51 protein-coding genes, 1 tRNA gene and 8 pseudogenes are annotated in these 56,430 nt (G+C 32.7%); 51 read left to right on the top strand and 9 right to left on the bottom strand.

What is annotated here, in order from left to right:
- The 3 genes and pseudogenes from RBB48_RS25705 to RBB48_RS25695 all read right to left on the bottom strand — a co-directional run.
- Positions 1-248 (bottom strand): helix-turn-helix domain-containing protein (locus tag RBB48_RS25705; RefSeq protein WP_306008284.1); only part of this gene is annotated, 248 nt, incomplete at its 3' end.
- Positions 249-432: 184 nt separating this feature from the next.
- Positions 433-1,293 (bottom strand): annotated as a pseudogene (locus RBB48_RS25700) (right-handed parallel beta-helix repeat-containing protein); the annotation flags it as partial.
- A gap of 228 nt (positions 1,294-1,521) precedes the next feature.
- Entirely contained in the window at positions 1,522-2,166 is a 645-nt protein-coding gene (locus tag RBB48_RS25695) for a LexA family protein (RefSeq protein WP_098230530.1), read from the bottom strand.
- Between the two features lie 138 nt (positions 2,167-2,304).
- Between RBB48_RS25695 and RBB48_RS25690 the strand changes: the two genes are divergently transcribed.
- The 40 genes from RBB48_RS25690 to RBB48_RS25495 all read left to right on the top strand — a co-directional run bounded on the left by RBB48_RS25690 (position 2,305) and on the right by RBB48_RS25495 (position 39,234).
- Positions 2,305-2,511 carry a helix-turn-helix transcriptional regulator gene (locus RBB48_RS25690; protein WP_000549412.1) on the top strand — a complete coding sequence of 69 codons (207 nt, stop codon included), beginning with the start codon at positions 2,305-2,307 and terminating at the stop codon, positions 2,509-2,511.
- A gap of 184 nt (positions 2,512-2,695) precedes the next feature.
- Positions 2,696-2,860 (top strand): hypothetical protein, encoded by a 165-nt coding sequence (locus RBB48_RS31745; protein WP_371878395.1) that lies wholly within the window; start codon positions 2,696-2,698, stop codon positions 2,858-2,860.
- A 168-nt stretch (positions 2,861-3,028) separates the two neighbouring features.
- Positions 3,029-3,313: a hypothetical protein gene (locus RBB48_RS25680; protein ID WP_306008283.1), complete on the top strand. Its 285-nt coding sequence runs from the start codon at positions 3,029-3,031 to the stop codon at positions 3,311-3,313.
- 79 nt (positions 3,314-3,392) lie between these two features.
- Positions 3,393-4,157, top strand: coding sequence for a conserved phage C-terminal domain-containing protein (locus RBB48_RS25675; RefSeq protein ID WP_098961809.1), 765 nt, complete (start codon positions 3,393-3,395; stop codon positions 4,155-4,157).
- Positions 4,093-4,923, top strand: coding sequence for an ATP-binding protein (locus RBB48_RS25670; protein WP_098961808.1), 831 nt, complete (start codon positions 4,093-4,095; stop codon positions 4,921-4,923). Before RBB48_RS25675 ends, RBB48_RS25670 begins: the two co-directional genes overlap by 65 nt.
- 235 nt (positions 4,924-5,158) lie before the next feature.
- On the top strand, positions 5,159-5,773 hold the full coding sequence (locus RBB48_RS25665; RefSeq protein ID WP_098961807.1) for a hypothetical protein: 615 nt from the start codon (positions 5,159-5,161) through the stop codon (positions 5,771-5,773).
- A gap of 4 nt (positions 5,774-5,777) precedes the next feature.
- Positions 5,778-5,957 (top strand): Fur-regulated basic protein FbpA, encoded by a 180-nt coding sequence (locus RBB48_RS25660; protein ID WP_098230535.1) that lies wholly within the window; start codon positions 5,778-5,780, stop codon positions 5,955-5,957.
- Positions 5,958-6,031: 74 nt separating this feature from the next.
- Complete coding sequence (locus tag RBB48_RS25655) at positions 6,032-6,409, top strand: ArpU family phage packaging/lysis transcriptional regulator (protein ID WP_306008282.1); 378 nt, start codon at positions 6,032-6,034, stop codon at positions 6,407-6,409.
- A 272-nt stretch (positions 6,410-6,681) separates the two neighbouring features.
- Entirely contained in the window at positions 6,682-7,182 is a 501-nt protein-coding gene (locus RBB48_RS25650; protein WP_306008281.1) for a sigma-70 family RNA polymerase sigma factor, read from the top strand.
- Between the two features lie 501 nt (positions 7,183-7,683).
- Entirely contained in the window at positions 7,684-7,869 is a 186-nt protein-coding gene (locus tag RBB48_RS25645; protein ID WP_000892958.1) for a hypothetical protein, read from the top strand.
- Between the two features lie 17 nt (positions 7,870-7,886).
- On the top strand, positions 7,887-8,378 hold the full coding sequence (locus RBB48_RS25640; protein ID WP_000113634.1) for a hypothetical protein: 492 nt from the start codon (positions 7,887-7,889) through the stop codon (positions 8,376-8,378).
- Positions 8,379-8,567: 189 nt separating this feature from the next.
- The gene (gene terL / locus RBB48_RS25635; protein ID WP_306008280.1) at positions 8,568-9,815 is read left to right on the top strand and encodes a phage terminase large subunit; all 1,248 of its coding nucleotides are present in this window, start codon (positions 8,568-8,570) and stop codon (positions 9,813-9,815) included.
- 93 nt (positions 9,816-9,908) lie between these two features.
- Positions 9,909-11,249: a phage portal protein gene (locus RBB48_RS25630; RefSeq protein ID WP_306008279.1), complete on the top strand. Its 1,341-nt coding sequence runs from the start codon at positions 9,909-9,911 to the stop codon at positions 11,247-11,249.
- Positions 11,250-11,277: 28 nt separating this feature from the next.
- A complete protein-coding gene (locus RBB48_RS25625; RefSeq protein WP_306008278.1) occupies positions 11,278-12,468 on the top strand; it encodes an XkdF-like putative serine protease domain-containing protein in 1,191 nt (396 codons plus the stop codon).
- Between the two features lie 20 nt (positions 12,469-12,488).
- A complete protein-coding gene (locus RBB48_RS25620) occupies positions 12,489-13,469 on the top strand; it encodes a phage major capsid family protein (protein ID WP_306008277.1) in 981 nt (326 codons plus the stop codon).
- 16 nt (positions 13,470-13,485) lie between these two features.
- Positions 13,486-13,650, top strand: a complete 165-nt coding sequence (locus tag RBB48_RS25615) for a YqbF domain-containing protein (protein ID WP_306008276.1) — start codon at positions 13,486-13,488, stop codon at positions 13,648-13,650.
- 13 nt (positions 13,651-13,663) lie between these two features.
- A complete protein-coding gene (locus tag RBB48_RS25610) occupies positions 13,664-14,197 on the top strand; it encodes a hypothetical protein (RefSeq protein ID WP_000406978.1) in 534 nt (177 codons plus the stop codon).
- A gap of 28 nt (positions 14,198-14,225) precedes the next feature.
- Positions 14,226-14,552: a hypothetical protein gene (locus RBB48_RS25605; RefSeq protein WP_306008275.1), complete on the top strand. Its 327-nt coding sequence runs from the start codon at positions 14,226-14,228 to the stop codon at positions 14,550-14,552.
- Between the two features lies 1 nt (position 14,553).
- Complete coding sequence (locus RBB48_RS25600) at positions 14,554-14,970, top strand: HK97-gp10 family putative phage morphogenesis protein (RefSeq protein ID WP_098230561.1); 417 nt, start codon at positions 14,554-14,556, stop codon at positions 14,968-14,970.
- On the top strand, positions 14,967-15,383 hold the full coding sequence (locus RBB48_RS25595; RefSeq protein ID WP_000208342.1) for a hypothetical protein: 417 nt from the start codon (positions 14,967-14,969) through the stop codon (positions 15,381-15,383). Before RBB48_RS25600 ends, RBB48_RS25595 begins: the two co-directional genes overlap by 4 nt.
- A 12-nt stretch (positions 15,384-15,395) precedes the next feature.
- Positions 15,396-15,992, top strand: a complete 597-nt coding sequence (locus tag RBB48_RS25590; RefSeq protein ID WP_000118567.1) for a hypothetical protein — start codon at positions 15,396-15,398, stop codon at positions 15,990-15,992.
- Between the two features lie 42 nt (positions 15,993-16,034).
- On the top strand, positions 16,035-16,532 hold the full coding sequence (locus RBB48_RS25585; RefSeq protein ID WP_098230544.1) for a hypothetical protein: 498 nt from the start codon (positions 16,035-16,037) through the stop codon (positions 16,530-16,532).
- Entirely contained in the window at positions 16,511-16,915 is a 405-nt protein-coding gene (locus tag RBB48_RS25580; RefSeq protein WP_306008274.1) for a hypothetical protein, read from the top strand. The genes RBB48_RS25585 and RBB48_RS25580 overlap by 22 nt, the downstream gene beginning before the upstream one ends.
- 30 nt (positions 16,916-16,945) lie before the next feature.
- The gene (locus RBB48_RS25575) at positions 16,946-19,330 is read left to right on the top strand and encodes a phage tail protein (protein WP_306008273.1); all 2,385 of its coding nucleotides are present in this window, start codon (positions 16,946-16,948) and stop codon (positions 19,328-19,330) included.
- Positions 19,327-20,010 (top strand): hypothetical protein, encoded by a 684-nt coding sequence (locus RBB48_RS25570; protein ID WP_098961796.1) that lies wholly within the window; start codon positions 19,327-19,329, stop codon positions 20,008-20,010. Before RBB48_RS25575 ends, RBB48_RS25570 begins: the two co-directional genes overlap by 4 nt.
- A complete protein-coding gene (locus RBB48_RS25565) occupies positions 20,007-21,551 on the top strand; it encodes a hypothetical protein (RefSeq protein ID WP_306008272.1) in 1,545 nt (514 codons plus the stop codon). Before RBB48_RS25570 ends, RBB48_RS25565 begins: the two co-directional genes overlap by 4 nt.
- Before the next feature lie 10 nt (positions 21,552-21,561).
- Entirely contained in the window at positions 21,562-21,945 is a 384-nt protein-coding gene (locus RBB48_RS25560) for a hypothetical protein (protein WP_016513542.1), read from the top strand.
- Between the two features lie 44 nt (positions 21,946-21,989).
- Positions 21,990-22,364, top strand: a complete 375-nt coding sequence (locus tag RBB48_RS25555; protein WP_098285497.1) for a Low copy number virion structural protein — start codon at positions 21,990-21,992, stop codon at positions 22,362-22,364.
- Positions 22,365-22,376: 12 nt separating this feature from the next.
- Positions 22,377-22,754, top strand: coding sequence for a Low copy number virion structural protein (locus RBB48_RS25550; protein ID WP_306008271.1), 378 nt, complete (start codon positions 22,377-22,379; stop codon positions 22,752-22,754).
- A gap of 13 nt (positions 22,755-22,767) precedes the next feature.
- Positions 22,768-24,126 (top strand): hypothetical protein, encoded by a 1,359-nt coding sequence (locus tag RBB48_RS25545; protein ID WP_306008270.1) that lies wholly within the window; start codon positions 22,768-22,770, stop codon positions 24,124-24,126.
- Between the two features lie 16 nt (positions 24,127-24,142).
- Positions 24,143-25,879 carry a hypothetical protein gene (locus RBB48_RS25540; RefSeq protein WP_306008269.1) on the top strand — a complete coding sequence of 579 codons (1,737 nt, stop codon included), beginning with the start codon at positions 24,143-24,145 and terminating at the stop codon, positions 25,877-25,879.
- Positions 25,880-25,900: 21 nt separating this feature from the next.
- Complete coding sequence (locus RBB48_RS25535; protein WP_306008268.1) at positions 25,901-28,366, top strand: hypothetical protein; 2,466 nt, start codon at positions 25,901-25,903, stop codon at positions 28,364-28,366.
- Between the two features lie 15 nt (positions 28,367-28,381).
- A complete protein-coding gene (locus RBB48_RS25530) occupies positions 28,382-30,295 on the top strand; it encodes a hypothetical protein (RefSeq protein WP_306008267.1) in 1,914 nt (637 codons plus the stop codon).
- 378 nt (positions 30,296-30,673) lie between these two features.
- Positions 30,674-33,103, top strand: coding sequence for a hypothetical protein (locus RBB48_RS25525; protein WP_371878394.1), 2,430 nt, complete (start codon positions 30,674-30,676; stop codon positions 33,101-33,103).
- An 818-nt stretch (positions 33,104-33,921) separates the two neighbouring features.
- Positions 33,922-35,859, top strand: a complete 1,938-nt coding sequence (locus RBB48_RS25520; RefSeq protein ID WP_306008286.1) for a hypothetical protein — start codon at positions 33,922-33,924, stop codon at positions 35,857-35,859.
- Between the two features lie 12 nt (positions 35,860-35,871).
- The gene (locus RBB48_RS25515; RefSeq protein WP_306008266.1) at positions 35,872-36,252 is read left to right on the top strand and encodes a hypothetical protein; all 381 of its coding nucleotides are present in this window, start codon (positions 35,872-35,874) and stop codon (positions 36,250-36,252) included.
- Positions 36,253-36,267: 15 nt separating this feature from the next.
- Positions 36,268-37,203, top strand: coding sequence for a hypothetical protein (locus RBB48_RS25510; protein WP_306008265.1), 936 nt, complete (start codon positions 36,268-36,270; stop codon positions 37,201-37,203).
- 15 nt (positions 37,204-37,218) lie between these two features.
- On the top strand, positions 37,219-37,536 hold the full coding sequence (locus tag RBB48_RS25505; protein ID WP_306008264.1) for a hypothetical protein: 318 nt from the start codon (positions 37,219-37,221) through the stop codon (positions 37,534-37,536).
- 70 nt (positions 37,537-37,606) lie between these two features.
- Positions 37,607-38,095, top strand: coding sequence for a phage holin family protein (locus RBB48_RS25500; protein ID WP_000439595.1), 489 nt, complete (start codon positions 37,607-37,609; stop codon positions 38,093-38,095).
- Positions 38,096-38,187: 92 nt separating this feature from the next.
- Positions 38,188-39,234, top strand: a complete 1,047-nt coding sequence (locus RBB48_RS25495; protein WP_306008263.1) for an N-acetylmuramoyl-L-alanine amidase — start codon at positions 38,188-38,190, stop codon at positions 39,232-39,234.
- 58 nt (positions 39,235-39,292) lie between these two features.
- Here the strand turns inward: RBB48_RS25495 and RBB48_RS25490 are convergent.
- The 4 genes and pseudogenes from RBB48_RS25490 to RBB48_RS25475 all read right to left on the bottom strand — a co-directional run.
- A pseudogene (locus RBB48_RS25490) lies at positions 39,293-39,759 on the bottom strand (DUF2691 family protein).
- 235 nt (positions 39,760-39,994) lie between these two features.
- Positions 39,995-41,830, bottom strand: a pseudogene (locus RBB48_RS25485) (DNA/RNA helicase domain-containing protein).
- Between the two features lie 339 nt (positions 41,831-42,169).
- Complete coding sequence (locus RBB48_RS25480; RefSeq protein WP_306008262.1) at positions 42,170-42,298, bottom strand: hypothetical protein; 129 nt, start codon at positions 42,296-42,298, stop codon at positions 42,170-42,172.
- A 373-nt stretch (positions 42,299-42,671) separates the two neighbouring features.
- Positions 42,672-43,508 (bottom strand): annotated as a pseudogene (locus tag RBB48_RS25475) (right-handed parallel beta-helix repeat-containing protein); the annotation flags it as partial.
- A 239-nt stretch (positions 43,509-43,747) separates the two neighbouring features.
- Between RBB48_RS25475 and RBB48_RS25470 the strand changes: the two are divergent.
- The 3 genes and pseudogenes from RBB48_RS25470 to RBB48_RS25465 all read left to right on the top strand — a co-directional run bounded on the left by RBB48_RS25470 (position 43,748) and on the right by RBB48_RS25465 (position 45,380).
- Positions 43,748-44,557, top strand: a complete 810-nt coding sequence (locus RBB48_RS25470; RefSeq protein ID WP_306008285.1) for an HNH endonuclease — start codon at positions 43,748-43,750, stop codon at positions 44,555-44,557.
- Between the two features lie 247 nt (positions 44,558-44,804).
- Positions 44,805-44,879: pseudogene (locus RBB48_RS31740) on the top strand (HNH endonuclease); the annotation flags it as partial.
- Positions 44,880-44,984: 105 nt separating this feature from the next.
- On the top strand, positions 44,985-45,380 hold the full coding sequence (locus tag RBB48_RS25465) for a (deoxy)nucleoside triphosphate pyrophosphohydrolase (protein WP_306008261.1): 396 nt from the start codon (positions 44,985-44,987) through the stop codon (positions 45,378-45,380).
- A 549-nt stretch (positions 45,381-45,929) separates the two neighbouring features.
- On the opposite strand, the pseudogene RBB48_RS25460 reads toward RBB48_RS25465, so the two are convergent.
- Positions 45,930-46,127 (bottom strand): annotated as a pseudogene (locus tag RBB48_RS25460) (IS6 family transposase); the annotation flags it as partial.
- 93 nt (positions 46,128-46,220) lie between these two features.
- On the opposite strand from RBB48_RS25460, the pseudogene RBB48_RS31735 reads away from it, so the two are divergent.
- The 3 genes and pseudogenes from RBB48_RS31735 to RBB48_RS25450 all read left to right on the top strand — a co-directional run.
- Positions 46,221-46,352 (top strand): annotated as a pseudogene (locus RBB48_RS31735) (site-specific integrase); the annotation flags it as partial.
- A 338-nt stretch (positions 46,353-46,690) separates the two neighbouring features.
- Positions 46,691-48,811 (top strand): hypothetical protein, encoded by a 2,121-nt coding sequence (locus RBB48_RS25455; protein ID WP_306008260.1) that lies wholly within the window; start codon positions 46,691-46,693, stop codon positions 48,809-48,811.
- 1,399 nt (positions 48,812-50,210) lie between these two features.
- A complete protein-coding gene (locus RBB48_RS25450) occupies positions 50,211-50,801 on the top strand; it encodes a BglII/BstYI family type II restriction endonuclease (protein ID WP_306008259.1) in 591 nt (196 codons plus the stop codon).
- A gap of 382 nt (positions 50,802-51,183) precedes the next feature.
- On the opposite strand, the gene RBB48_RS25445 is transcribed toward RBB48_RS25450, so the two are convergent.
- A complete protein-coding gene (locus RBB48_RS25445; RefSeq protein ID WP_306008258.1) occupies positions 51,184-52,422 on the bottom strand; it encodes a DNA adenine methylase in 1,239 nt (412 codons plus the stop codon).
- A gap of 1,078 nt (positions 52,423-53,500) precedes the next feature.
- Between RBB48_RS25445 and RBB48_RS25440 the strand changes: the two genes are divergently transcribed.
- The 5 genes and pseudogenes from RBB48_RS25440 to RBB48_RS25420 all read left to right on the top strand — a co-directional run bounded on the left by RBB48_RS25440 (position 53,501) and on the right by RBB48_RS25420 (position 56,269).
- A complete protein-coding gene (locus RBB48_RS25440; RefSeq protein ID WP_306008257.1) occupies positions 53,501-54,286 on the top strand; it encodes a hypothetical protein in 786 nt (261 codons plus the stop codon).
- A 15-nt stretch (positions 54,287-54,301) separates the two neighbouring features.
- A tRNA-OTHER gene (locus tag RBB48_RS25435) sits at positions 54,302-54,403 on the top strand.
- Positions 54,404-54,829: 426 nt separating this feature from the next.
- Positions 54,830-55,282, top strand: coding sequence for a JAB domain-containing protein (locus tag RBB48_RS25430; protein WP_000516687.1), 453 nt, complete (start codon positions 54,830-54,832; stop codon positions 55,280-55,282).
- Positions 55,283-55,546: 264 nt separating this feature from the next.
- Positions 55,547-55,737: pseudogene (locus RBB48_RS25425) on the top strand (thioredoxin domain-containing protein); the annotation flags it as partial.
- A gap of 373 nt (positions 55,738-56,110) precedes the next feature.
- A complete protein-coding gene (locus tag RBB48_RS25420; RefSeq protein ID WP_157349587.1) occupies positions 56,111-56,269 on the top strand; it encodes a hypothetical protein in 159 nt (52 codons plus the stop codon).
- Positions 56,270-56,430 lie beyond the last annotated feature (161 nt).

Below are 56,430 nucleotides of genomic sequence, written 5' to 3'. Positions count from 1 at the left end.
TTGCGAACAGACGACTGAATCGCAATACTATCCACTTCTTTCAGCCAAACAAACTCTTTCTTCATGGCAGGAAGTTTGGCAGAGCATGTACCATAGGTCAAGCCTTTTCCTGTCTCTTTGTATGCGTGATCCCATAAGGATAGAAAATGATTGAATACAAAGCGGGAACAACCAATCGTCTTGTTTATTAGAATTGCTTGTGCTTGATTTGGATAGATACGAAACTTATAGGCTTTATTGATCATCATTTCATTCACCTCCATTTCGGTATATAACTATTATACACAGAACATATATTCGATAGATAGTAAAGTAACACCTTCTGTATGTCGAACAATTAAGATGGCTTCCTGCCATCCCTTGTTCGAAGCCAATTCATCTCCCACCTACTCACTTCGCGTTCCTTGAGGAAGGAGTCTTCTTGGCTAAAATGATAAAGATACGACTATTACTTGCATAGATTTGGTTATTGGTAATTACATTATTACGGGTATCATAATTTAATTCTATTTGGCCACTCTCTTGATCTTTTGTATCATTTTTATAAATTACATTGTTCGTAATCGTGTTATTTTCAGCATATCCTTGCTGACTGTCATATCCACCAATTGCAATACCACTCATGATATTATTGGATATTGTATTGTCTCTAACGGTAATTTGGCTTGCACTTTTTCCTGCATGTTCGCTTGCCACCTCAATACCAAGGTCGTTTTCATAGCTTTGATTTTGCTCAATAATAATTTCCTTCCCGCGATCCACGTAAATACCATCAGCTGAATATTCATTATAACTGGTATTATTGATAGATGAATTATGATGGACAATATTGTTACGTACAATTCCATTCCGTGCTTGATCTAAAGAAGCTACTGGTGATACACCTTCATGTCCAATCAGAACAATTCCGATGTTGTTGTTATCATGTAACTTGACCTTAGAACCATGGAGAATGACTTTTTCAACCTGGTAATTTTGAAAAGTAATGGGGAGTCCTGAGGCACCAGAATGAGTGACACGAACTTTTTGGTTATAAATCCCGCCTCTTATGTAGATTGTACTTTCTTCTTTAGCTACGTTAGCAGCTTTTTGAATAGTAGTAAAAGGTTGATCTAATGTACCAAGGATTAAGGTCGCTTCTTGTTGGAGATACATAGTAATTTGTAACAGAATTTGTATTGTTATTGGATTGTGCAAAGGCGGGTACTGGAAGTGTGAAAATTAACATACTGAAAGAAAGTAATAAGATAAAACAAGATTTTTTAATGAGGAGAATATTTCTTGATAGTTCATCATTTTCTTCTTTTTTTTAGTATTTCTTCTAAACTATACAGTTAAAATTCAGGGTTTATATCTTGCATCAATAATAATATTTAATATGTGAGATACCCAGTTTATTCTATTTAGTATGTAATAGTAATTTTCTGAAACTAGCCAAGATAAATTCCTACTATAGAAAGTAAGGGGAGCCCCCCTTACTTTAAAATTTATTAAAAAATAACTTAATTTATTGATGATATATTATTGAATTGGTGCACAACTCCAAATGTATTTTCCAACTACTTTTATTTCTGGGCAATTTTCTATATCTGTACAATCAAACATTAATGGATGTATACTAGGATTAAAAGAATCTGGTTCTAGGATAATTCGATTATTGGTTTTGTAAATTCTTTTTAAAGTGGCGTCATATCCGTTGATAAGTACAGCGGCTATGTCGCCATTATTTATATTTGTTGTCCTCTCAAGTACAGCTATATGTCCATCATGTACAATTCTATTCATGCTGTCTCCGTTTATACGAAGTGCTAGTAGTTTTTCAAATCCATATTTATCTAAAATGATATCAGGTACCTGTATATCACCAATTACATTTTCTATAGCTTCAATTGGTTTACCAGCTGCGATTGTACCATAAATGGGAATATCCCGTTTGGCAATTGCTTGATCTTCAGGACAATAGGATTCATTTTCATCGATAAAGTAGGTTGCAGGGACACTTAACATCTTAGCGATTTGTGATATTTTTGACATTTTAGGGCTTCTTTCACCATTTCTCCACCGTAAAACAGTAGTTCTACTAACAGATAATAATTCAGCTAATTGTTCGTCTGTCATATTATTTTTCTTCATCAATAGAGATAATTTTAAACCGAATGATTTCATGACTTTTTGTCACCTCCGTCTTTGATTGATTATATAATTGGTGTGACAAAAATGCAACTTTCTTCGTTGTTTTGTAAAAAATTTCTTGACTGTTTTGTCACGTAGTACTATATTTGAATTTGAAAAGGGGTGACAAAAATGCACAAAATGATATTTTTAGAAAGAAAATTAAAGAGAAAAACTATTGAAGAAGTTGCTGATTTTCTTAATGTTTCTCCACGTACATATTGGGCAAAGGAACATAATAAAAGTGAATTCACTCTGAAAGAGGCACATATGTTATCGTGCTATTTAGAGAAATCTATAGAAGAGTTATTCCCTGATCTTTTTTTAAATAATTTGTGACAAAAATGCACGTAATTATATATGGATTATAGGATGTTTTGGAGGTATTTTAAACTAAATATCTAATAATCCAACTATTAAAGGCGCTTTATATATTGGTTTTTACTTAGAAAAGAAGGAAAGAGATTCAAAAAATGAAACGCTAAAGTGTATTTGGTATATAAAAATTGAGGGTAAATATAGAATGTTAAATATTCAAGTAGATGAAAGAGAAATCAGAAGATTATATGTAGAAAAATTAGAAGAAAAGCTTAAAGAAGTGGATGTAGAATTTGTATTTTGGGATACAAATGATTTAAAAAAGAACGTGCATGTCGTGGGATGCTATTCAAAAAGAATTCTTTTTTGATCAGCGTTTTCAAAAATTAAAAGTGGGCGGGAAATGGTATTTTCCAGCTAAAGAAACGAAGGCATTTTTATTAAATTGGCTAACAGAGAATGAGGTGTAAGAAAAGAAAGACTATCGTCTTAAAAACAAATTTTATAGGAAAGTCTATTGTAGGGGAGAGGATTAATCTTGGTTTTTAAAGTGACAAAAAAACAAGGATATGTCAGCAAGAATACTAAAGAAAATGAAGAATTTAGTAATACTAGTCGCTTTGAATGGGAAAAACTTTCGAATAAACAGTTAAAAATGATTTATGCCAAAATTCATATAATAGCATTGAAATATGATGGAGTAATATCAAAAGAAGAAATCAAAAATAAATTAAAAGAAAAACTTAAAATTCAATCACTGAGTGATCTTACAAGGAAGCAAGCTAATCAAGCTATACGAGTATTAATAGGTTGGGAAATTTAAAAGTTTTGGAGAATCAAACCTTCAATATATTAGAATTTAAATATATTGATTTTAAGAAAAAAATCTGGAGGAAGATAAAATGAGTAGTTTGCTAATACAGGATGAGCCACTATTAGTATTACCTCGATTAGCAAGTAAGATTGGGTTGAACGAGGCAATTTTTCTTCAACAAATACATTATTGGCTCAAGCGCTCGAAACATTATTATGATGATCGTTATTGGGTCTATAATAGCATTACAAATTGGCATAAACAGTTTCCGTTTTGGAATGAAAGAACGTTGAAACGTATTGTTAAAAATTTAGAAGAGTTTAATTTATTGATAAGTGGTAACTATAACAAATTAAAGTTTGATAAAACAAAATGGTATTCAATAAATTATAACAGACTAGTTGAATTAGAAATAGATAACGATTGTGACAAATTGTCTCAACGAAAAGAACATATTGTCATGATGGAAAATGAAAATATGTCTCAACCAATACCAGAGACTACACAAAAGATTAACTCAGAGAATACCACTCAAAAAGATATAGTAGAGATAATTAATTATCTCAACAGTGTATGTAATACAAGTTATCGTATTTCAACTAAAAAGACACAAATGTTAATTAAATCTAGACTACAAGAGGGATTTAATATAAATGAATTTAAAGAAGTTATTGAGACGAAGGCGAAAGAATGGCTTTATACAGAACAGGCAAAATATTTAAGACCAGAAACCTTATTTGGAACTAAATTTGAGGGATATTTGCAGCAGAGAAAGATGGTGAAATCAAATGGCTTTAACAAAGGTAACAGATATAGTACAAAGTCTTTCGAAGAGAATGAACTTCCTTTCTGAAACATGTGTGATATGTAATCAGGAGAGGAAGCGAATGGTAAGATTGATGGAGATTCAGGGTGAAACGATTTGTCCAGTATGTCGTTTAGAAGAAGAAAATAGAAGGTTAGAAAAAGAGATGAATATTTTTCGTTATGAAAAAGAGGAAAGAAAACGTAAAAGTATATTTTACGATCATAGTCTTATTAAAGATGAAACTATTAAATTAGCTAGATTTTCGACATTTATATCAGAGTGTGAAGAGGATGAAAACAATTTAATTTTAGCTAAAAAGGCTCTTACAGACTATTTAAATGATATTCGATTTAATTTGATTCTCGTGGGTAAAGTTGGAGCTGGAAAAAGTCATATTGCATACTCTATAGCTCATGAAATGAATGAACAAAGTTCCGATAAAGTTATGTATGTTACAAGTTCAGAACTTTTTGATTACATACGTTCGACATTTAATACGCAATCATGTGAAACAGAGCATAGCATAACAAATATGCTAATTTCTATGGATTTATTAGTCATTGATGATCTAGGAGCAGAGCTAGGGGATATGGATATTAATGATCTAAAAGCAACAGCATTTGTAAATCGTGTGTTATTTAAACTATTTGATGGACGACAAGGGAAAAAAACAATTATTACAACGAATTTAACAGGTGAGGCAATTATAAAAGCGTACGATGAAAGAGTTACATCTCGTATGTTTAATACATATCGACACATAGAATTTAAAAAAACAAGAGATAAGCGTAAGAGAAAATTACCTTTTTAAGAAAAGAATATATATTGTGTAGGAAATATAGATGCACATGAAAACATATTGTTCAAGAAATTTGTACTGTATGAATCGGTTCTTTTAATTAGCAAGCAAGTGAAGTGATTCGGAAGTAAAGAAAGAATATGAGGAATGGAAAGAGCATTTGATCAGAAATTACACGTATGTACATTGAAAGCAGTTTTTAAGTTTATTAATATGTTTTAAATAATTAAATGGAGGTATCTTGAAAATGAGAACATATAAAGGATTTGAAGCAATTAAACGAATGAAAACAAATTGGATTACAACAGTACAAGAGACACCGATGTGTTGGAAAATAGAAGGTGAAAGAGTAATTGCTGATTATTTAGGTAAAAAAGAAAGTTATCAACAAATTAATTTCTTTTTTGAGAATGAATTTATAGATTGTAGAGAAACTATTCGAAAAGGAGAATTATTGTATATTGAAAATGAAAAAAGTGAAAAATTCATCGTTGAATTTTGTAAAGAAAATGAAAAAGAAATAAAGCATGGTAGTTGGTTCTGGATTAATGGAGAGGAGTTCTCTAATAATTATGGTCATTTTGAAAAGAGTACGAAAATAAAAATTAGGAAAGCTGAAAAAAGTGAAAAATTATTATTTGAACGGGCAAAATTATTCGCTATCAAAGGGCGTAAAATAGATGAGTTTAGACTTGGTGATGTAGTTGAAAGAGATAATAAATTGTATAAAGTGGCTATTGTAAAAAGTGGAAGTGAATCTCAAATTGTAGTAGGATGTGTTCCGATTAATGGGGGGGAAATTTGTTATCATAATTCAAAAGATATTGAGATTCAATTTTTCGTTGAAGATATGGTGGTGTAACAAGATGAAGTTATTTTTAATTAATCAACTTATAGAAAATGGAATTTATAAATATAAAGATAAACAATTATACGAATTAAATAGTGATGAGTTAATAAAATTAATCGAAAATCATAAGGATAAGAAAATAAATATTAGCAATGCAATGTATGAAATAGTACATAAAGAATGTAAGCCTCAATAGCAAATCATTGTAATGATCTTGATATATGAAATTCAAATTATGATTAAGGATAAATAATAAGAAAGGAGCTTGACATGTTAAATATAGAATTACCAGTATTAAATAAAGAAGCCACAAAAGAAAATGTACTGAAAGCTATAAAGAAATACAGGTTATTTATGAAATGTAATTATCTTAACGAAACGATACTCTCGAAAGAAAATATATTAAAAGAAAATTCGAAAGAAGAGCGGATCAATTATATTATTGCGATGAACAAAGGGTTAGAAAAACTAGATATTGAAAGTGATAGAATAATTATTCAAAAATACTTGTTAAAGAATCGAGTTAATAGATATGAGATTATGAAAGAGCTGAATTTATCCGAGGGAGATTATTATAGAAAAAGAAATACTGCTTTTTACAACTATGCATATGCATTAGGGATTGAGGTTGAGGAGTGTAAAGATTAATAATAATGAATAAGTTTTTAATATGGATTATAACCACCTGTGTAACAAGCAGGTGGTTATTTTTGTGTAAAAAAATGATGAAAAAGAGATAAAAATGAATCGTTATATACACATATCATATAAGTACAAAGTAGCAATGATAAATAGTATTAAGGAAGATTTTTTTAATAATTTTAGTTTTTTGGTGAGAAAAACTAAATGGAAATTAAATGTAGATTTAGATGGTCTCTATTTTTAACAATTTTGCTTTGTTATAAGGGTGGGAATAGTATATGCGTGATTTAATTGTCCAATATAAGGAAACGTTATGTAAGTTAGAACGTGCCAAAATAAGTGCAAAAGAAGAAGAGATTAAAATATTAACAAGTATGATTAGTGATGTCACATATGCTTTGGAGTGGATGAAGAATGCAAAGATGCCGGGTAATCGCCGGGGAATAGAACGTAGAGCTGCTTACCAACGAGAAAAATCATATGATTCCTTGTTAATGCAAAGGTATTTTCGTAGTACTGATACAACATATGAATGGGATGATGAAAACAAGGAAAGTGTCATTTCAGAATGGGAAAGAATAAAACTAGAAGATGCGCTCTCTACTTTGACAAAATATGAAAGAGAAATATATGTCATGTCAAGAGGAAGGGGAATTACACAAGAGAAAATCGCTAAATATTTGAATGTTTCAAGAAGTACAATTAAAACGATTCTATATAGATCTGAAATAAAAATTGCTAAACAAGTAAGAAAAAGTCTTTTCTGCGAAAGTAGTTAAGGCTTTTTCTTATTTACAAACACATTCTTGTCACCATAGTGCCACCTATAAATAGAAAGTAATAATATAAGTTTAAATGAAATGTGAACTACTCGCCACTGAGCAAAGCTTGAAGTGGGAGCTTCTCAGTTCCACGACGAAAGTAACCTTTCGTCTCCCTGAGCGTTACTTCGGGGTGTTCCCCCCCTAGATGTCCAACGCATGGATGCTCTTTTGGTACGGTTGATATTTTACGCAGGAACCGAATGGCTTGGTTTTCGCACTCTATTTTCTTCCTGCAACCTTCTATATCAAGTTATCAAAGAACTTCATACAGAAGGTTTATCAAAAGTTTTTGGCTATGCCAAACCGAAATTCATCTCCCACCTATCGTTGGGCTACGCCCTTCACACGCTTGAGGAAGGAGAATTCTTTCGGGGAATACGTTAAAAATAACGGCATCTTTTTATTTACTACAAAATAGGCAGTAGTACATGAAAAACTACAGAAGGATGCGATTAGATGTTAGAACAAGATATAGATACAATGCCAATATGTTCAATTTGCCTTGAAAAATGTTTGTGGGTTTTGAAATTTCCAATCACAATTCAGTATTGTGAACAAATGTTTATTCGTGAGGTAGTTGACGACAATATAACAACAATATGTATTGAGTGTTTAGAAAAAGAAGTACAAATGATGAGTTAAAACGGGAGGGACTGCTAGTGGCGCGACCAATGAAATTGAATGATGAGCTGATAAATAGGTTGACCCAATATATTAAAGTAGGGAATTATATTGAAACCGCATGTGCGTTAGTTGGAATTAGTAGAAGTATAGTTTATGTTTGGTTAAAGCAAGGGCGTAGAGCAATTGAAACGAGTGAAAAGACAGGTGAAGTAGTACCGAGAAAAGATAAGATTTATGTGAAGTTAGTCATGGAAATTGATCAGGCATTAGCATTTAGTGAGGCGAGAGACGTTGAGACAATCGGGGAGCATGCAAAATCTAATTGGAAAGCGGCAGCATGGAGATTAGAAAGAAAATTCCCAACTAAATGGGGAAGGAAAGATCAATTGCAAGCAAACGTAAATCATTCAGGAGAAATGAAAGTAGAGCATAATAAAATGGCCATGAAAATTGGGTGTGATGAGGAAATGCTTGATTTAGCTATGAAATTATTTGAGAAAGTTCAAGGAGGAGAATTACAATCATGACACGGATGAATGTGCATAAGTTAATAGATGAAAATACATTTAAGGAATTGGCAAAAGTGAACTACCCCTTTCTATGTTCAGTATACACATAAGGGATTCTATAAACATGCAAAGCACACAAAATTAATAACAAAGATTTGCCAAGATTTAATTGAAGAAAAATTATCGACTAATAGATTAATGGTATTTATGCCACCTAGGCATTCAAAATCACAGTCTATAACAGAAACATTGCCAAGTTGGTATTTAGGAAATTACCCAAATAAGAGAGTTATAGAGGTATCTTATGCATCAAGTTTAGCTGAAAAGTTTGGTAGAAGAAATCGTGCTAAGATTGAAGAGTTTGGTAAAGAAATATTTAACATTAGAATTGATGAGCGACAAGGTTCCGTAACAGATTGGGCATTACATAACCACTCTGGTGGAATGTTGTCTGTAGGAGTTGGTGGTTCAATTACAGGGGAAGGAGCAGATTTGTTAATTATTGATGACCCTATTAAAAATCGCCAAGAGGCCGAATCAATTACATACCGAAATCGACTATGGGATGAATGGGAAGATACTTTATCTACACGTTTACAAAAAGGTGCAAAGGTAATTCTAATTTTAACGCGATGGCATGAAGACGATTTAGCTGGTAGATTGTTAGAGAAAGAACAGGAAAAATGGACTGTGTTATCAATTCCTGCTATAGCAGAGTCAAAGGATGATCCATTAAACAGAGTAATAGGAAGAGGCTTATGGGTTGAACACTATGGCCAAAATTATTATGAAGATAAAAAGAAGTTTTCCTCTGCACGCTCATGGTTATCTTTATGGCAACAAAAACCATCAAGTGATATAGGGAATATTTTTAAAAGGAACTGGTTTCAATATTATGATGTATTACCAAATTGGGAACAATTTGATCAAATTATTACTTCCTGGGATATGGCTTTTGATAACACTACAAATAAAAGTTCATTTGTAGTTGGACAAATTTGGGGGAAAGTAGATGGAGACAAATATTTAATTGATCAAGTGAGGGCACAAATGAATTTCCTAGAAACAAAGAAAGCATTTGTTGTTTTTCATCATAAATATGAGTCGATTCTTCGGAATTCTGGGTTTAAAAAGTCCATTCCGAAATTAGTTGAAAAAAAAGCAAATGGCCCTGCCATTATTAGTTCATTAAAGAATGAAATAAGTGGAATCATTCCTATAAATCCACAGGGTTCAAAAGAAACACGTGCTGAGGCGATATCCCCTGAATTTCAATCTGGAAATGTATATATACCTAATCCTAAAATACAATCTTGGGTATATGATTATGTAGATGAATTAGCTTCTTTCCCATCTGGTAAACATAATGATCAAGTAGATACAACGTCACAAGCCTTAGAATACTTTTTTACTAAGCAAAAAAAAATAATGGGTGGAAAAATAAAAAGAGTTTAGCTGAACATTACATGTTCAGCTTTTTTATATTGGTAAAGTTTTTATGAAAAACATTGAATAAATGATTTGTATATGAAAGGAGGCATAGGTTTTATGGTTGAGAAAAAAGCAATTAAGAATGTGAAAGTACTTAAATTACAAAGTCGTGAGACGACTTTACGTAATGAGGAACTTCAAAGTAAACAAATGGCAATTGATCCATTTGCACAAGTGTACGGTGATAAAGAACTAGTAAAGCCTCCATATGATATGCAAGTATTATTAAATTTGAGAGAAAGTAACCCTATTCACTCGGCATGTATTAGTGCAAAAGTAAATGATATTGCTGGTATGGGATTTGATTTTGCGCCGCAAGATGAAGTGACAGAGGCAAATCAAGAACAATATAAAGAATTAAAACGTTTTATGAGATATTGCAACAATGAAATGACAAGTAGCGAAATACTTAGGGCAGTTTGGGAGGATTATGAAACTGTAGGTTGGGGAATTATAGAGGTTGTTCGTAATTTGAAAGGGGAACCAGCGCAGATTCACCATATTCCAGCACATACGGTACGTGCGCATAAAGATAAGATTCGATTTGCACAGATTGTAAATAATGAGGAGAGATGGTTTAAGAGATTTAGTTATCCATCTGATTTTAGGTTAGTAGATGGAGAAATGATTAGTGATAGCTTAGATGAAAACTCGTTATTAGACACTGAAGAAAAGGCTGGTGAAGTTATTGTAATTCGTAAATTTGGTTCTAGATCATCATACTATGGTATTCCGGATTATGTGAGTTCCATTGGTTCCATTGTAGGATCACAAGCTGTAAGAGATTACAATATTAATTATTTTACTGGTAAAACAATTCCAGATGCTGTTTTGTTTGTTGAGGGTGTTGATGAAATAGATGATTCAGTTGAAAGAGAATTAAAAACATTTTTCTCTGTCGAAACCAAAGGAGAACATCATAAGTTAGCAGTTGTTCCTGTCCCTGAAGGGGCAAAAGCTCGCTTAGAGAAATTAGGGCCTGATGTCAAAGAAGCGAGCTTTCGTTTATATCGCCAAGATAATGCTATGGAAATTTGTGTAGCTCATCGAGTGCCACCATATAGAATTGGTTGGGCTATGACAGGATCACTTGGACAGACGACAGCAAAAGAAATGAATGAAATGTATAAAAGATCAATTATTGAACCAGGTCAACAAATTTTAGAACATCGATTAAATACACAATTATTTAAAGAGTTTACAGAAACGTTGGGGGAATTGGACTGGCAGTTTCAATTAAATGAAATTGATACAGATGATCGAGCAAGTGATATGCAATATGCAATAGATGGATACGAAAAGAGTATATTAACAAGAAATGAATGCCGAAAAGTTATTGGATACGAACCAGTTCTAGAAGGAGATAAATTTTTAAATGAAGATTCAAATTCGATTTAGTAGTCTTGCTAGAAAGTAGGAATATATTATGCCAAATGAATTGAAAAATGTAGAAATTAGTTATGTTTCATTAGTAACAAAGGGGGCTAATGGTAGGCCATTTGCAATTATGAAGGGTATGAACATGAATAGCTCTAATGTTTTGAAAAATGTTCCTATTTTAAAGAGGGAAGATGAAAAACAGCTTGTAACAGGGGTTGTTTATGAACCAAATATAGAAGATGCACATGGTGATATCATGACGGCCGAAGAAATTGAAAGAGCGGCTTATAATTTTTTAGAGAAATATAGATACATAGATAAAAACCATGACGAGTTGGCAGGAAAAGGAACAGTAGTAGAAAGCTGGATTTCTAAAAATAATACGGTTGTTGGGAAACAGAATATTAAAAAAGGAACATGGCTTATGACTGTTCGAGTAGACGATAGTGAAACATGGAAAGAGATCAAAAAAGGGAAAATCACAGGCTTTTCGATGGGAGGGATTGGAGAAAGAATGGAGATGCCACAAATGGATGAGTTTACACAAGATGAGAAAGGTGTAATTCGTAAGATGTTTAGTTTTTTTAAGTCACATTATGACGAGGAACAAACTCAGGAGATGGATAATCAGTCATTAAATAATAAACAAAACTCTAAGATGCAAAAGGTATTTAATTTGTTTGAAGATGTATTTTATGTTGGGATTTGGGAGGGAAATGTAGATATTAAACGGATGAATTCCACCTTAGATGAAATGAAGGACATTTTAAATACAATGAAGGGTGGTGATACAGATTTCTCGCCGGAAGATATTACAATTAATTCCATGAATAAAGCAGGCACAATCTTATATAAGAAAAATGATGAAAAATTTGATGAAATGATTTCTTTGATGAACCAAATTAAAGAAAATAAGTTACAAAAAAACGCAGATCAAAATTCAGATGAAATTGCAGACATTGTAAAGAGAGAAATGGGTCCTTTTCTCGAGAGGTTACAGGAGTTGGAAGAACAGTTAAATAAAGAACTTGAATCAACTCATGATACTAATGAATTAGAAAATGACAGAGAATCTAAAAAGACAAGTGAATTTATTCAGAAGGTAATAGACCCCATTTCAAAGAGACTTGAAGTAATTGAGCGATCAGCACAAGTTCGTAAAAGTCTTGGTGCTGATGCCAAACCAACAAACGAGATGAGAAAACCAGTAAATAAATGGGTAGGATTAGATCTATAAAGATAAGGAGAAATGAATCTATGAATAATAAAGAATTATTAGCACGTATTGAACGAATTGAAAAGAGTACAATGACAACAGGAGGAATGAAAGCGGGGCTATTATATCCGGAACAAAGTAAAGAATTTTTCCGAATGGTATTTGATGCAACTCCATTTTCTCAATTGCATCGTAAAGAGATTCGCAAAGCGAAAAAAGGTGAATTAGATAAAATTGCAATCGGTGGTCGAATTTTGCGTAGGAAAATGGAAAATAGTGATGATGGCTATCGAGCAGGTGTAGAAACGTCGAAAGTTGAATATGATACAATTTCTATTCGTTTACCATGGGAAATTACGGAGGAGCTACTTCGAGAAAATATTGAAGGTGAAGGATATGAAGATACTGTTATGACATTAATGTCAACTCAGTTAGGTATTGACCTTGAAGACCTTCATTGGAATGGGGATGTAACTTCAGAGGACCCATTTCTTCAAATTAATGATGGCTGGTTAAAACAAATTAAACAATCAAGTAAATCTCATATTGTCGATCATTTTAAATTAGTGACGGGAACGGGAGATGCTGAAGCTAGCGCTGGGTTTAGTAAAGACTCAATCTTTAATTTATCTAAGGCGATGCCTAATAAATATAAAAATGAAGGTTTAAAGTGGATTATGTCACCTGCTCGTAGAGAGAAGTGGATTGAATATTTAACAACTCGTTCAACTGGCTTAGGTGATGCTGCGTTATTAGGTACAGGGGATCAAGTGAATAAGCCGTTAGGGTATGAGATTGTCACAGTTCCTTCTCTTCAAGATGATGTAATTATTTTTGCAGATCCTAAAAACTTTATTGCGGTAAATACGTATGACACGCGAGTTCGTAAGACTGTAGAAGGTAAATCTGCTGTTATGGAAGATAAGCGATTCTATGTTATTCATCTGGATGATGATGCAGTTATTCAAGAAATGGACGCAGTAGCAATTCTTACTAATATACCTGATAAATTCGGGAATTAAGTAAGGTAATTTGCATATGAAGATTATAGAATTGAAATTAGGCGGTACATATACTGCGTATGGCTATACTTTTTTTAACGGAATAAAGGAAAAGGTTGCAAATGAGAAAGCAAACTATTTACTGAGTACAGGACATTTTAAGTTAATAGATAGTATAGAGGTTAAAAAGAAAGAGAAGTAAAAGAGGTGGAAGGATGGAAATTACTGTACAGGACATAAAGAACAGGGTGAATGTTCAACGAATGCCCGATACGGTAATCCAGGAGCTCATTAGTCAATATGAATTGATTACTAAAAACTATTTGAGAAGTAAGCCAAGTAACCCAATGAAAGAGAAAGTTAGAACAAGTAAATTGGCTTGGCTTTCTTTTCGAGCAGAAAATTTGATCAAGGTAATCCATATTGGTTCTGGAGAAGAAGTTACCAGTTCAGTTTTTTCTGATGGTTGCACTGTATATGGTTTAAGTGAGAATCAATTATATGAGTTTGAGTATACAATACAAGATTATGATGGGCTTTTGACTTTAATGAAAAAATGCATCATCGATATGACGTGTTATGCGGTAATTCGAACAAATCTACAATATGAAAATATGAAAAAATCAGCAAATATCGGAGATTATTCATATGAAATAAATATTGAATCGCTAGATGAGGAAACTGTTAATAAAAAGATTTTAAAAGTATTAAAAAAATACCGAAGTAGAAACCCTTTAATAGCATTATGAATGAAAGAATAGGCTGTGAACATTAGATATGGAAGAATTATATATACATGAAGTAACTGTGAAAAGGAATCAAAAGGTAAAACAGCCGGCAGGAAATTTTAAAGAAGAGCCTGTCATTATTTATGAAAGAATGAAGTGTCGTGTAACAACACACACAGCGGTAGATAATGAAAGGTTAAAAAGAAATAAACAAAATTTTGAGCCGAATTTTAAAATTTATACTTCTGCAGAACATAACATCCATACAAATGATGTAATCTATTTTCTTGATTATGTATTTGAGGTAAGAGGAGAACCAAGAAATCCATCATTTTTAAATCACCATATTGAATTGTATTGTGAGTTGTTGGAATAAAATGACGAATACATCGGAATTCATGGTTACACGTAATGTAGAACAAGTTAAAGAACAACTTAATAAAATAATGGTAGAAAGAATTATAAGTGCTTGCAATCAACTGCAACGAGAAATGAAACAAACAGTATCAGGTAATCACAATGGTGTGAAGTATAAAATTCCACGATCAAGTCGCACATATATTGCTTCAAAACCAGGAGAGACATTTGCTTCTAGAACGGGAGAATTACAAGATTCTATTAAATATGGCTTACATATTACAGATAACGAAGTAGTGGGAACGATTGGAAGTCAATTAAAAAGAGCGGTGTATGTCGAAAATGGTACAAGTACTGTAGAAGCCCGGCCTTTTTTCTTAAAAACGTTTGAAAAAGAGCGTGGGGAATTAAAAAGGACATTGGGAGGAGAACAATGACGACAAAAGCGATTGCAACAATTAGAAATATTATTGAGAAAGATACAATTGTGCAAAGTAATCTATCGAAATATGAAGGAGAGCCCGCTCTAACATTTCAAACTGCACAAAATGATATGAAAATGCCTTATGTGGTAATGAGAATTGAATCTAATAATCCGGATGATATAGAGGTAATTGATCGTATGATCCTCACTTTTGATATATATTGTGGCCAAGGTGATTATGAAAAAGCGGATGTAATTTCAAGGCGAATAGAACATTTGTTAGACAGAGAAGCGGGATTGTTAAGAGATTCTGGTATTATTACGATTCATCGAGCAGGCAGTATTACAGTTCCAGATGAAGATCCATCAATTATTCATATTAGTATTAAGTTTCTTGTACGGGTAGGAAGAATGGAATTATATTAAGGAGGGAAAAAAATGAGTTGGAAGCTTATTAATGGTGTACGTGAGGGTACAACTGATAATTTTGTTATTGGACCGGGTGTAATGTATAAAGGTTTTAAAAGTGTAAAAGACCTAGGTGAGATGTTAGGAGCTACTACAGGTGGCTGTAAAGTGGGGTTTACTAGAGAATACTATGATGCTGATATTGATGGTGTTTTAGGAAAACTAGTTCGTGGAAAATGGCTATTAAAAGATGAACCACATATGGAGGTTACACTTGTAGAGTTTACGAAAGAAAATTTAGAGTTAGCTCTACCAGGCGTAGATGTAGATAGTACGACTGATAACGATTATAACATTGTAAAACCAACCAATGAAATTAAAGACACAAGTTATAGTGACATTGCAATAGTAGGAGTAGTTTCAGGAAGTGATATTCCGGTTATTTTTGTTATCCGAAATGCAATGGTAGTTTCTTCTGTAGAAATTGATTTAAAAGATGGTAAAGGGACTGTAGGACTTAAATGCAAATTTATTGGTCATTATAGCGAAAGTTCGCCTAATACACCCCCTTATGAAATTTATTTACCAAAGAAAAAAGCACCTAAATTACCTACAACAAGTAAATAAGTTGTAGGTTTTATTTTTAGGTTATAAAAGGAGATAGTGAATATGACAACAATGCTAGAAAAAATGATGCATAATGGTACAGAAATTACAATTTCAGGTCAGAAGATGAAGATGAGACGTTTAAATGTAAAAGATGTTTGGCGTTTTACTAAGATTATTTCTAAAGTTGGTCGTCATGCAATGACTGATTTTATGGAGTTTGGGAAAGAAAAGAATGAAATCGATGAAAAAATCCAATTGGCCCAAATGAATGAAGAGCAACAAGAACAGTTAAATGAAATTGAAAAACAAAAAAAAGAAAAGGGTTTAGAGTTTGTCTTTCAATTATTGTCTATGATTCCGGAATGTGAAGATGAGTTTTCGGAATTTTTCTCTAGTCTATTACAGATTAAGCGTGAAGAATTCGATCAGTTACCACCAGAAGCCATGGTAGCAGTTATTGAAGGATTATTAGAAAGTGAAGATTTAATGTCTTTTTTCAATCAGGTCAAGGGTCTAATCAAATCTCAAAGTCTCAAATGGAACAAAAAAGAAATGTAGAAAAGGATTCTAATAAATACATAGAAGAAACAGAGCAAAATATGCTAAGGGCTTTTGATAAAGTCCAAAAACGGTATGGATGGACAGATGATTATGTCTTATCCATACCGTATTCTCGTTTAATGGACTTATTTTCTTTTATTAGTCAGGAAGAGCAGCAAGAAGAATTAAATGAATGGAAAAAGATGGCCTTTATCGGATTTCAAATAAGGCAATTAGAAGAAGGAACAACTTTTCATGACTATTTGCAAGCTTTTGGACTTACGGAATCTACGTCGGATGGGGAAGAAAATGAGACTATGGAAGTTTGGTCCAAAGAGGAATGCATCGACCATGCAAATAAGCTGATTGCAGAGTTTCAGTTTGAAGACGATAAGGAATAAAAAACTTCCTAGTTAGAAAGGGGGGAGTGAATGTTTACAGAAGTATTCCAGTTGTTCGGTACAATTGGAATTAAAGCAGATGAAGCTTATAAGGATTTAGCAAAGTTTGAGGAAAGTTTACAAAAGGCTTCTAAGAACATACAAGAAAAATTTCAAAAACCAGCAGAAGTAATTAATCAAATAAATGGCCAAATCCAAAAATTTGGTAACGGGGCGACCAATGTTTTTGGGAAGATTGGTAACAAAGCGGATCAGGCATATAAAGGTGTAGAAAAATTTGAAGAGAGAGTGCAAAAAGCCTCTAATACAATGCAAGAAAAAATCCAAAAATCAGCAGATTCTCTTGGGAATATTAGCAAGCAAATGCAAACGTTTGGTGACACTATTTCAAATAAAGTTACAAAACCAATAGAACAAGTCAATAGCAAAGCTTTACAATTTGCTACTGATTTGGAAGGTTCTCAAAAAAAACTACAGGATATGCTTGGGTTAACTGAAAAAGATGCAAAGAATTTGGCTGGAACTATTCAACCTATCGCTCAACAAGTCGTGAAGATTTCTAATATAGTAATACCATCGTTGAAGCAAACGGTTGAGTTAATCAAATCTGTTTCTGGTCTTATATCTAAGGCGAGTGAAATCATTGGTGGCCTTGTAAATATAGTTAAAACATTAATGCAAATACCGGGTGCAATTACGGCGATTATTAAAGATGCCTTAAAACTAATTAAAGTTTTTAGTGAGTTTGCACAGATATTGACTGGTCTTGGAAAATCAATGTTTTCATTAGTATTAAGCCCATGGGGTTTTGCGATAATTGCAATGGTTGCTTTAGTATATGTGCTGTATAAAAATTGGGATTCAATTGTGAAATATACAAAGCAGGCAGTACAATGGGTCAGTGATATTTGTTCTAAAGGCTGGGATGCTATCGTTAAAGTTGCGAAGTCAGTATGGGATAGCTTGTCAAAGTTTTTCTCAAGTTTTTGGGAAGGAACAAAAAAAGTATTCCAATCTGCGGTATCGTTTATAGATAAAATACTTAGCGGGGCATGGAAAGTAATTACTGCTGTAATTACAGTGTATATCAACATATGGAAAAAGACATTTGAAATTGGTTGGAATCTAATTAAAACGATATTTAATACAGTGCTAAATATAATAAAAAATGTTGTTAAATTTGCCTTAGAATTTATTAAAAGCTATATTTCTACTGCTATTAAAATATGGCAAAGTATTTTTAAAATTGGCTGGGATATTATAAAAACAGTTTTTACGACGGTGCTAAACTTTTTGAAATCATTTATAAGTGGTGCATTTCAAGCAATTCGCAGCATAATTACGACTGTGATGAATGGGATAAAAACCGTCATTTCTACAGTGTGGAATGGAATAAAGGTAATTTTTACGACTGTATTAAACTTCTTAAAATCAGTTGTAAGTAGTGTGTTTCAAGCAATTCATAGCATAATTACAACTGTAATGAATGGAATAAAGACGGTTATTTCTACGATTTGGAATGTAATTAAAACAGTTTTTATAACTGTATTAGAGACTATAAAGAATTTTGTGGTTACAGCATTTCATTTTATAAAAAATACAATTACGACTGTAATGGATATCGTAAAGTCTATTATTGTAACCGCATGGAATTTTATTAAAGAAACAATAATAGTTGCTGTTCGGACATTTGTTAACTTTGTGGTGGATAACTTTAATAAGATAAAAAACACAATATTTAGTGTTGTTGGTGCTATTAAAGATTTCATAGTAAGTAACTTTGCAGCAATTAAAAAAGCTATCGTCGGAGCGTTTGACGGCATTGTTGATACAGTAAAGGATGTATTCGGTAAAGTTGGTTCTATAGTGAAAGGGATAGCAAACGACGCTGTAAGCTGGGGGAAAGATATTATTGCTGGTATTGGTAAAGGTATGACATCTATGGCTGGCTGGGTTGTTGATAAAGCTAAAGGCGTTGTAGACGGAATACCAAAAGCAGTTAAAAGTTTCTTTGGTATAAAATCTCCTTCGCGTCTAATGATGGAATACGGCGGATATATTACAGAAGGTCTTGGTGTAGGGATGGAAAAAATGATTCCGGCTGTAGACAAGGCTTCTGGATTGTTAAATAAAGCGGTTGTTCCACCAAAACCGATGCAACTAGTAACGGATGTATCTACCCGAATTGGACAAATGGGGGCACATTCTGCTGATATGATTGGAAAAGCTGCACATCCATTTGCTGGGCAATCTTCTGTTGAAAAGAAAACAGATAAAGGTGTTACAATTCAAAATGCTACATTCAAAGTTGCTGTTGAAAAATTGCAAACCGCAGAGGATTTTGTGAAAATGAGAAAATTACTACAAAACGTAGTTGCTGACGATCTAATGGGAATGGCGGTGCGGAATGTATGAGTATATTAAAAACATTGCATAGAAAAGCAGGTTCATATTACCTCTTTGAAGATATAGTAGAGTTAAAAAACACAATAAAATATACCATTACTTTTGGATGGCCAGGGACATATAACTTTCATTTTATGTCCCAGGTTCCTATTGGTTCAGATGGTATGCTGCCGAATAAATACTTTATTGTTCGGGTAAATGGTATTGAACGGTTTAGGGCTAGAGGTTCTTACGCTTGGGAAGCACGAGAAATATTTGTTGGTGCAGGCCCACAAACAATTGAATTTACAACAATCGGTTATGGTGATTCTGATATAGCCTATGTAAGCCAAGCTTCTTATCATGCATTTGGGCATGTTCCTAACATTGCAATGATTGAGCAAACAAAGATGCCAAAGTCACTAGACGGCTTAAAAACTCACAATGTTATGCATGGGTATCCGCGTTTTCAAAGTGCTGGCAATAAAGGATGCGAAGTAGAATTTACCCTTCTATTTAGAGATATAAAATATTGGCGTGATTTCATGAGGGAAATATATCGTACTCATATTATCACTGGTGATTATGGTACCTACGGAGGTATTATACCACCTAATGAAGTGGATACTATACGAAAAGGCACATTAGTACTAGCAAAATGTAAATTAATATCAACAGCACAAGCAGGCGTTGGAGTTGATGGCATATGAGGGAAGGTTCTGTATCTTTAATTAGAATGTTGGGGAGTCACTTCCAATTAGGGAATAACTCCCCTAATTTAATTGTTTTTATGAAAAAAAGGGACTCTTCTTCTTACGTCCAAATTCAACACCGTGTAACGAGTTTAGAAATCCAGGAGAACGCAGACCAATTCGCAAGTACATTTACTATTACCTTTGCAAATGAATACGGTCAAATGGCTCCTGATAATTGGTATGGTAAGTTTTCTTCTATTCAAGAATGGTTTTATAACAGTGAAGTAACAAATACAAATCAACTGTATCCACAGACAGAATTTAAGGTGTCTATTGGCCACGGTGAAGAGGTTTTACCTTATATACATGGCTTTGTATCTGACGTAAAGGTGAATGCCGAAAGCGGCACAATATCAGTTACCTGCACAACATCTTATAAAAAGGTTCTACAAAAATCAGTAATTCCAACGCCGGGATCAGATGAAATTGTTGCACCGACTGGAAATGTATATGATGTAGTGAAATTCTTCCTTAAAAAAGCAGGAGTTACATTACACGGAAGTAGGGTAAACATTCCTGGGACCAATGAAAGTTGGATTGTTGAAGGGGCAACTGGAAAGAGGTTTCAAAAGTGGGATGAAATTGTACGGGATATTATAGATACAACATTCCACTACATTAAACATGAACCAGATGGAAGTTGTACATTTATGAAAATGCCAGACTATGCAGTTAATGAACCTGCAAAGTTTAGTTTTAGAGAAGGCGAAAACCTTGTCTCTTTAGATATGCAGCTAACTGACCAGGATATAAGTAACAGCATTGTTGTTAAATGTGGAGATTATGCAAACGGATTTCTTAATTCGTTTCTATTAAAAAATGTATCGCAGGGTGATTTACGAGAGGAAATGATAGAAGTTCCTTGGGCGAAAACGTTCTTTGCAAGGCGAGCGGTTGCTGCAGCTTATCATTTAAAAGCAATCCAGAAGTTCAGAACATTAACAGTAGCAGTCATTGGAGATCCAAGGATTCAATTATTCGATGTGGTTTCTGTTTACAATAGAGATTCTGGTCAACAATGGAATTACTTTGTTAAAGGAATTAATACCATGATATCTGCAGATGATGGATTCTATCAAACTTTAGATTTATCTGTTAACTATGGGTATGAACCAGCTCCATATACAGATATAACTGGTATTACAGTAAATGTAGATACATTACGTTTAAAACTTTGGGATTGGGATGTAGAGGATGGCGATTTATTAAATATTTACTGTAATGATAAATTAATCGAAGAAAATTATTTTATCCGGAACAATCCGACATATGTTGATATTCCACTTGAATATGGTGTGAATACTATCGTATTTGAAGCAGTACGAAACCCAAAAGGGATTCTTACAGGACGTTTGCAAGTATTGGATACGCAAAATAATATCTTGTTTGATTATGGTTCGTTACCAGATTTATCATTTCCTAGGGTAAATCAAAACAAAGATCACTATTATATCCAACGACCAGCAAAAACTTGGTCTGTTACGAGGGTAAATTAGGGGTGATTCAATGATAATGCAAAAGAACTTATATGATCCTATTATGTATTTAATGAAAGGGTTAATTGATAGGGAATTTTACAGCGGTGGAAAACCGATTCCTGGTAATGATCCAAATGACGTATTTAAAGAAGGTATGACCGAAGGATATACGCTTATTCGTGATGGTGCTCGTTTATCTGCAGTCGATGGAGATAAATATTTACACTATGATTTAGCTTTTAATGCACACAGCATGCTAGAAAAGGTTCTTGTCTCTCATAAAGTAACAGGAAAAGAAATGGAGATACAATTAATATACAATGCACAAAAGCAATTAGAGCGTGTGCAGCCGAGACTTCTTAATAAAGGTAACGGTATACTATCTGATTTAACAATTCCCGATGTGTCGTAATGATGCACGGGAATTTTTTAATACAAGAAAAAGGGTGATTGCTCTTGTTTGAAACAACCTATTTAGCCGGTGGTCGATTAGATCCACCTTTTCATCCAACAAAAACAGAACCATTCGTACCTGGATTCATTATGGATTCCACATCATATAAAACGGATGAAGTGAAATATATATTACCTGCAGACATGGAGATTTACGCAATTAGTGTTAGTTCTTCCATTTACGAATTAGATGATAAATGGGATTTAATCGTGAATGGACAAACTGTTTGCCAAGATATTTATACAAAGCGTCTTCCAGAAGGGATGCACTTTATGGTTTATAAAGCGGTTAAAGCAGGAGACACAATTGTATTCCGATTCCATAACCAAGGAATTCTTGCTAAAACTGTTTGGTTTGAATTGCACTTTTTAAGATAAGGAGACGTACTTATGAGTTTTGCTGTTAACTATATGGCTGGTGGGCGATTTGACGCACCTTACTTCCCTACAAAGACAGAGCCATTTATCCAGGGGCGGAGAATTGGTATTTATAATGACATCCATATAGATAAGTTTTCAGTACCTTTCGAAACGGAAATGATTTCTTTTTCTGTCGCTGCTTCACATTACAGTGATTCGGACTACTGGAATTTATTTATTAATGGCCAACAAGTGTTTAAAGAGATTTATGTAAAAGATGTGCCGGAGGGATTTAATTTCTCTATTGTAAAACCAATACCTGCTAATGCCGAGCTAAAGTTCGAATATCAAAATGCATCTGCAGAGAAAAAAGTTGTGTGGCTTAATTATCAACTATTAAAAGATTAGGAGTGTGAAATAAATGGCATACGTTGAGAAAATCGTTACAGAAGCAGAATTTCAAGATTCACTCATAAATTTAATGACTGAAAACGGTTGGAAGAAAGTCAAAACCTTTTATAAATACATTTATAAAGAAAAAGAGCAACCAATCTCAGGTAAAACTACTAAATTGTATAAATATTGGTGTGCAAAACACGTTATTTTGCAAAATTCCGATGGTGGTATGTACGGAATCGTGCAGACCTCGGCTTGGGAAACTAAAACAAAATTAGATATTGATTTGTCTACAGAGAAAGGTGAAACAGAATTTCGATCTTACGTAGAAAATAATCCAAGGTATAAAGATCGTTCTTGTATGTATCTATACATGATAGAACAAATTCCAAATTATCAAGACAACAGTTTAATCCCTACGGGCGCTCAGGACGGATCTGAATTCCAATCCATAATTGATGTTGAATTATCCGATGTTAAAGAAATAAAAACTCCAAGCAAAAATCCGAGTACAGGTGAAATTTATTACAATTACTCTTATGAATACACTGATGCTCCACAACTCATGATGTCACCTTGGGTAAAGTGTTCTTTTAGAAATCCTAAACTAACAAATATAGATGCCGATTCGAATTGGTGGCCAGATTCAATGGTTCGTATTACAGGACAAGTAGATAAATCTCGTGTCGTACTTTTGATACAAGCAGACAAAACACCTGCATTTGATAATAACTCTGTTCCTGTTATTCCTGTTTATATGGGGAAATTAGAAAGTTATGCAGCTGATGACACAATCGCTGATGCTCTATGGGCGGGAACAGCTTATGACGAAGGGCCAGAAGCGAACTCGCATAAATATGACTTTGAAAGTAAAACTCCATTTAGGGATGTTAAAAAATATATGCCGAGAACAAAATCGTACCCTAAAAGCCCAGGTAATGGTATTGATAACATCATAATTAAGCGATCACGTTTTGGAGCAAGATATCAAGCACATTATCTAGCTTGGAATGTACCACCTAACATGATGCCACCAGATAGAAAAAGTACAACAGGTGGCCAGTATCCGAACGCGTGGCAGAATCATGAAAATGATGAATACAAATATCAATTTAACCCTTCTGTTTACAGCAATAAAGTCCATACGTCACGAGCGTATATTGTTCACCCAGAAGAAGGTGTTCGTGGTTATATGCCTTATATCGTTCTACTATCTCCTTTAGGTTTATTAAATGGGGATAAATTGAAAGTAAGACAAAATACTTGTCCAGATACTCATGACATTTATCGTTTCTTTACGGTCGATGCAATTTCACCAATTACAAAATTACCTGCTACTGCTTATAGACCAGCTGGTTTAGGAATCTATGAAAAAACAAGATAAAGGCGGATGAATATATATGTGGTTTGATAAAATATCGTATTTACAAACATTACCGATTGAATTGGAAAAAATATTTACTACTAATGGATGGGATAGAAAGCTATTTTTCCGTATTCGTAGTGGGATTAGTAAATTTATTGATGTTCGTTTATTTGAAGCAGCTGGTAGTGATGGGGAACGTAGAAAATTAGGAGTAGCTACTGCGTATGATACAAATGTAACTGATTTTACCGATAATCGATACATTACAGCTGATTCTCCCTTAGGAAAATTAGGTATAGGAGATGGGACAAAGAAAGCATTTCAAATGCCTGTATTTCCAGTAACGGAAAGCTCTCTTATTATTTATATAAATAGTATCGTGAAAGATAAAAAAAGTTACACAATAAATGCACGTACTGGGGAAATTAAGTTTACTGATGCACCAGCGAAAAACGATAAAATTACATATGAATGTAGACTTGCTAGTGATGCTTACGAACCTTCTAATGACATGATTTTCTTCACTTATAGTCAGTATTTTATTGAAAAAGAATTAAAACTATCGGATCAATCAAGTAATTTAGGGAATGGGAATGGAACCAAAACGGAGTTTCAATATCCGTTCCCTAATTTTGATGAGTCTCGTACCATTTTTTATAAAAACGATGTGATTATTCCACCAGAAGAATACACATTTACAGAAACAAAAGTTGTGTTTAAAAAGGCACCTGCAAGTACAGAAAATATTAAAATGGCTGGATTCTATACAGTTGAACCTAAAGCAGATGGAACAATAGATACACTAACGGCAAAAACATCATTCGATACAGAGGATATGTTAAGCATTATGGGTGAAGTATATTCAGCGCTTAATTTCGCAAATCCTTCACCTTATACACCAATTAGCTTTACACCCGAACGACGCTTTACAAGAGATTGGAAGCGAGATTCAGTGGTTTATCTGTACGGCAATGCCAATAGAGATCGTATAGCAATGTTTATGCGTGTAGATCCAACACCTGCTCCCGTTCGTGCTTTATTCGTCCCTGTTTATATCGGCCGAATGTATACATTTGAAAATGCTCCGCGAAGAAATATGATAATCGCAGCAGGGTGTCGTACAGGTGACCAATTTGTATATTCTGCAAATAAAAAGGTCGGAAATACAACGATAGATTACGGAGAAAGTACAAGTAACGGTAATGAAACGGTACAATTAGCACAATCTTATACAGGCTCTATGTACCAACATCATTATCTTTCTTTCATTACTCATAATATGGATGTTGATAATGGTCAGGGACGCTTTAATCCGTCTGTGTATAGTGGTAAATATCATCTATCTCAAGTGTATATTGTTCATCCTAATGATGGATATGTAGGTAAATTAGATGATGTCTATGCAGTTCATCCGAAAAACATCCAGCAAGCTGATGAATTAGAAATTGAAAAAACAGTTTCTAATGAAGTTTTAGGAAAAGGTGACGGGGCGCGTAAAGTGTTTCACTTAGAACATAAACCTAAAGGTGATACCTTAAAGTTACTACGATCTTGTATAGAGGTCCCAAAGGAAGAATATGTGTACAATTCCGATGATAAAACCATTACTTTTAATGAACCACCAGTAAATGATGCTGAAATTATTGCTTATTATGAAATGGCGCAATTATACCGCTATACATTACCGACCACACCTGTTTCACCTATGACGCAAGCAAAAGCAACGCCTTTCAATCCAATTGGCTTAGCGATCTACAAAGAAGATATCTAAAAATAAGGGGGTAGCAGAAGAATGAGTGAAAAAGTTTATTCTATTGCTTCCCCTTCTATATGTACCAAAGAAAAAAGTCATGTTGTCATAGTTGGCTCTGGACCTAATAGAAATGAGAGATCCTACTCTTTTTCTATTACTCCAGCAAACACAGAAAATAAGAATGATGTTTATTATCCGATTTGCATCGCACCTTACGCAAGGCACAAGGCGGTTAGGGAAGATAATGCAGCAGTCACTGGTACGAAAGTACGAGCTAAGGGAATCTTATCCAGAGTCATTGAAGAAGCACTAAGACAAAATGAAATGGATGCTTCTATTTCTGACTCAACTGATTTTGAATTGAATCGTATTATTGAAGTGGCCAAAATGGAAACACAGCAATCTAAACGTACTGATAGTATGTCAGTGCAACTTATTTCTGCAAATGAATCCATACAACATGAACGAATTTTCGATATAGACCATATCGAAGGGGTAGAGAGCGAAAGACCAAATGAAAGAAACGACGCAGTTGTGCATCATGCAAATGAATCACAGCTTATAACCAAAGAACACGATGCAGCTCAAATCATAGAACAGGATGTATTGAAAAATAAATTACGTGAGTTCGTAGCGGCTGGCATCAATGAATTACCAGAATGGGTAAAGGTCGCTCGTGTGCTATATGGCGAAGAATTTTATGGAGATATAAGTTCAATTGTAACTAGGGAAATGCACGGAGAATATAACGAGTGTGCTGTATCAAATATCGTTTCTCCAACCATTGATGCATTAATTAACACAGAAGATTGTGGTGAAACAAAACGAAAAGAAATAGAAACTCGTTTCCCAGATGATTACGCAACATTTACAACAGAAAATGAATTACAAGCTTCTTTAGAAGAATTTGATTTATTCGATGGAATGGGAACTCCTGTTTATCTTCCAGATTACGACTTGTTCGCTAGAATTCAAAGAGAATTGGCAACGAACATTGAAAAACAGCATGACTTTGAACGTAAGACAATAATAGAAAATGCAGATTTACTTCCAAGTGAAGATTTAACAACTGCAAAAAGAGAGCTTGTTATAGATGCTCCTCATATGAATTTTGACTCTTCTATTCGGATGAATGAGCTTTTTGCACATTCTATTATAATAGAAAATTCAAATAAACAAGTAGATGTATATACAATAGAAAACTTCGAAACTAGTGAATTTGAAAGAATAAATGATCGGAATGCCAATATCGTACAAACTCATCATTTTGAACGCATTGTAAGAGAACATGTTTCTGTTAAGCTCAATACACAAGCATTTGTAAAGAAAGAAAATGTGTTTGCCACAGCGTTTACAAGTTCACAAGAAAGTGAAATCACTTCTCGTGTGTTATCTGTTGAGGAAGTATCTGTAACTTCAAATGCAATCAAAATACAGAATACATTTGAAACACAAAAAATCATCACCAATGAATTTGAACGATTAAATGAATTAACTGCCAACACTATTAATGTAGACGATTCACAGCGTTTATTAAAAGAAATACAAAGCTCGTCATCAGATGTAGCATTTGCAGATGTCTCACATGAATTACAAGCGAATGTAATTAAACTAGAGTGTGCAGATAAAGAAGATGCAGGAGAGCTTGTACATATATCTGAAAGTTCTTCATCCGAAATAAAAGCACGAGAAATGATTACCAATGTAGATTATAGTGCTGTAGCTAATAAAACAACAAACGAATTACAGGCTTCTATAGAAGAATTTGATTTATTTGAAGGTATGGGGATCCCTGTATATCTTCCGGAATTCGATTTATTTGGTCGTATCCGAAAAGAACTAGAAGCACGAATTACACTTTTCGAAGATACTTCTAAAACATTACAAATAATGCAAATGCAAATACAACAAACAATTGAATCTGAAAAAGCAATGAAAGAACATAAAACTGCAGTTATTAAAGAAGTAGCTTCTGACATCGTTCCAGTTATCTTAGATGCTGAACATATATCATTAGACATTTCTTATAAACAAGCGATACAACAAGCCTTTATTACGGAGCAAGAGTCCTTTAACTTTATACGTGAATTTGAAGGTGGAATTATTTATGAAATAACACCAGCTGATAAAGACATTATAACAACAGATACAAATGTAATTGAAACTGTAGATGCAGCAAGGGAATCTGAACAATATGTAATCGTTAGTGAACAAGAATTATTAGAACGACAGGCTAGTGTAGAAGTTGTAGTTAATGAAGTAGGTATATTTGATAGGGAACATGAATTAAGAAGCGTTATAGAGGAATATGAACGATTTGAACGTACACCAGAACGAGAATCTGTTCTAGAGGATAATAAACTATTCAAAATGGAGAGAGTGCTAGATACAGTAAGACCAGATGAAATAATAGTTATCGAAAAGGAAAATGATGATCCGAAGTTATGGCTGCGTCATAGCCGTCAATCTTGGTGGACAAATTCAAACTGGAAGAAAACGAGATAAAGAGAAGGGGATGGAATGGCGTATATAGGACAAGTACTCAAAAATCCAGAAACGGGTTGGAGACGTTATGATGATGCCATAAATAGTGCTCTTATTACGTATGAAGGCGCATGGGAAATAAGGGAATTGTCTTCCGCTGCTTATGGTAAATATCACATTTGTGGTGGTAAATCAAAAATACGATTTTCGTTTGTGGGTAGTAAACTTCGTATAATTGGTGCTACTTATAAACTTTGGCCTGGCACTGTTAACGTCGAGATAGATGGGGTGAAATATGGATCTTATACTGTTGGTGACCCCGATTCTATAGAAGGAAACTATTCTGTTCTCTTATATGAAAAAAAAGATCTACAGTATGCAACTCATAACGTTGTTTTGCATGCAGATGGGGTAAGTACTTTAGATGCTCTGGATTTTGGAGAACCAGGAGGGCTTGTCGCTCCTATTAAAGTCGGTGATGTTCTCAAAAAACCTGAACTTGGATGGAAGCGTTTTGATGATACCGATAGCAATTTCCGATATTCTGGAGCGTGGGGCGTGACTATAGACCCAGATAAATACGGTGGTTCTGCACACAATTGTCCATCTAATGACCAATTGGCGACGGTTAAATTTCAATTTTATGGAAAAGCTTTGCGGATTATAGGCTGGTTATCTCCTTCATATGATACAGGTCAAATTTCAATTGATAATCTACCAACCGAAAATATCAATTATAAAAGTAATACTGTAAAGCAACAAACGTTATTATACGAAAAATTTGATTTAGCTGAGAGTGTTCATACAGTGAGTTTATCCGGTCTTAATATAAATTTTGATGCAATCGATATTCTGGCCGGAGAGTTAATTCCCTTTAATGCTCAAAAAAAACAAGTATCGCTATACGAAAAAGAAAGCGGAAAAATATTTGTAGATAATTTTGATTTTGTAAATCCCAAATGGCTTATGTCACTATCAAGTGCATTTAACAATGCTATCAAAAAAGGTTTCTTACGTATGAATCATTCTGCAGATAAAGACGTTATGCTGTTAATCGATAAACCGCAAGGTAACTTTGCAATCCAGATTATTGCGGATTATGCTCCTACAAAAGAAGGAGATGAAGGTGGCTTACTGCTCTATCAAAATGAAAAGAATAAGGTTGAATTCCTTGAATCTTATGCTGCTAATAGTTCACAAGACAATAAAGAGTGGCTGGCAATATGTAAAGAAGATCAATGGGACTTTTACACAAAGACAGATACATTCTTTGATTATGTGAATAAAGATTCATTATCAGCTGAACGAATAGGTGTGGTTTTAAAAAGAGGAACTGAAGAAGGATTTGTGCCGCTAGACATTAATAAAATCATTATGACAAAGAGTAATATGCTACGTCTGCGCCAGCTATATGAAAATTATAAGGTTGTATTAAAAGATACTGCAGATAATATCATGTCTACTAATATTGTGGCGGCAGCTCATACAGGCATTGATATTCTACTTCCTTCTTTAGAGTTTGAGGGAATCATAGAAATATATGATGAAGAAAACGAACTAATAGCAAAGAAACAAGCTACCTTTTACGGTGGAGATATGTATTGCATGGGTTCATCCCTGCAAATCAAAATGAATAGCGAAGAATTAAATACAACGGATCCAACGAACCTAGGTTACATGGTGAATAATGAGCGTATTGTAAAAATGACAATCGTAAATGATAACATCGGTGCTGCTACAAATATAAAACTATCAATCCAGCAATATATGGAGAAAGTTGGTTACACCTGGGCACTTATTTCATTAGATGGTACTAACTATTTGAATGAAATACATATTGATTCAATAGCTGCACAAAGTACACGTGACTTTTGGGTGAAGGTTGTGAAGGATACAAATATCCTAGCATTTGAACCAATTTATTTTAATGTTCATCTAAAACATAATTAATGTAAATAAGATATAAGAACAGCAACGTTATTAATGAAAAAAATTTTAAAAAGTTATAATTGATCCCAAAAACGATTTTTATATAACAAAGATGTAGAATGTAATCATTTGAATAAATCCTGAGTCTAGCCGGAGAACTTTCTGTGAATTCTATCATAATAGAGAACTAAAAAGAGAATATGGATTGTTTTTTTGAAATAAAGAACGATTAAGTAGTTAGTCTGCAGATATAGTTACCTTACTTGAAAGAGTGCTAGGAATAGAAAAAGGAGAATAAATAGAGGGTGTAGGGAAAATATAGGTTTGAAACTATGTGAAGTATTAGTTATTTGTTAACAAGCTTACATTGAAGAAAACTAGATAATATAGGGTGATAGAGTGACAATTCAATTAGGTAATAGTTTACTGAAACCGGAATCTGGATGGAGTCGTAAGTATTTCCAACGCGATAACGTTAACACTTTTTTTCAAGGTATAAGAGATAAGGATAAATACCCAAATGCTAATTGGTTTATAGTAGGTGAAAATAGTAATCCTTCTGCAGAAGACTGTTGGGTTGCAGGTGATGGCCCCCGAAATACAAGTGATGATATATTTTCATTCACATTTACAGGAACAGCTTTAAGAATAATGCAAAAATCTAGTTCAGCACATCGTTACAATATAAAAGTAAGAATAGATGGTGGGAATTGGATTAAAGGCTCAGTAATTTCTAATTCTCCATCAATGTTTAGAGTCTGTTTTGAAAAATTTGATTTACCTAGCGGCACTCATAGAGTAGAGGTAACTTATGATGGTTTCACTACTGGTTCAAATGAGAATCATTATACGTTTTTATCTGCTATTGATTACGCAAATTTTAATGCTAAAGTCGGTGATGTCTTAAAAGAACCGGAACCAGGTTGGAAACGGTTCGATGATACGGATATTAACATTAAATATACAGGACCTTGGAGCCAGGCTAGTGGTTATACATATTACTATAATCAGTCGTTATCGTACAAGAGCTCAGAACAGGGTAACGAAAATACCAAATGCGAGTTTACATTTTCGGGAACTGGCATACGAGTTATTTCTCAATACGGCAGTAATCCAACTTTTTACAGAGGCTCGATAAAAATCACAATAGACGGTTCAGCAGAAACGTATACAATCTCACCAAAAGTAGCCGGCACTCAGATTTTAGCTTACGAAAAATTAAATCTAGTATCTGGAAATCATACAGTTGTAATTGAAGCTCAAGACAACATTATAGATGCAATTGATATATTAGGGGGAGAACTTCTTACAACTGTTAAAGTTGGTGATGTATTAAAAGAACCAGAACCAGGTTGGAAACGGTTTGATGATATGGATAGCAATATTAATTATACTGGCGATTGGCTGGTGCATCAAAGCAGTCTAGGTATTTACTACAATAACTCAATTCACATGAAATCATATTCCATGCCAGGAACATGTGGAATTCAGTTTACGTTTAGTGGTACGGGACTACGATTAATTGCAGTGAAATCCGGAACGACAAGTTTTAAAAGTAAGTTAACTAAGGTTAATATTGATGGAGTAGACGCAGGTACATTTGAGATGTATGAAAGTTCTATAAATGTATTATATCAATGCATTCTATTTGAAAAGTTAAATCTTGCACCAGGTTCTCATACTGTCACTATTAGTACAGACGCATTGTATTTAGATGCCATCGATATATTAGGTGGAGAATTAATATCACAAGATGTAATTAAAAAACCAAAAGTATCCATGTACGAAAAAGAAAGCGGAAAAATATTTGTAGATGATTTTGATACCATAAATCCAAAATGGCTTATGTTGCCATCAAATGCATTTAACAATGCGGTTAAAAAAGGATTCTTACGTATGAATCATTCTGCAGATAAAGACGTTATGCTGTTAATCGATAAACCACAAGATAACTTTGCAATCCAGGTTATTGCGGATTATGCTCCTACAAAAGATGGAGATGAAGGCGGCTTACTGATCTATCAAAATGAAAAGAATAAGGTTGAATTCCTTGAATCTTACTCTGCTAATAGTACACAAAGCAATAAAGAGTGGATGGCAATTTGTAAGGAAGATCAATGGGACTTCTACACAAAAACTAATACATTTTTTGATTATATGGATAATGATTCATTAGATGCAAAAAGAATTGGTGTTGTTTTAAAAAGAGGAACTGCCGAGGGATTTGTACCGCTTGATATTAATAAAATTATTATGACAACGAGTAATATGTTACGTCTACGCCAGCTATATGAAAATTATAAGGTTATATTAAAAGATACTGCGGATAATATTCTGTCTACTAATATTGTGGCGTCAGCTCATACAGGCATTGATATTCTACTCCCTTCTTTAGAATTTGAGGGAATCGTAGAAATATATGACGAGGAAAACGAACTACTAGCAAAGAAACAGGCCACCTTCTATGGTGGGGATATGTATTGTATGGGTTCATCCCTACAAATCAAAATGAATAACGATGAATTAAATAAAACGGATCCAACGAATTTAGGTTACATGTTGAATAATGAGCGAATTGTAAAAATGACAATCGTAAATGATAACATTGGTGCTGCTACAAATATAAAAATATCCATTCAGCAGTACATGGAGAAAGTCGGTTACACCTGGGCACTTATTTCATTAAATGGTACTAACTATTTGAATGAAATACAAATTGATTCAATAGCTGCACAAAGTACGCGTGATTTTTGGGTAAAGGTTGTGAAGGATACAAATTTCCTAACATTTGAACCAATTTATTTCAATATCCATCTAAAACACAATTGACCCCAAAAACGTTTTTTATATGACGAAGATATAGAATGTAATCATTGGAATAAATCCTGAGCCTAGCCGGGGAACTCTCTTTGAATTCTGTCATGATAGGGAAATTAAAAGAGAATGTGGATTGTTTTTTGGGGGAATAAAGCATGATTAAGTAGTTAGTATGCAAATATAGTTAACTTACTTGAAAGAGCGCTAGGCATAGAAAAAGGAGAATAAATAGAGGGTGTAGGGAAAATATAGGTTTGAAACTATGTGAAGTATTAGTTATTTGATAACAGTCTTACATTAAAGAAAGCTAGATAATATAAGGTGATAAAATGGAAATTCAATTAGGTAAGAGTCTACTGAACCCAGAAGATGGTTGGACGCGTAAGTATTGTAGTGAAAAAAATATAGGGGCATTTTTTCAAGGGGTTAGAGGGAACGGTCAATTTCCAAACGGTAGATGGTATCAAGTAGGAGACGATAGGGATCTTAGAAATGGAACTTCTTGGTATGTTAGTGGAGAAAGTAATTCATTTTCTTTTAAATTTAGAGGGACGTCTTTACGAATAATGGCTCGCGAGCTTGATATCCAGTCTTTCAATCTTGAGGTATCTATTGATGGTAATTCTTTTATGGCAAAAGTACCGGTAAAAACTCCTAATTTATTTGTGGTGTTTGAAAAATTAAATTTAATTAATCAGGAGCATAATGTTGTAATAACAACTAAGGGGCATTCTCTCGGAAATACTGGTCAAGAATATTATACATGGTTACAAGCAATTGACTATGCGGATTTAAGTGTAAAAGTTGGTGATCTTTTAAAACAACCAGAAATGGGTTGGAAGCGAGTTAACAATACAGACTCATTAATAAAATACACTGAAGATATGAAATTAGCAAACGACGATACTTTAGGTAAAAGAAATTGTTTTATGAATGATTATACAGCAGGAAAAGCTGGAACTATATTATTTGAGTTTGTAGGAACAAAACTACGAATTTTAGGAATTACATACAAGGACTACTCAAGTGATATTGCCATTGAAATAGATGGTGTTAAGCAGAAGTTTTCAGCATTAAATCTTAATACCACGGACTTTTTACAAGGTAGTACACTTGTTTACGAGAAAAATGGATTAGATTTTAAGAAACATAGTGTAAAGATATACAATTCTGATGCTACAAAGCTTTATGGTATTGATGCAATTGATATAGATGAAACTGGATATTTAGCTAGTACAGTAAAAATTGGTGATGTATATAACATTACAGAATTTGGATGGAAACGTTATGATGACACGAATCATAATATTGAATATATAGGTGAGTGGTATGGGAATCATACAAATCCAACAGGGAAATATGATGATTATTATAACAAAACCCTTCACTATTTCTATAGGGATGGAGAAGGGATTGCAAGATTCAAATTTAAAGGAACAAAAATCAGAATCATAGCAGGTGTTCCAGATGATTATTCTGATAAAATATCTATAAAAATTGATGATGTTGAAGAGTTTTTTAGCGAAAGAATTTTAGAAAATGGTAAGCGAACAGGAAAGCGACAAGTTCTTGTTTATGAAAAAACTAACCTTGACTTGAAAGAACATACAGTAATTTTAAGTGATCCTAAAATTTCTGGGTTTTTTAACGGTTTTAATATTGATGCTATAGAAATAGATGCAGAGGGAGAACTTTTACCATATAAACAAAAAGTTTCTTTATACAAAAAGGTCAATGGAAACATTTTGGTAGATGATTTTGATTCCATAAATCCAAAATGGCTTATGTCACCATCAAATGAATTTAACAATACTATCAAAAAAGGATTCCTACGTATGAATCATTCTGCAGATAAAGACGTTATGCTGTTAATTGATAAACCACAAGGTAACTTTGCAATCCAAGTTATTGCGGATTATGCTCCTACAAAAGAAGGAGATGAAGGCGGCTTACTGATCTATCAAAATGAAAAGAATAAGGTTGAATTCCTTGAATCCTATTCTGCTAATAGTTCTCAAAGCCATAAAGAGTGGATGGCAATTTGTGAGGAGAATCAATGGGATTTTTACACAAAGACAGATACATCCTTTGATTATATGGATAATGATTCATTAGTAGCAAAAAGAATTGGTGTTGTTTTAAAAAGAGGAACTGCAGAGGAATTTGTACCGCTTGACATCAATAAAATTATTATGACAAAGAGTAATATGTTACGTCTGCGTCAACTATATAAAAATTATAAGATTGTATTAAAAGATTCTGCAAATAATATCTTGTCTACTAACATTGTAGCTGCACCGGATACAGGCATTGATATTCTACTTCCTTCTTTAGAGTTTGAGGGAATCGTAGAAATATATGACGAAGAAAACGAACTACTAGCAAAGAAACAGGCCACCTTCTATGGTGGGGATATGTATTGTATGGGTTCATCCCTACAAATTAAAATGAATAACGAAGAATTAAATACAACGGATCCAACGAATTTAGGTTACATGGTGGATAATGAGCGAATTGTAAAAATGACAATCGTAAATGATAACATTGGTGCTGCTACAAATATAAAACTATCAATCCAGCAGTACATGGAGAAAGTTGGTTACACCTGGGCACTTATTTCATTAGATGGTACTAACTATTTGAATGAAATACAGATTGATTCCATAGCCGCACAAAGTACGCGAGATTTTTGGGTAAAGGTTGTGAAGGATACAAAATTCCTAGCATTTGAACCAATTTATTTTAATGTTCATCTAAAACATAATTGAGGTGAATACAATATGGGAACTGTAATGAAATTATATAGATATACATCCGAAAGTGAGATTACACCATCAATCCTTATTGAGAGGAATGTACAAATTACAATTGAACCAGGGAAAGTTCTATATGCTCCACTGGATATAGGTTGTAACAAATACGATATTCGTACCATTCAAGTTACAAATGATTCAAACGTTGAAGCAATGTTATTTATGTACGATCAAAAAGAGAATGGGAATCAGATTTATAAAAGCTTATCAGAAAAAAGAACATATGATATTTTGGCTATTCCTTGTGAGGATAAAGATCATACAAACAAGGTACATCTTTATATAGAAAATAGGGGCGTAGCAACCTCTACTTTTAATGTTTCTATGAAAGCAATACGTTTAAATTAAGGAGGAATATACAAAATGACAAATAAAATTTGTAAGTTACACAGACTAGAGCGCAGAGAAGTTTTTATGAAGATTATCGATGAAATGAAAAAGGCTGGATGGCAGCAATTAAATGCTGACAAGACAAATAAAGATAACCTTTTTGTTATGTATTCAGCGGGCAACGATGGAACAAAAAATAACTATATTGAACTACGGCCATTTGATACCATTAATAATAATTCTAAATTATTATCCGGCCTTGATATAAGAGATCCAAAAGTAAATTACACAGATGGGAGTTATAGGCTTATAAGGGGATACAACGAAGAAACCAGTGATGGAATCGGAGAAAATACCTGGTACTCACTAGTATTTCACCATGGAAAAGCAACTAATACTAATACACCAACAGCTTTAGATTTTGAAAAATATATGATTGACCTATATCTATACGTTGATAAAGATACTGTCATTTATTGTGTATATGCAAATGATGATGAAATCCCATCTCACAAAGGAAAGACAGTGATTGGTTTTATAGGCCTTCCAGACGAATACTATCAACCGGAATTATTTTCACCGTATTCTTGCCCGTTCAGTGTTATGTTTAGCTGCGGTTCTCGTGCTCAAGCAGCTGCACATACAACTGATAGAACTAAATTTGCAGGGTCCTATCCATATTCTAATACAAACTCTACATTTTATTGGGATAAAGTCTTTCTAAAGGCACCCTCTAATGAAGGAAAGATAGTTTTCACTCCTTTATACATGGGAGATAGTAGTGAAGGATTCAGAGGGAAGTACGATGGTTTTTACATCTATAGAGGTAGCGGTTTTATTTATGGTGATATTACAGAGGTTGTTGAAAATGGGGAGATTCATAAGTACAAATTATTTCACACGTCGGCCCCTATAGCTAGTCAATATAATTCATTTAGTGATTACTATGTAGCTTTACGCATCGAGTAAGAAGGAGGTAAGTATATGACAGTACTTCAAAGTATAATCATATCTCCAACAATGCTATATCATGATGGAATACGTGAAATCAATACACATCGTCAAGGGGGTATTGTTAATCCAATCGATTTTTCACATACAGGCGTTAGGCAACTCCTAACACATCAAGGGGGTATTTTAAATCCCGATGATTGGATACGAACAGGTATTAGGCAAATCTCTATTCGTCGAGGCGTTATGCATAACTTATCTCAAAATAAGGGAGGAACTTCTGAAAAAGAAGTAATGAAACCGCCACGAAATGAACCACTAGAGTATGCGTGGAAGAAAATGAATATGTAAATCTTTTATACGATAGCGTGCCAAAGCAGGCTTTTTTATTTTGCTTTGAAATGTAAAAGGGGGTGAAAGTTTGGAAAGGATTCATGAGCTTGTAAAAACATTAAATGTACTGGATGTTATTAATACCACCCAATTTAAAGTTGCTTCTGTAATTAGTGGGGGAGTGGGAACTATATTTAATTTTTTATATGGTAAATCTAATTTAATTTGGATTATCATTTTGGTATGGGTGGTTGTATTAGATTGGATAACTGGTAGTAAGGCCTCAAAATTAGATGGTACGTATTCATCACAATATGGAATTGAGGGCATTGCACGAACTGTGGTTCTTTTTTTATTACCTTCTTTAGCGCATTTATTTGATATTGCATTTAAACTACCAGAGTTTTTCTTTTTTATGGTAACTGGTGGTTTAATTTATCATATTTTTAATAGCTTTACAGCCAATTGTGTACGGATTGGGTGGGATAAATGGATTCCTACTTGGTTGTTAGAAAGTGTATCTTCTGAAATTGAGGCAAAAATTAGAAGATCAAAATCTAGAAAAGAAAAAAATTAAATAAAGACAAATATAAAAAGTGATAGCAAAAGGAGCATTCTCAATTGAGGTGCTCTTTTTGTTTATGCAAATATTAAAGGGGAAAATACGAAATGAAAAAATTAATGAAACAATGTAGCGCGTTATTTATCATGTGTATTATTTTATTTTCTTTTTCTGCAAGTGCTTTTGCAGATAGAGAAATGATTATTCCAGATTTACCTAAGCAAGGATACAGATATGGTGTGGGTGCATATGAGGGAGTAGTAGCACATTCCACAGCGACACCAGAAGCACCTGCTATCAATATTAGAAATTATGAAGCTAGAACATGGAGAAATGCATTCGTTCATTATGCAACGGATTGGGATGAAACAATTCAAATCGCTTCTACTAAATATCGTGCATGGGGTGCAGGTCCAGCGGCAAATGCTAGATTTGTACATGTAGAACTTTCTGAGACTAGTGATCCAATTAATTTCACAAAATCATATGAAAGATATATAAAGTTACTTGCGAAAATTTTAAAAGATAGAAATATCCATCCGAGTGTTGGATTATGGACTCATAAAGGTATCACATACAAATTAGGCGGTACAGATCATGAGGATCCACTGGGGTATCTTGCTTCACATGGTGTATCAGAAGCTCAATTCCGTTCTGATGTTTTAAAGGCGTATAATGGTCATTCTGTCACTGTGGAAGTAAAACCACAACAACCATCTGAAAGTGTAACGGATGTAACAGGAGTAGCTTATATCGAAGGTTTAAATGTAAACCTTCGATCTGGACCATCCACAAGCAATGATGTCATTCGTAAGGTACAAAAGGGTGAATCATATAAAGTCTGGGGTAAAATAGGAAACTGGTTGAATCTTGGAGGGAATCAGTGGATTTATAATGATTCATCATACATTCGCTATAAAGAAGAATCTTCATCTGTGGAAGGTAAACGTGTAGTTTCTAAAGTGAGTGACTTACGATTCTATTCAAAAGCTTCCTGGGCTGATAGAGATGTTGTAGGAACTGTCGATGACGGTTTAGGGTTCACTATCGTTGATAAAGTATCTGTAAATGGTTCACCACAATATAAAGTGAAGAATAGTAGAGGTAATGTGTTCTATATTACAGCTAGTTCTTATTATGTAAATGTGAAGTAGTGAGTAATGGAAAAGAAGGATTTAATAGGAGTATTGAATCCTTCTTTTTAAGATTTAGTTAAAAAGTTCCTGCAGTCCGTTCTGTTAAATACTTAGTATCTAAATAACCTAGGTCTTGAACATGTTGATGTAACTTCTGAAGTAAGCGCTCATCTGTACATAAAATACTAATATCAAAACCATCAACTATATTTAATAAAAATTCACAATCACTAGTATTAAAATCTGATGCTGTTCTTATCCATGTTGGGATATTCTTTTTCATATCAGGAAAAGCGCATATTGTTAAGAAGACTAAAAAGTATTTTTTGTTTATTAAGGATTGTTTTAACTTATTTTCAGTTATGAAACGTTCGTCGCCGAGTAATTGTTCAAATGTAAAGTTATCATGAGAGTCTTTTAGGTATATTTCGGCAGTATCTATTTGCCAAATGAAATTGTTAGAATTAAAAAGTTCTAGTAATTTTAATATGGACAAATTAAAGTTTCATCTTCTGGAGCGTGAAAATGTATTCCTATATTCATTGTATGCTAGTCTCCCTTTATTTATATTATTTAAGGAAATTGCCGGCTCTTAATCGAGGCGGCTTTTTTTGTTTTAAGCAATATTTTCTTGAAAACCCCTTCTAAAAGAACGTTATTATCATATAAGAGTCAAATGTTTTAAGTCTTTTAAGACTGATTCACCGGTTGCTGTGAAATAGAAAAATAATAGACTATATTCTGAGGGAATCTAGAATATAGTCTATCATTATAGGTTTTAAAACATTAATTCAGGGATTTTTAATTGATTTTTAAGTAAGTTCCAAGTCTCATCTAGAATCGGTTTTGGTGGTATGTAAATAATTGTTCCATCCCGACCTCTTGTTAAAATAACTCTATATGCATTGAGCTTAATTTGGAACGGATCTTCAACACCCCATTGATAGTGCTGCCCCCTCCAAGCCCCATTCTGTAGATAAAGATCATCATCTCAATGAACGAGCGTCATATCTAGTTCAAGTCCCTGTGTTTGGAATTCAGTTGAGCTGTAGTTGAGGGTTTTACAATAGTATTGAGACCCGGGATAGTTAAAGTATTGAGCGATCTTACTAGGTCTTTCATATCGTTCATCTCGTGGTAAAACAGAGACTTCTTTTTGACGATCAGCGCCACCAGCACAGACGACACCAACTGTTTTTGTATCATCCTGATAAAGCTGATTTAAAGTGATTTTTGCTTTGTCTAAATCACGCGTAATAAAAAGCTGATAATGTTCCTTTGGTAGGTTATGAATAAGCTGTTTCGTTTGTTCAAAACTAACATCTAATAAAGTATTAATAATTTCATAGTATTTTAAAGCTGCATGAGCACGGAAAGATGAGTTTAAATGTAGCTGAGAATGAGTTCTATAATGTGCTGCATTTGTGAATACAGAATTAGGATGTTTCGAGTGAACAGTCACGTTTTTTCCAGCGATCGCAGTATTCCACAGAGGGAGACCGCCTTCTTCCCCAGAATAGATCTCTTGACCTTCACCAATTAAGCCAATTGTTACACTCCACGGCTTATTATTTGTCGTAATATTCATTATAATATCCGGTTCACTTAAGTGTTGGGCTTCTCGCTTTCTTCGAGTGAGTGACTGGTCGACTTTTTTTGTATCCCATGCTCGTTGTGCTTCATCAAAAATGATAATTTGTTCTTTTGGAATCATTTTCTTTTCGAGAAAATCCATTTTATAGCCATATAGACCTTGTACGAAGGTTCTATTTTTCAACGTATCTTGTAATACGTCTACTAATGGGCCGTTACCAGATAAATAAACTGCATTTTTCATCTCATGTGCAATGGTTAGACCTAGATATGTTTTACCTGCTCCTGGCTCGCCAGATACTAAAATGAGATGATGGGTATTTGTATGTTGAGCTTCTTCAATGATTGAGCGTACAGTTTGTTGTACTTCTGGAAAATTACTGCTTGATACAGCTTTAATGTCAGGGAGTGGTTCATTATGTAAAATGGAACGAGCAGCTTCTAGCATAGAAGGTGAAGGTTCATAGAAACCATTGATTATTTCCTCTATCGTCAAAGTTTGTACTTCAGTTTTATCTAATATTCGGTTAATAATAATTTCCAATCCATCAACTGTTGAAAGGGTTACTTGATAATCTTTTTGGAATTCCCATTGTTCACCTTCATAGTTTGTAAGCAGTAGAATACCTATGACTTGCATGTTAGATTGTTGAATAGCTGAGTGATAATGCTGGAGATCACGCATATAAAGTGATGTTTGAATGTATTCAGAAGGTGAAACGTGATTATAACTTTTACACTCGATAACTATCAAATAACCATTGATTAATAAAAGTATATCTGGACGACGGCCACCTCCGCGTAAAATCTCATATTCAAAAATAAGTGATGCATCTAAATCAGAAAATCGATTAAATAAATCTTGTAGTTCATTATAACTATCAATCCATGCTCTCTTTTGAGAATCTATTTTTGGATCATTTGTTTTAGTTTTATAGACATGATCTAGCAGTTGTTTAACAAAAAAATGTACATCTAATTGCTTAAATTGTTCAATAGTTCCAGCCCAGCCATAGTTCAAGATAAAGGCCCCCTTGAAGTGTAGTAGGATATATGTATATTTCTATTATACGAAATGATATAACTAGTTTGGAATAAGAAAAGAGTTAAGTTGTATTTTTTCTGGGAAATTGTGTAGTAATAAAAGATTTTCGTTATATTTTGAGGGCTATCGATAACAAAAGAATTGATTCGAATGAAGATATTTTATGCTTAAACGTCGTTCCTAAACTAGAATACGAAATCATATTATTACCCAATTGTTACTTTTAAATAAGGTCAATATGCATTGAAAAAAGATGCGATAAATATAAAAAGGAAATTGAACTTTTATTAAAAAGATCAATTTCCTTTTTACGATTTAAATATGTTTTAATTTTATTATGAAGGAACCTAAATCATAGCCCGTTTTTATTATAGCTATAGCTGAAATGATAGCTAATGGGTATTTAATAAATGGTTTGTTGAGAAATTCCTTTATGTTTTTCATGTTGTAGACCTCCATTACATTGATAATATTATTATATATAGTATCACAAATGTAATGGCTAATAGTCACTATATTTATCTTTTTTAATTATAAAAAGAAATACTAAAAATAAGGGATTATATTTTTTATATACTTGTTACTGAATTAATAATAGATTAATTTCTGCGGAGGTATTAGTACTTAATATTTAGAGAAATTAGCCGCAGCTTACTAATATAATTATAGGTACGCCTATGTACTTACAGAATGAATACAGAGTTTTTATGAGTATGAGAAAGTTGTAGTTTCAATTGAAACTACAACTTTTCATTTTACTTTTATAGGAGAGGGGAGATGAAGTGAGCTAAGCTAATGTTGTTTTATTAAATTTGCTTTATTTTAAAATTAGTTTGGACGAAGGGGATAATTTGCTAAATTCACTATGTTGTTCATTTCCTTCTTGACTCATACTTGCTTGATAAGATGAAAATCCTTTATATGTTTTTCTTTTCCATTGCCATAAGCCATTACTTTGATCGAATTCACCATAGTAATGATTGTAATCCAATTTGTTCCCAGTGTTTTTATTAAAATTATTGCTGATAAAAATACGGCTGTTACTAGCATAAATTTGGTTGTTGGTAATTAGATTGTTCCGGGTATCGTAATTTAATTCGATTTGGCCACTCTCTTGATCTTTTGTATCATTTTTATAAATCACATTGTTCGTAATCGTGTTATTTTCAGCATATCCTTGCTGACTATCATATCCACCAATTGCAATGCCACTCATGATATTATTGGATATTGTATTGTCTCTAACGGTAATTTGGCTTGCACTTTTTCCTGTACGTTCGCTGGCTACTTCAATACCAAGGTCGTTTTCATAGCTTTGGTTTTGCTCAATGATAATTTCTTTCCCGCCATCCACGTAAATACCATCAGCTGAATATTCATTATAACTAGTATTATTGATGGATGAATTGTGATGAACGATATTGTTACGAACAATTTCATTCCGTGCTTGATCTAAAACAGCTACTGGAGATACGCCTTCATGTCCAATCAGAACAATTCCGATGTTGTTGTTGGTAAATTTAAAAGAATCTACATTCCCATTCACAGCAAATGTTTCACTTAGTCCTAATTTCAAATTTGTTACTTCGTTATTGTCTATGAAAAGATGATTAAAATTATTTTGTGCATGAGATGAAGTACCATAATAAGCAATAAGGAATAATTTAGATGTTTCATGTGAAAAAGAGTACTAGATTTGATAATATTTTATTTGAATATAAACAGTTACTTAAATATTGATAAGATAAGTTTCCAATCTAATATATGGGGAGTAGAAAAATGAATTATTTTTTTGTATTTCAAAATAAAAGTTATAAGGAAGAGAGGGAGGGAGGATTTCTCTGGGCGCCACAAAAAAATAACAAGGGACAAACATTTCATCACTGGACAGATATGAAAATGATAAGAAAAGGTGACATCATTTTTAATAGTTTTAAAGGAAATCTAGTATCAATTTTGGTTGCAAAAGAAGACTATAAGGTCCATGATAAGCCAATTGGACTAGAACAGACTGAAATCTGGGAAAAAGAAGGATGGATTGTAAATGTAGAATACCATGATTTGGAGATCCCTATTCTATATAAAAGTTTCATGGAAAACATATTAAAGCTACAAGGTGATAAATACGCTCCATTTAATAAAATTGAGCGTGGTAATACAGGTTACCTGTTTAGAGTAACTCTAGAACTTGCGAATTATTTATTAACAATAGTTAAAGAAAAAAATAGGGATACTTGGAACAAGCTATCAAACATAGGAAGTAGTGATGAAGAAACTATCCTGGAAGAAATAGAGAAGGATTTGTCGTATGTATTAGATCAAACTGAAAAAGAACAAGTTATAAAATCTAGAATTGGACAATCCATTTTTAAAAAGAATTTGTTGAAGAATGAAGAGAAATGTAAACTATGTGGAGTCTCTGATAAACGTTTTCTAATAGCAAGTCATATTAAGCCTTGGAGCCAATCTAATCATAGGGAAAGGTTAGATATAAACAATGGACTACTACTTTGTCCTAACCATGATGCTTTATTTGATAAAGGTTATATTAGCTTTGGAGATGACGGGAGAATTTTAATTTCGAACACTTTAGACGAAGCTTTAAAAATCTTCTTGAATATACATGAAAAGTTACAGATCCAAATGAATGAAATGCAGCGTCAATACATGCAATGGCATAGAGAGAATGAATTTCAGGCTTAAGTGACTAAAAAACTTTTTTGGCGTAATAAGTTATAACAAATTAAAGGATTGACCTACAAAGGTAGTATCTCATGGTTATAGTAGGTGCTTTATAAAATATACAGTATATCAACGTAATAAGTATGTAGTTGAGCTTGCTAAAAGACGTGCGCAAGGTATATGGGAGTTATGTGAATAGCATGCTCCTTTCCAAGATAAAAAAGGGAATCCATATCTAGAAGCACATTATGTGGAATGACTATCCAAAGGCGGGGAAGATACAATTTGTAACACTGTTGGAATATGTGCAAACTGTCATAGAAAGTTGCATGTTTTAAACTAACATGAAGATGTTTCCAAATTAGTGAAAAAGATACTGTGGTATAAACAAGAAGACGAGAAGTAGAGAGTATAAGTATTAAATAAGATGTGAAAGAAGTGACGATTCATGAAGAAGAAAGTATCGGTTGTTGGAGCTGTCATTTTTAATGAGAAGAATGAAATATTATGTGCATTACGTTCTCCTACAATGTCATTACCGAACTATTGGGAATTTCCAGGTGGGAAAATTAATGAAGGAGAAATGCAGCAAGAAGCATTGGTGCGTGAGATTAAAGAAGAATTAGGATGTTTAATTACTGTTGGTGAAAAAATAGAAGAAGTGGATCATGAGTATGAGAATATTATAGTTCATCTTACTACTTATAAGGCATGCATAGAGTCCGGTATACCTAAAGCACTTGAGCATGAAGAGATCAAGTGGGTTCAAGCTAAAAAATTATTAGAATTAAAGTGGGCACCAGCGGATATTCCGACTGTGAATATTTTGAGCATAGAATTTTAATTTCTGTCTAGATTTGGCTGAGCAGTCAACACTCTCATTTTGTCTTTAAATAAAAGAATATACGCCCTTTAGTAAGGCAGTGTATGTTCTTTTATAAAGAATTTTCACAAAAAATAATAGTTAAATTATATAATTACTCATTTGATGTTGGCTTATATTTGATCTCTGTGGATTTCAATTTCCTGTTATTCCATTGCTTTTTAATAGTTCTCTAATGTTACTTTTTAAAATGATCATTACCATCACCTGTTGAGTCATTCCATATTGTATAGTTTATGGAGATGAGTTTAGGATGAATTCATTACTAATAGAGAGCAATTCATATTCTTAACATGGGATTAGTAGAGGACAACTTTGACAAGAGATTTTATATTTAGAGCTATGAGTGCTTTTGCAAAGTTTGAAAGAGATAGAATTGTGGAGTGTACTTAAAAAGGAAAAGCAACTGTAAAACAGAATGAGGAATTCCTAGAGAGAAGACCTAGAAAACATATTAAACAACAAATGAAATTTGCTTTGAAATTGTTTTAAACTCATACATAGAAGAGACTGGATTCGTCTGTCCAATTCAGGACCGTACCGATGAACCCAACGCATAATCGTTGTATGAGAAATGAATAAACCCCGTTCCTCCATCATTTCCACTAAATCACGAAAAATGAGGTTGTACCGTAGGCACCATCTTACTGTTAACAAAATAATATCAGGCTGATAATTCTTTAATTTAAATACATTTTCCTTTTCCATACCAATTAAGCACCTTCTTTAGACTAGTAGTATCAGTATGTCCAAGATTTGTAGATTTATTCCAATTGTCCTGAAGTTTTTGCACTAGAACTGTTGAAACGTCACTGTAGTGAACACGATTATATAATGTTCCTGGTAAGAATCAATACTGGGTTACGCGTTGGAGAGTTGCTAAAGTTGAAAACTAGCGATTTGAAAAATAAACAGAAATTGGTGATTAAGGAGGAGATTAATCAAATAAGAAAAATCTTTATACGATATACTGAAGAGCAATTAATTTAGCAAGGCTTAGGGGGATATAGTGATTATATAGTAATTTTAGCTGATAGTCATTTTTTGTGGGCCTTTTTACCGTTAATTATATTATGATAAGAGAATGAAAGAGGAGTAAAATAACTTTATTTTTTATATTGTGGACTTTTGTTTTAATTAAGTAAAATAGAATTTGTTTATGCTTTTAAAAGTATTTTTGTGTATTTATATTTTATAATTTACAATTAGGCTATATTTGCCTATTATAAAAATTAAGTATATTACTAAATTATTGAAATTGGAGGGATTATGTGTTTAATGCCGTAGATCTGAGAAACTTTGAAAAAGCAGTGGAATCTTTAAGACAATATAGAAGGTATGAATTAGTCGATAGTAGGAATAGGGATTTATTAAATAGTGTATATGTAGATCCAATGGATAATGACGCTATCTTGAACCTTTGCTTAAAAGATAATACTACTGTATTGATTGGGAGAAAAGGAACAGGGAAATCTACAATATTTATGAGAATGCAAAATGAACTTAGAGATAGAGATGATATAATAGCATGTTACATAGATGTGAAAAATATTTTTGATAAAGCAAAAAGAAACTATACAACTATAAGTTACCTAGGCTTAAGGGATCAAAATGAAGTAGAAATATATTCTATTCAAAGAAAGTTTATTATTGATTTTGTTACGGAATTAATAAAAGAAATAGAAAAAAGTTATAATTCTTTTTGGGATAAATTTATGTCAACAATCGGTAGATCTAAGTCTAATTCTGCAATAAAAAAGTTGATGGAAATAAAAGAAAGAATATCTAATAATGATCATTTAGAAAAAATAGAACTACAAACAATACAAGAAGTAACTAATAAATCCACTGCATCAATTTCAGCAGAAGATAGTGTAAATACTAGCTTTGGCGCAAATACACAACTATCAAAAAATGGACCGAATTTTGGAGTGCAATCAAATACCGCTTTACAAAATAAACAGAGTTCTATGGAGGGGGATGAAAAACAATATAATAGGGTCTTTGCTAGGATATTTGAAGTAACAAAAATAATAGAAGAAATAAAAAATGTGTTAGAAGAGATGAATTTAAAGAGACTTTTTGTTATATTGGATGATTATTCTGAAATTGATCAGACAGCATTGCGAATGTTTTGCGACTTAATAGTTAACACTTTGAATAATAACTCCGACAATTTCATAAAATTAAAAATTTCGGCGTATCCTGGAAGAGTAGAATTAGGTGAACTTGACAGACAAAAGATTGATATTAGATATTTAGATTATTATCAATTATATAGATATGATAAGCGGAGTGATATGGAATCAAGTGCTATTGATTATACTAGAAGGATAATTGAAAAACGATTAGATGTGTATACTAAAAAAGAAGTCTCAGTTTTCTTTGATATCAGTAAAGCGCCTATTGAGGAATATTATAAATTGATTTTCCAAATGACATTGAATGTAGTCAGACACATAGGTTTAATATTAGATTATGCTAAGGATGCATCGTTATATCAAGGGAAGCCTATTACATTAAATAATTTGGTTGATGCTTCAAAAAGATTATATGACGAGAGATTACGATTATTCTTTAAGGAGGGTCAATCAGCTTTAATGACTTATTCTGAAAGAATTGAAAGATTTCAATTAGAGCATTTAAATGAGTTACTAGTTTTAAAGGCAAAAGAAATTAAGAGTGGTATTAGAACCCATAAGTATGAAGCGGTTATCTTTGATAGGGATCGTAATAATCCATATTGTAGCCATTTTCACGTTTCCACTGAATATGAAGATTTACTTTCCTCCCTTGAATTGAATTTTTTCATAAGTAAATATAATGAAATGTCAAATAAATCCGGGAAGAAAGTTTCTATATATTCTTTAAATTACGGACTTTCTTTATATGAAAATATTAGATGGGGGAAACCAGATGGTAATGAACATCGAACATATTTTATTGAAAGCCCATTTAATTATAATCCGGTTGTAAATAAATTTATTAGTGAAACAAAGAAAATCCAGTGTAATAATCCAGATTGTAACAATGTGTTTGACTCAGAAGAGTTGCCAATGTTACAAAGATATGGAATGAATTGTCCAAAATGTATGAGTCGAAAAGCCGTAGAAGAGGTACCAATATATAAAGATCTTGAAAAAAAGGTAACGGAAGTTAATGAGAAATCAAATTTACTAGAAGTAGAACAATATAGATTTCTAAGTTTAGCTGTTTTAAAAGGTGCAGAAGTAACAGCTCAAGAGATGGCTCAAGAGCTAGATACTTCAGTCCAAAAAATAGGTTGGTTAACTAAAAAATTAGAAGAGGATTACTATTATCTAAAAAAAGATAGAAGTAGCGGCTTGGTAAAGTACATGATAACGGATTTGGGTAGAGAGGTAGTTATTTAAAAATTTTCTACACTTTATCAAGTTTACGCTCTGTTCAGAAATTGATTTATTAGCTATCGTATTGATGATAAATAATTGTTTATAGTTTATTTACAAAGGAAAGAGTTTTAAGCTTGCTAAATTCTTTTAGCAGAGAGGTTAATTGGAGGCCAAAAGATACCATGTTTAATCAAATCTTGATTGGTTGAAAAGATTACTCTTTAAAAAGTAGACTAATTGCTACATAAAGCCCCCCTTGAATATCAAGGGGGGCTTCGTATAATTCCGACTGCCCTCGGATCAGAGTTTCCCTACCTTGTCTAGGGAATAGAAAGTATTTATATAAATTTTAACAATAATATCTTCCTGATTATGATTAAAGGCTAGTTTATTTGACTGTTTCTCCATAAAATGAATTACAGTGAATGATAAAGCTGTTGGATTTGATTGTGTTTTGTCTGTTTTTGGCTAAATAAAGTGTTTAAGCATAAATTGAGATATTCCACATCTAGAGGCTTTTCAGTTGTAATCTTTTTTTGATAATGGAATCTACCAATTATTAAGTTATTAATATATAGCGATAAATATAATGGGGAAATCCTTCATATTTTAGTTTAAGCAATTATTAAATATAGTATTAGAAAGTCTTACATTTAAAGGTTAACTTCATTTCTTTATCAATGTCTTCAGCAACATTAGGTGTGTGACTCAAATATATTTGAGTCACACACCTAATGTGTACTACTTTAAGTACACTTCAGATATTTGAAGTTCTTTTGATGAATGTTCCTATTCAATGGAGAAGTAAATTCTTTTACTCACTTCTAAGGTAGCTTCCAAATCCTTTTTTAAAAAATTTGTGTTTTCTCTTTCAATTTATTAAACTTTGTAACCTCATTGGACATTTATTTCTATGGATTTTCTAGAATGACCTACCTCATAGCTGCCTATAGAATATCTTCTCATTAGTTCACTTCCTTATGAATATATCACTGGACTAAAATCGGGATCATTTCTATTTGCATATTCGTTAAACATACATTGCCTTATATCAAGCTTTTTAGCTACATCAGTTTTTGTTAAGTTGTGTGAAAGTCTATTCTATTTAAGTATTTATGGTTTAATTTAAGATTTATTTAGTAAGTACTTATAATTTCAAGCATTATTGAGTACTACCTTTTTAGGGGCAATTAGTTTCATTATTCATTCTACAGGTACAACAAATATCTCCTATATTAAATGACATAAGGGCTAGGGTGAAAAAATATATAATTTAGCAGAGAAGTTAAAGAGATATTCTTTAGAACTATTTTTAAATGTTTTTTATAAAGGATCTAAAATTTAATATATTACACAATCTATATAATTAATAAAAAACGTGGTAAAATTATCCTGTAAAAATAAAAAGGGAGCTGTCGACTTGACTATTAAATTATTACCACAGTTTATCAGAGACAACTACGAAGTACATGAATGGAGACATGCTTGTGCTATATTAAAGGAAGATTTTCCAAATGAGTGGAACGAAATTATAGATGTATTAAGTAATTTTAGATTACTGGGAAGTGATATTGTAAAAGCAGGCGGCCGTAAATCACCAATTTCAAATAAAATTGACTCGCATTTTTATAGCTTAGAGTGGAAAGAGAAATCATTTGATACTAAGATTGTAGTTGATGAAAGTAAACTACAATCTCCAACACATAGTATTGATTGCTTTAAAAATAGAATTGCTGTTGAAATCGAATGGAATAACAAGGATCCTTTTTACGATAGAGACTTGAATAACTTCCGTTTATTATTTGAACTTCGTGCGGTTAGTGTTGGTGTAATTATCACCCGATGTACTCACTTGCAAGGTATTTTTAATTCTCTAGGAAAAGGTAGTTCTTATGGGGCTTCTACGACACATATGGATAAATTAGTTCCACGTATTGAAGGCGGTGGTGGTGGTGGATGTCCTATATTAGTCTTCGGAATAAAAGAAAGTTTGTATATAGAGGATGTATAGAAGTAAAAGTAAGAACATATTATAAAAATGAAATAATATTGAAAAATGGAAGTATCCAAAAGATAGATTTATATAAAAAAACTTAGTATGGAATTTGATTGTAATATCAAAGGCGGAGTTTTTTCGCGGGATTTAGAATCCTATATAATATAGATGGAATTGGTATGAGTATAATTATCACTAAGACAATCCAACTTACAAACTCTTTTTAATTCCCTAGGGAAAGGTAATTCTTATAGGGCTTTTACAAAACACATGGATAAATTGGTAGAATGAATAGAGAGTAGTATTATTGGTTGTCCATTACTTATTTTTGTCATAAAAGATAATATAGAACTAAAAAATAAGACCTATGGTGTATTAGAACATAGGTCTTACATAACTAAATTTTTTTTACAAGTAGTAAACATTCTTGAACATTCCTACTTTTATCATTCCGACGCCCCATTGTACTATGGGCATAATCTTGAAGACGTACTTCAATAGTGTAATTCTTATTAAAGCTTGTTTTTGCTAATTGAATTAATGCATCTAATTCAATCATTCCAGTATTGCTGTAACTTAATACTAAGTTAGATTCTCTATCATTTATCTTCTCGAACATAGACTGAAAGGCACTTGCTACCTTCGTTTTTATACAGAATGGTGATTGATGACGATCTGTACGATATCTCCCTTTAAATTTCACTTCAGGATAGTCGTAACGCACAAGTGTTTCAATCGCATGATAGAAGCGTGAATAATGCACGAAACAATATGGTGGATCAGCATAGACAGTAGAATTATTTTCTAATCCTTCCAAACAGTCCATATAGTCCTTTGAAATTACTTTATGCTGTAAATTATTTTCTTCTAACGTTTGTTGAAGTTCTATAAATTTTCTTTCAAAGAATGAAACAATGTTTTTTCGACGATAAATTAAAATATCATTCATTGAGGCAATCGTGTTAGCGTCTCTATACTGTGCATAATGCCCTGTACTTTGTGAATTATAAGACATTGCGTACATTAGACTAGCTAAGATCGGATAATACACCGGTTCACCTTTGTATCTGTCTGCTACTTCCCTTATAGCGTCAATCCATAGACATTGTTCAAAACTCCAATAAGTCCCTGAATAATTTTTTACGAACAAATGATAAGGAAACTCTGAAAAATCCATGTTAATTAATTCTTGCTGTGCTTTTTCTAATTTATTAAATTCTTCTAGTGTAAACTCACGGTTATAATTAAACACTAAGTCAGGGTATGCTTCTTTAAAGACATTAACAAGTTCTGCAGATTTCGTTAATACATCTTGAAGAAGATTTGGGTACATGTCCCATTCATAGTTAGATAAATATGTATTCGCTAAAACTGTTGAATACTGTTGAATATCATTGGACAGCATAGGTACTTGATTACGCAATGCTCCTGACAAGACGGTTGAGCCTGCGAATAAGTCAACTACTGTGCCTCCTGCGTAGCATTCATTAATCCCTTCTACTACATATTCAATGATAGCACGTTTAGATCCCATGTATTTGATGATAGAAGGTATATTGTCTTCTACATATAATCCATTATTATCTTGTAAATTATTTTGCTCCATTTGTGGGTTGTTATTTAATGTTTCTGTCATAATATGTTCCCCCTAAAGAGTAAGTATACCATTTAAATCACAATTCTTAATAGTATTTAACTCATTAAATAAATTCATGGAATATTACATGAATTGTTTGTGGCAGTTTAGGTCTTTTATGAACCATTTTCTCAATTAAGCAATAAATAAGTTATTTAATTGCTTCAATAAAGTTTCGTAATAGTATATATATTAATAATGTTCCCTAATTTAGAACTTTTAATCGTTTGTTTAAACGCTTCTAAACTTTCATGCAATAATTCACTAATTTCATATACAGACTTTAGTTTATTTAAGGAAACGGTATAAATTTCTCAATGCCACATCCATTGTCAAAGAAGTTTGTTTTCAAGGCCTGTAAATACACTAAGTTCATTTTTTAAAAATTTAACATGTTTGTTGATAAACATAACTAAATAATGAGTTTATAAATAAAGGCAGTGGGTATATTATAAACTCGCTGTCTTTGTTAATTATAATTTGTTTCTGCTTATAGTGTAAAAAATTAATAGGGAATAATTATAATTATGATTTAATAGATCGGCGATTACGTAAAGTGCTAGATTAAAACTAACGGAATAAAATTTTGATATTTAAATATATAGATGTATTTTTGCGTTTTAAGGTAGTTTTAGTATGTTGTTAATACAACAAATGAATGTAAAAAAATTGAAGCGCATTTTTATTTAAAGAATTCTATTTCTTAGATAACTTAAAAATGCATTGCGATTTAACTGAATTTTCCATATGTAACCCTGTATTATGATATATTAAAAGAAATAGTATTTTTATAAGGATAGATCAGATTAATATAATTGAGTAAGGAATGGTTGGAGTGTTTTGATACTAGGAAAGACTTCTAAATATGTCATTTTACCTGAAATACATAAATGAGATAATATGCTTCAAAATATAAAGCAATAATTTTGGAGACAAAATAAGTATATTTCATTTTGTTTTACAGACGGTACCATTGTTAAGAAAAATCTATTAATTATTGATGTAAATAAAAACTTTCAACAGCAAAGGGATGTGGATTTTTTGCTGTTGAAAAAAATGAGCTAGCAAAGGAGATATTATGGGATTCACTTTACAAGTATATCGAGATTTAAATCATCGACTGGGTTATTATGATTCAATAACGGAGTTAAATGAGATTGCAGTTAGAGAATTAATAAAAAAAGTCGAAACATCACCTAATCCACAAAAATCTATTAAAGATTTAACAGAGATTCATGGGATTCAAGTTAATTTCCCTAATGTACCAAGTGCATTAAGTACTATAATGGGAAAAAGTTATATTATTACAGTTTACCAATCTGCGGATTTATTTTTGAGAGATTTTAGACATGAGTATTGTAAGATAGCAGGAAAGGGTTGGGAGTATAATGAGGGAAGTAAATTGCCACAAGTGTTTGAAAACATTGCGCCAAGATTTAAGTATCAAGATGAAATAGAATTTAATATTTTTGAATACTATAGGCTTGTACGAAATAATATCGTTCATCCGCATAGTAAGAAGGATTTAGGTGATATGCATCAAGCAATATTAGAAAAAAAAGAGGAGATAATGGTCAAGTACAAAGTAACAAATGCACCAAATGCAATAGATTCCATAAATTTTGAAGATTTTATTTTATTTACTAAAGTTACCAAGGAAATAGGCAGAATATTATGTGTGTTATCTAAACCGAGTTCTAAGGATTTAATTAAAACATTGGATTTAAAGAGTTTTAGGAAACTTCGAAATAACCGTTCTAGATTGGAAAAATCCATATCTTCTGAGTTAAGAACTCGTTACAGTCTAAATGAGGAAGAAGTTAAAGAAATTTTAGGTGATGTTGATTTAATGGAAATAATTTGATAATATATAAGATATACTCCACTAGCTCAATTGGTTAGAGCGCCCCGCTCATGAGAATACGAAGAACTCGTATTTTGATGAACGGGGAGGCTTGCGGTTCAAATCCGTAGTGGAGTATTAAAACCCGGTCCCACGAAGTTGGAACCGGGTTTTAATTTATATACATCAAATCGCTAGGTAATTTATTGGTATTTTGAATTGAAATTCAGAATTGAAAAAATATAACCTGTGTTATACAATGAAATTAAGAAATTTTTTCCTTTTTAATCATTCCTAAATAACCACAAACCTTTCGGGTTTACGATTCATTACAAGGAAGTGTATAAAACATATACGCTAATTTGTAATACGAATGTATTCCTGGGAGGTTTTTTTGCGTTCTAGGAATAGGGCAAGTAATAAACTAACAAGGATGTGATAGATTATCTTAAATTATTAAGAATTGTAGTGGGGAAATAAGAATTTTGGATTTCAAAATACAAAAGAAGGTGAAAAAAGATGAGAGGTGGAATCTCGTCTTTTTTATTTCGAAAGGAGAAGGACATGGGTAAGAAAATTATGGTTCAATCTGTAAAGCTGGTAAAAGACAGTAATCGTATTTATGATATTGAGAAAAAGAAAATCACTTGTCCAGCGGATGCTGTACGTTTTGCACAGATTATATTCGATATAGAATCAAGACCGAATGAAATTTTTGGTGTATTTAACTTAAATACAAAGAATGAAATTATTGGATGTAGCATTGTGTTTGAAGGAACTGTTGATTCATCGTTAGTCCATCCACGCGAGACGTTCCGTACAGCAATATTAAACAATGCATCTTCAATAGTATGTTTTCACAACCACCCTTCAGGCCATAGTATGGAATCTCAAGAAGATGTTGAAGTAACTAAGCGATTAAAAGAATGTGGAATTATTATTGGTATCCCTCTTCTAGATCATGTCATCATTGGAGATAATAGTTATGTAAGTTTATTGAAAAAGGGGATTATCTAATACAAAGCAATAATCCAACTATTTTTAAGGATGTATATGGAGGAATAGGAAGATTCTAAAGCGTTTATTCGCATGGATCTTCTTATTTTTATATTTGTAAGGGTGATTTATAAATGAATTCATAATATGTGATTCGTGGAAATGGACAGATTAAAAGGTCAGAAATATAGGATAAGAAAAAAAGGATCTATGCCTAATAACCTAACAAGATAGCTCTAACCTAAAGCGAGCAAAATTAGCTTAAAGGTTTTTGATATGAAGGGAAAAGAAGCAGCAAGTTGCTCAAGTGATAGAAAAGTAGTAGAAGAAAACCCAATAGCATTCAACGAGCAAACTTTGGAGTTAGTAAACCATTTGTGGCTGAAGGGATTAATACGGGGGTTGAAGATTTGAATTCACAACTTGTTCTCAAGGCAATGGAAATAGCTTTACAAAAGAATGCGCCTAAGGTGAATGTAAACGTTTAGAACAAGTATTAGCTAAATATCGAAAAGAAGCTTAAGTCAAATGGAAGTAGATTATATTATGCGAGAGAAATTTAATCATGGGTGTAGTATCCAATAGATTAATGATTTTCGAGAGATGTGGAAATTTGGTATTTCTGTAGGGAACATTTTGAAAATATTTAAACGGAAGCCCCAGTAAGCAATTTTACTAGTCTATGATCAAGCTGAAAAATAAAAAGTAAGGGTTTGGAGTGATTATAATGCCTGAGCAACTAACAATATTTGATTTTGAAAAGGCTTATATTAAGAGATTCAATTTGCATTTTTAGCTTTAGACACATAAAAAGCTTGATCAGATTCCAAAGTTGAAGGAGTGATTGTATTGAAGGTGTGGCAATCTGTCGAAGAGCTACATAATCATGCCAAACAAGCAATTGGCAGGCAGAAGAAAAATTTGATAAAACCCAAATCAATGCAAAAATATTTTGATAATCCCAAAAACAAATTATCTACTATGGATTTTGAAAAGATTGGTTTATAAATAGGAAGTTTTGAATGTTCGTTTACTGCCGCTGTTTGTTTGAAAGGTTTATACATTTAGTTGGTTGACTAATGTTTCAATTCTTCATATTTTTAAAAACCATTTATTTCTTCATTTAAATCCCATATTAGTATATCTAAGCACATATCATACCGTAACTT

The organism is Bacillus sp. MMSF_3353, from assembly GCF_030733445.1.
In the GTDB taxonomy this organism is placed as follows: domain Bacteria; phylum Bacillota; class Bacilli; order Bacillales; family Bacillaceae_G; genus Bacillus_A; species Bacillus_A wiedmannii.
This window is presented reverse-complemented; position numbering and strand designations above follow the sequence as displayed.

Excerpts from the sequence above, each read along its gene's own strand:
- RBB48_RS25695 (WP_098230530.1), bottom strand. The coding sequence starts at position 2,166 with ATGAAATCATTCGGTTTAAAATTATCTCTATTGATGAAGAAAAATAAT.
- RBB48_RS25690 (WP_000549412.1), top strand. The coding sequence starts at position 2,305 with ATGCACAAAATGATATTTTTAGAAAGAAAATTAAAGAGAAAAACTATT.
- RBB48_RS31745 (WP_371878395.1), top strand. The coding sequence starts at position 2,696 with ATGTTAAATATTCAAGTAGATGAAAGAGAAATCAGAAGATTATATGTA.
- RBB48_RS25675 (WP_098961809.1), top strand. The coding sequence starts at position 3,393 with ATGAGTAGTTTGCTAATACAGGATGAGCCACTATTAGTATTACCTCGA.
- RBB48_RS25670 (WP_098961808.1), top strand. The coding sequence starts at position 4,093 with ATGGCTTTAACAAAGGTAACAGATATAGTACAAAGTCTTTCGAAGAGA.
- RBB48_RS25665 (WP_098961807.1), top strand. The coding sequence starts at position 5,159 with ATGAGAACATATAAAGGATTTGAAGCAATTAAACGAATGAAAACAAAT.
- RBB48_RS25660 (WP_098230535.1), top strand. The coding sequence starts at position 5,778 with ATGAAGTTATTTTTAATTAATCAACTTATAGAAAATGGAATTTATAAA.
- RBB48_RS25655 (WP_306008282.1), top strand. The coding sequence starts at position 6,032 with ATGTTAAATATAGAATTACCAGTATTAAATAAAGAAGCCACAAAAGAA.
- RBB48_RS25650 (WP_306008281.1), top strand. The coding sequence starts at position 6,682 with ATGCGTGATTTAATTGTCCAATATAAGGAAACGTTATGTAAGTTAGAA.
- RBB48_RS25645 (WP_000892958.1), top strand. The coding sequence starts at position 7,684 with ATGTTAGAACAAGATATAGATACAATGCCAATATGTTCAATTTGCCTT.
- terL (WP_306008280.1), top strand. The coding sequence starts at position 8,568 with ATGCCACCTAGGCATTCAAAATCACAGTCTATAACAGAAACATTGCCA.
- RBB48_RS25630 (WP_306008279.1), top strand. The coding sequence starts at position 9,909 with ATGGTTGAGAAAAAAGCAATTAAGAATGTGAAAGTACTTAAATTACAA.
- RBB48_RS25625 (WP_306008278.1), top strand. The coding sequence starts at position 11,278 with ATGCCAAATGAATTGAAAAATGTAGAAATTAGTTATGTTTCATTAGTA.
- RBB48_RS25620 (WP_306008277.1), top strand. The coding sequence starts at position 12,489 with ATGAATAATAAAGAATTATTAGCACGTATTGAACGAATTGAAAAGAGT.
- RBB48_RS25615 (WP_306008276.1), top strand. The coding sequence starts at position 13,486 with ATGAAGATTATAGAATTGAAATTAGGCGGTACATATACTGCGTATGGC.
- RBB48_RS25610 (WP_000406978.1), top strand. The coding sequence starts at position 13,664 with ATGGAAATTACTGTACAGGACATAAAGAACAGGGTGAATGTTCAACGA.
- RBB48_RS25605 (WP_306008275.1), top strand. The coding sequence starts at position 14,226 with ATGGAAGAATTATATATACATGAAGTAACTGTGAAAAGGAATCAAAAG.
- RBB48_RS25600 (WP_098230561.1), top strand. The coding sequence starts at position 14,554 with ATGACGAATACATCGGAATTCATGGTTACACGTAATGTAGAACAAGTT.
- RBB48_RS25595 (WP_000208342.1), top strand. The coding sequence starts at position 14,967 with ATGACGACAAAAGCGATTGCAACAATTAGAAATATTATTGAGAAAGAT.
- RBB48_RS25590 (WP_000118567.1), top strand. The coding sequence starts at position 15,396 with ATGAGTTGGAAGCTTATTAATGGTGTACGTGAGGGTACAACTGATAAT.
- RBB48_RS25585 (WP_098230544.1), top strand. The coding sequence starts at position 16,035 with ATGACAACAATGCTAGAAAAAATGATGCATAATGGTACAGAAATTACA.
- RBB48_RS25580 (WP_306008274.1), top strand. The coding sequence starts at position 16,511 with ATGGAACAAAAAAGAAATGTAGAAAAGGATTCTAATAAATACATAGAA.
- RBB48_RS25575 (WP_306008273.1), top strand. The coding sequence starts at position 16,946 with ATGTTTACAGAAGTATTCCAGTTGTTCGGTACAATTGGAATTAAAGCA.
- RBB48_RS25570 (WP_098961796.1), top strand. The coding sequence starts at position 19,327 with ATGAGTATATTAAAAACATTGCATAGAAAAGCAGGTTCATATTACCTC.
- RBB48_RS25565 (WP_306008272.1), top strand. The coding sequence starts at position 20,007 with ATGAGGGAAGGTTCTGTATCTTTAATTAGAATGTTGGGGAGTCACTTC.
- RBB48_RS25560 (WP_016513542.1), top strand. The coding sequence starts at position 21,562 with ATGATAATGCAAAAGAACTTATATGATCCTATTATGTATTTAATGAAA.
- RBB48_RS25550 (WP_306008271.1), top strand. The coding sequence starts at position 22,377 with ATGAGTTTTGCTGTTAACTATATGGCTGGTGGGCGATTTGACGCACCT.
- RBB48_RS25545 (WP_306008270.1), top strand. The coding sequence starts at position 22,768 with ATGGCATACGTTGAGAAAATCGTTACAGAAGCAGAATTTCAAGATTCA.
- RBB48_RS25540 (WP_306008269.1), top strand. The coding sequence starts at position 24,143 with ATGTGGTTTGATAAAATATCGTATTTACAAACATTACCGATTGAATTG.
- RBB48_RS25535 (WP_306008268.1), top strand. The coding sequence starts at position 25,901 with ATGAGTGAAAAAGTTTATTCTATTGCTTCCCCTTCTATATGTACCAAA.
- RBB48_RS25530 (WP_306008267.1), top strand. The coding sequence starts at position 28,382 with ATGGCGTATATAGGACAAGTACTCAAAAATCCAGAAACGGGTTGGAGA.
- RBB48_RS25520 (WP_306008286.1), top strand. The coding sequence starts at position 33,922 with ATGGGTTGGAAGCGAGTTAACAATACAGACTCATTAATAAAATACACT.
- RBB48_RS25515 (WP_306008266.1), top strand. The coding sequence starts at position 35,872 with ATGGGAACTGTAATGAAATTATATAGATATACATCCGAAAGTGAGATT.
- RBB48_RS25510 (WP_306008265.1), top strand. The coding sequence starts at position 36,268 with ATGACAAATAAAATTTGTAAGTTACACAGACTAGAGCGCAGAGAAGTT.
- RBB48_RS25505 (WP_306008264.1), top strand. The coding sequence starts at position 37,219 with ATGACAGTACTTCAAAGTATAATCATATCTCCAACAATGCTATATCAT.
- RBB48_RS25495 (WP_306008263.1), top strand. The coding sequence starts at position 38,188 with ATGAAAAAATTAATGAAACAATGTAGCGCGTTATTTATCATGTGTATT.
- RBB48_RS25480 (WP_306008262.1), bottom strand. The coding sequence starts at position 42,298 with ATGAAAAACATAAAGGAATTTCTCAACAAACCATTTATTAAATACCCA.
- RBB48_RS25470 (WP_306008285.1), top strand. The coding sequence starts at position 43,748 with ATGAAAATGATAAGAAAAGGTGACATCATTTTTAATAGTTTTAAAGGA.
- RBB48_RS25465 (WP_306008261.1), top strand. The coding sequence starts at position 44,985 with ATGAAGAAGAAAGTATCGGTTGTTGGAGCTGTCATTTTTAATGAGAAG.
- RBB48_RS25445 (WP_306008258.1), bottom strand. The coding sequence starts at position 52,422 with ATGACAGAAACATTAAATAACAACCCACAAATGGAGCAAAATAATTTA.
- RBB48_RS25440 (WP_306008257.1), top strand. The coding sequence starts at position 53,501 with ATGGGATTCACTTTACAAGTATATCGAGATTTAAATCATCGACTGGGT.
- RBB48_RS25430 (WP_000516687.1), top strand. The coding sequence starts at position 54,830 with ATGGGTAAGAAAATTATGGTTCAATCTGTAAAGCTGGTAAAAGACAGT.